The sequence below is a fragment of the Rhodococcus sp. BUPNP1 genome (genome assembly GCF_002215235.1).
Taxonomy (GTDB): Bacteria; Actinomycetota; Actinomycetes; order Mycobacteriales; family Mycobacteriaceae; genus Rhodococcus.
Genome location: NZ_NERM01000013.1, coordinates 114,325 through 170,080 on the forward strand (window position 1 = coordinate 114,325; position 55,756 = coordinate 170,080).

Consider the following 55,756-nt stretch of genomic DNA (forward strand, 5'->3'; position numbering starts at 1 on the left):
GTCGACCTTGTGCCGTTCGACATCCACCATCCGTGTTCCCCCTCCTCCGGTGCGGCCGGTGTCGTGCCGTGCGCGTCAGCCGATGAACCGCAGATCGGCGATGGTGTCGCTCGCCACGAGCATGATGTAGAAGTCCGTGAGGATCAGAGTCCCCAGCGTGATCCACGCGAACTGCATGTGCCTGGCGTTGAGTTTCGAGACGAACGTCCAGATCCGGTAGCGCACGGGGTGTTTCGAGAAGTGCCGCAGCCGCCCGCCGGTGACGTGCCGGCACGAGTGGCACGACAGCGTGTAACCCCAGAGCAGCACGACGTTGATGAGCAGGATCAGGTTGCCGAGTCCGATGCCGAATCCGCTCGGGCTGTGGAAGGACAGGATGACGTCGTAGGTGTTGATCAGCGACACCACGAAACCGGCGTAGAAGAAGTAGCGGTGCGAGTTCTGCAGGATCAGCGGGAACCGCGTCTCGCCGGTGTAGTGCCGGTGCGGTTCGGCGACCGCGCACGCCGGCGGCGACAACCAGAACGATCGGTAGTAGGCCTTGCGGTAGTAATAGCAGGTCAGCCGGAAGCCGAGGAGGAACGGCAGCGACAGGAAGGCGAGCGGGATCCACATCGGGAGTTCGCCGACCCACGTGCCGAAATGGCGGGCGCCGTCCACGCAGGACGCGCTCACGCACGGCGAGTAGAACGGCGTCAGGTAGTGGTAGTCCTCGACGTAGTAGGCGCTGCGCACGAACGAGCGGATCGTCGCGTACACCACGAACACACCGAGACCGAGGACGGTGAGTGCGGGTGTCTGCCACCAGCGGTCGATCCGCAGCGTCCGCGCGGTGATCCGTGCGCGGCCCTCGGAGCGGACGCCGGTGGCCGGCTCACCGCGCGCCGCCGGCGTCGCCTCGGAGGTGCTCACCGCGAGCCGTGCAGCCCGCCGAGACCTTCGTCGTCCGTATCCGTTCCGCGGAACAACGAGTCGTCGTACGGCGTATCGGGAATCGGGATGCGTTCACCGAGACTGTTGACGACCTCGCGCGGAGGATGTTCGGCGAAGTCGCGTATGTCGATGTCGAGACGTTCGACGTCGTTCGACAGCCTCTTCACCGGGGCTGCGTCCCCGTAGCGCGATCGTAGGGATCCGAGGCATTGGCGCAGGTGGGCGGCGGTGCGCTGAAGTTCCTGCAATTCGCTGATGGACATCAGTACCTCCGGGCCGAGCGGTCGACATGTCCCTTCCGTAGCGGGTATCGGCATGTCGCGCCGGCCGACACGATGGGAACAGGCCAGTTGCAGTGTGGCATCCATCACAGTACAGCGGAAGCTCCGCCCGCACGCCGTTTCGTCGGGAGCGGCAGATCCGACCACCGAGAGGCACGGGTGGCGAAGACGCGAGCGTCGAGAGCGCCGCTGCCGGCCGGGATCCTGCCCACGACGGGGACGCCTGTGACGTCGGGAAGGTCGTCGAGATTGCACCGTTCCGCCAGATCCGGTGCAGTAGGCCAGGATCCGATGATCACCCCCGGACACTCGACCCCTGAAGAGCGGAGCGCGGCCACGGTGAGCGCGGTGTGGTTGAGCGTGCCCAGTCCCGCGGCGGCGACGATCACCGCCGGCGCTCCGAGCGCGGCCGCGACGTCGGCGAGGGTGAAGCCGCCCGCACCGAGCCGGACGAGCAGACCTCCCGCACCTTCGACCAAAGTGAGGTCGTACTCGGCGTCGAGCATCCGGACGGTGTCGACGATCTCCTCGAGGGTGAGCAGCGGGCGTCCGCTGCGCCGCGCGGCGGTGTCGGGTGCGAGCGGATCGGGATACCGCGCGAGTTCGACGAGCCGGACACGGTCCCCGGCCAGTCGCCGGATCTCCTGCAGGTCGCCCGGCCCGTCGTCCCTCACGCCCGTCTGGGCGGGTTTGCACACCGCGACCCGCAGTCCCGCGGCCACGGCGTTCGCGGCGAGTGCCGCGGTCGCGACGGTCTTGCCCACATCGGTCGACGTGCCGGTGACGACGAGGATGCTCACGCCCGGGCTCCCGCGAGGACGTCGGTGAGCACCTCGTCGACGAGGGCGCGTTCGTCGTCGGTGAGGTTCGCGCGTGCCGTCAGGCGCAGCCGCGAGGTACCGGCCGGAACCGAGGGCGGCCGGAAGCAGCCGACGTGCACGCCGCGGTCGCGGCACTTCGCCGCTGCGTCGGCGGCGACGTGCGGGTCGCCGAGGATCACCGACACCACAGCGGACGGCGGCACCTCGACGCCCGTGAGACGAGCGAGGTGCGCGGCCTGCTCGAGCACTGCAGCGGCACGGGCGGGTTCGGCGCGCAGCACCTTCAACGCACCCCGGGCGGCACCGACGGCGGCCGGGGCGAGTCCGGTGTCGAAGATGAAGGTGCGGGCGGTGTCCACGAGATGTTCCCGTACACGCCCGTCGGCGAGGACGGCTCCGCCCTGGGAGGCAAGGGATTTCGACAGCGTCGCGGTGACGACCACATCGGGCTCGCCGGCGAGACCCACTTCGTGGACGAGTCCGCGGCCCCCCGCGCCGCGGACCCCCACTCCGTGGGCCTCGTCGACGAGGAGCAACGCGCCGTGCGCTCGGCAGACGCGATGCAGTTCCCGCAGCGGCGCGAGGTCGCCGTCGGTACTGAACACCGAGTCGGTCAGGACGAGCGCGCGGGCCTCGGTGCGGGTCGCGAGGGCGTGCGCGACCGCGTCGACGTCGTTGTGCGGGGTGACGACGATCCTCGAGCGGGACAGCCGGCACGCATCGACGAGCGAGGCGTGACCGCCGGCGTCCGAGACGAGCAGTGCGTCCTTGCCACCCAGGGCGGCGACGGCACCGAGGTTCGCGGCGTATCCGCTCGAGAACACCAGGCCGCTGTCGGCCCCGACGAAGTCGGCGAGTTCGCGTTCGAGGAGTTCGTGTTCGGCGGTGGTGCCGGTGACCAGCCGCGATCCGGTGGCGCCGGCTCCCCATCGCCGCAGGGCAGCGGTGGCTCCCGCGAGGACCTCGGGATGGCGGGTCAGGCCGAGATAGTCGTTGGAGGCGAGGTCGACGACGGTCGAGCCGGGGGTGCGGACGACGGGGTCGCGGTGCAGACCCGCTGCGCGTCGCGCCGCCGCGGTGTCGTCGAGCCACGCCAGGGCGGGATGTGCGGTCATGAGCGGTGACCATACTTGAACACCGTTCAAGTCGCCATGTCGGTCGGCTCGGGTCGTAGGCTCGGACGGTCCGGCAGACCCCGACGAAAAGCAGGTGACATGGTCGTCCACATCGAGTCCCGGGACGGAACGACGATCGGATTCCGCAGGCTCGGGCAGGGACCGGGTCTCGTCGTCGTGCACGGCAGCATCGCGACCGGGGACGAATGGTCGCGCGTGGCCTCCGCCCTGGCGGACCGCTTCACCGTCCACCTCGTGGACCGGCGCGGGCGCGGGCTCAGCGGCGACGCCGACGCGTACTCGATCGACACCGAGATCGCCGACATCGCCGCGGTTCTCGACGCCGCCGGACCGGACGCCTCGCTCGTCGGGCACTCCTACGGCGCACTGTGCGCCCTCGCGGCGGTCGCCTCGGGAGTCGACGTGCCCGGACTCGTCCTCTACGAACCGCCGGTGCCGGTCGCCGGGCCGCTCGCCGGAGCCGCCCTCGCACCGTATGCGGCAGCAGTGGACGCCGGGGACCTCGACCGCGCGCTCACCATCGCCATGATCGACATCCTCCGCGTCCCCGCCGCGGGGGTCGATCGGCTACGCGGAACCCCGATCTGGTCCCGGATGGCCGAACTGGCACCCACCTGGGTGCGCGAACTGCGCGTCATCGACGGTCACGGGCCGGACGTCACGGGGTACGCCTCGGTCACGACCCCGACCCTGTTCCTGCAGGGCTCGCGGACCGCGCAGCACCACGTCGTGGCCACCGAGGCCCTGCGGGCCGTCATGCCCGACACCCGGCTGGTCGAGTTCGCGGGGCACGAGCACTTCGCGCACGTCACCACCCCGACGGCGGTGGCCGACGCGATCGCGGAGTTCCTCACCGCCGTCCGCTGACCCCTTCGGTCACCGGGTATTCGCGCCGACGGCGGCGATCATCCCCGAGGTGATCGCCGCGAGATCGTCGGCCGAGCAGATGTAGGGCGGCATCGCGTAGACGAGATTGCGGAACGGCCGCAGCCACACCCCGGCCGCCACGGCGGCGTCGGTCGTCGCGCGCATGTCCACCGGATCGGCGAGTTCGATCACGCCGATGCCTCCGAGGACGCGGACGTCCGCGACCCCCGGCAACTCGCGGGCCGGCGCGAGTCCCTCCGTCAGTCCCGCATTCACGGCCGCCACCTCGGCTCGCCAGTCGCGGGAGAGCAGCAGTTCGACCGCCGCGACGGCGACGGCGCATGCGAGCGGGTTGCCCATGAAGGTCGGGCCGTGCATCACACCGCCGCCCTCCCCCGCGCTGATCGCCTCGGCGACGGCCCGCGTGCACAGTGTCGCCGCGAGGGTCATGTATCCGCCGGTGAGTGCCTTGCCCACGCACATCACGTCCGGGCTCACCTGCGCGTGGTCGGCGGCGAAGAGTTCGCCGGTGCGCCCGAAACCTGTCGCGATCTCGTCGAAGATCAGTACCAGTCCGTGCTCGTCGCACATCCTGCGCAGCTCGCGTAGATACCGCGGGTCGTGGAAGCGCATGCCGCCGGCACCCTGGACGACCGGCTCGACGACGATCGCGGCGAGCTCGTCGACGTGCTCGAGCAGGACCGCTTCGAACTGCGCGACGTAGTCGGGATCGAAACGGGCCGGTGGGGCGGGGGCGAAGACCTGTCGCGCGAGCATGTCGGTCCACAGCGCGTGCATGCCGCCCTCCGGGTCGCACACGCTCATCGGGGCGAAGGTGTCGCCGTGGTAGCCGCCGCGCCAGGTGAGCAGGCGACGCCGTCCCGGTCTACCGACGGCACGCTGGTACTGCACCGCCATCTTCACGGCCACCTCCACCGACACCGAACCCGAGTCGGCGAGGAAGACCGTGTCGAGACCGTCGGGGGTGATGTCGACGAGCAGTTCCGCGAGACGCGCGGCCGGCTCGTGCGTGAGGCCTCCGAACATCACGTGGCTCATCCGGTCCAACTGATCGCGGACCGCCGCGTCGAGGACGGGATGCCCGTATCCGTGCACCGCGGCCCACCACGAACTCATGCCGTCGACCAGCTCACGACCGTCGGCGAGGACGATCCGGGTACCGTGGGCACGGTCGACCACCAACGATTCGGTGGTCGCCGGAAACGCGCCGTAGGGGTGCCAGAGGTGCCGAGCGTCGAGGGTGCGGATCCGCTCGACCGGGAGAGGAGAATTGCCCACGCCCAGACTGTAGGCGGTTGGAAGTCGCCGCCCGCAGCCGCGTAGTCTGCCCGAGTTGCCGTGAACGACGCTCACGGCAATCGGCCGGTGCGCTCGTCGCCCGGTTCGCAGCACAGCCGCACACGTTAGACACCGGGGGTATCCGTCACATGTCCGTCCACACCTCGGGACCGGAACTCGAGAGTGGTGCGCGGACGACAGGCACGCGCCCCGCGCGCCGTGCCGACATCGACGGACTGCGCGGTCTCGCGATCGCGCTCGTGGTGATCTTCCACGTCTGGTTCGGTCGCGTCTCCGGTGGTGTCGACGTCTTCCTGGCGCTCTCCGGCTTCTTCTTCGTGGGCACGCTCCTGAGGACGGCCGACTCCTCGGCCCCGCTCGATCCGCGTCCCGTCCTGCGGCGGATCGGCCGTCGTCTGCTGCCTCCGCTCGTCGTCGTGCTCACCGCCGTCGCGGCCGCCACGGTGGTGCTGCGGCCGTTCACGCGGTGGCTCGACGTGGCCGACCAGACCGGGGCGTCACTGCTCTTCTTCCAGAACTGGTACCTCGCCCGCACGGCGAGCGACTATCTGGCCGCGGATCCGATGGTCAGCCCGCTCCAGCACCTGTGGTCGATCGCCGTGCAGGGCCAGTTCTACATCGCAGCGCTCGTGGTGGTGTTCGGCTCCGCGTGGCTGCTGCGCCGGATGTCGGTGCCGGTCCGCCTGCCCCTGACGGTGCTGCTGGCCGTCCTCACCGCGGCGTCGCTGGCGTACGCGGTGCTCGCCGACCGGCCACAGTCGTGGCTGTACTACGACAGTGCCGCCCGTGCCTGGGAGCTGACCCTCGGCGGACTGCTGATGTGCCTGTCGCCGTGGTTGCGGGTTCCGCGCGCGCTGCGGATCGTGCTCGGTGCGCTCGGACTCGCGGTGCTGCTCGCGTGCGGCTTCGTCCTCGACGGCAACGCCCTCTTCCCCGGGCCGTGGGCACTCGTCCCCGTCGGGGCGGCGATGGCGCTCGTCGTCGCGGGCATCCGCTCCGGCTCCGGCCCTGGTTCGGACTCCGGCGCCGAGCACGACACGCCGTCGGCGCGACTGCTGGCATCCGCGCCCATGGTGCGCCTCGGGGCGATCGCCTACGCGCTGTACCTCTGGCACTGGCCGATCCTCATCGGTTACCTGATCGTGCGCGGGCACCCGTCCGTCGGCCTGGTGGGCGGACTCGTCGTGATCGCCCTGTCGCTGCTGCTCGCCGAGGCGTCGACCCGGTGGTTCGAGGACCCCATCCGCCGCGTCGAACCCCCTCGGCCGTCCCGCACCGCGCTCGTGGGTCTCGTGACGGTCCTGGCCGTCGCTCTCGTCGGGGCCGCGAACCTCTGGCACACCCACGTCGACCGTTCGACGGAGACCCTCGAAGGCGTCACCGCCCTACCGACGGAGCTGTATCCCGGCGCTGCGGTGTTCGATCCCGCAGTCTCCACCGAGCCGCAACCGGTGCAACCGCCGCTGCTCGTCGCCCATCGCGACCTGCCTCCCGCGACGCTCGACAACTGCATCGCCCAGCACACCAATCGCACACCGTTGACCTGTACCTACGGCGACCCGCTCGCGACGCGACGCATGGTGATCGTCGGGGGGTCGCACTCGGAGCACTGGCTCGCCGCGCTCGACGCGCTCGGCATCGAACACGGTTTCCGCCTCGACACCTATCTCAAGGTCGGGTGCCCGCTCTCCGATCCCCTCGCCCCGCTCGTCGAGGAGTCCCCGACGGTCGAGTGCGACACGTGGTCGACCGCCGTGCTCGCGGAACTGCGCGCAGATCCGCCCGACTACGTGTTCACCACGTCGACGCGCACCAAGGACCAGGGCGAGGGACCGGGCGACTTCGTTCCGTTCTGGTACGTCGATCTGTGGGAGACGCTCGCCGACTACGGCATCCCGGTGGTGGCGATCCGCGACAACCCGTGGTTGTTCCGCGGCGATCTCGCCTATCGGGCCGCGGACTGCCTCGCGGGGGGCGGCACCGCGGAAACGTGCGGGGTGCCGCGCGAGGAGGCGCTGGACCCGATCGACCCGGCCGTCGCCGCATCCGCGCACCTGCCCACCGTGTCGCTGCTCGACCTGTCCGACAAGTTCTGCCGGCAGGATCTGTGCCGGGCGGTGGAGGGAAACATCCTCATCTACCGTGACGAGAACCACCTCACCACGACCTACGTCCGGACGCTGACGCCCGAGCTCGGCCGACAACTCGGTCCCGCCACCGGTTGGTGGTGACGCGCTCATCCGGTGCCGCGAGCGCCGGAAGACTACTGTTGGCGTGCATGGAGCCCATCGAAGCGAGCGCTAGCGACGAGATGCCCGAGACCCTGGAAGTGTGGCCGGGATCCCCGTATCCCCTCGGCGCGACCTACGACGGGGCGGGCACGAATTTCGCACTGTTCTCCGAGATCGCCGAGAAGGTCGAGCTGTGCCTCATCTCCCGCGACGGGAGCGAGACCCGCATCCCGCTCGAGGAGGTGGACGGTTACGTCTGGCACGCCTACCTTCCGACGGTCTCCCCCGGTCAGCGTTACGGTTACCGCGTGCACGGTCCGTTCGATCCGGAGAACGGTCACCGGTGCGATCCGAGCAAGCTGCTCCTCGACCCGTACGGGAAGGCGTTCGACGGGTCGTTCGACGGCGACCCGTCGCTGTTCTCGTACCCGCTGCCCGGCGCCGAGCCCGAGGCCGACAGCGCCGCGGACGAGAACACGGACGACACCGCCGGCACCGAGGACACCGACACCGGCGACGCCGCGTCCACCGACGATGCCGAGCCCGAGGCGATCGCGACGGGGCAGACCTCCGACGCCGCCGCGGAGTTGCCCGGCCTGGATTCGCTGGGGCACACCATGACGACCGTGGTGATCAACCCGTTCTTCGATTGGGCGACGGATCGCCATCCCCGTCGCCCCTACAACGAGACGGTCATCTACGAGGCCCACGTCAAGGGCATGACGGCGACGCATCCGGACGTCCCCGAACACATGCGGGGCACCTACGCCGGTCTCGCGCACCCGGCGATCATCGACCATCTCCTCGATCTCGGCGTCACCGCGATCGAGCTGATGCCCGTGCACCAGTTCATGCACGACCAGGTGCTGATCGACCAGGGACTGCGGAACTACTGGGGATACAACACCTTCGGGTTCTTCGCGCCGCACGCCGAGTACTCGTCGTCGACCAAGCCGAGCGCCGTGGTCGCCGAGTTCAAGGCGATGGTGCGGGCCTTCCACGAGGCGGGCATCGAGGTGATCCTCGACGTGGTCTACAACCACACCGCCGAGGGGAACCATCTCGGTCCCACCATCTGCTTCCGCGGCATCGACAACGCCGCCTACTACCGCCTCGTCGACGACGACAAGGCCTACTACATGGACTACACGGGAACGGGCAACAGCCTCAACGCCCGTCACCCGCACACCCTGCAGCTGATCATGGACTCGCTGCGCTACTGGGTGACCGAGATGCACGTCGACGGCTTCCGGTTCGATCTCGCGTCGACCCTGGCGCGCGAGCTGCACGACGTCGACCGGCTGTCGGCCTTCTTCGATCTCGTCCAGCAGGACCCGGTGGTCTCGCAGGTCAAGCTCATCGCCGAGCCGTGGGACGTCGGTGAGGGCGGCTACCAGGTCGGCAACTTCCCCGGTCAGTGGACGGAGTGGAACGGCAAGTACCGCGACACGGTCCGCGACTACTGGCGCGGCGAACCGGCCACCCTCGGCGAGTTCGCGTCGCGCCTGACCGGCTCGTCGGATCTGTACGAGGACACCGGTCGCCGTCCCGGCGCGTCGGTCAACTTCGTCACCGCCCACGACGGGTTCACCCTCGCGGATCTGGTGTCGTACAACGAGAAGCACAACGACGCCAACGGCGAGGACAATCGCGACGGCGAGTCGCACAACCGGTCGTGGAACTGTGGGGTGGAAGGCCCCACGGACGATCCCGAGGTCCTCGCGCTGCGCGGGCGCCAGCAGCGCAACATGCTCGCGACGCTGATCCTGTCGCAGGGCACGCCGATGCTCGCTCACGGCGACGAGTTCGGTCGCACCCAGCAGGGCAACAACAATGTGTACTGCCAGGACAACGAACTGTCGTGGGTGGACTGGTCGCTCGCCGAGTCCAACGCCGACCTGGTCGCGTTCACCCGCAACGTGATCGCGCTGCGCACCGAGCATCCGGTCTTCCGGCGTCGCAGGTTCTTCGAGGGCCGACCCATCCGCAGTGGCGATCAGTCCCGCGACATCGCGTGGCGCACACCGGCCGGCGACGAGATGATGCCCGAGGACTGGGACAGCGGTTTCGGCAAGTCGCTCGCGGTCTTCCTCAACGGTGAGGGCATCCCCGAACCCGATCAGCGGGGGCAGCGCGTCGTCGACGACTCGTTCCTGATGTGCTTCAACGCCCATCACGAACCGATCGAGTTCGTCACCCCCGACGGCCCGCACGCCGAGGAGTGGACGGTCGCGCTCGACACCGACGTTCCCGACGGTCTGCGCGAGGAGACCGTCGTCGCCGGTAAACCGGTCCGGGTGCAAGCGCGCTCGGTGCTGGTACTCCGGAAGACCCGGTGACGACCGGCGGTGCGGAGTCGGGAGGTGTGAGCGGCGCCGGCGCGGGGAATACTGCGCCGGTGTTGTCCACCTACCGACTCCAGATGCGCGGCGACGAGTGCACCTTCGCCGACGCCGTCGCCCTGCTCGACTATCTCGACGCCCTGGGTGTCTCGCACGTCTACCTCTCCCCCGTCCTCAGCGCGACGATCGGGTCCACCCACGGATACGACGTGGTCGATCCCGGCACGGTCTCCGAGTCGCTCGGGGGACGCGAGGGTCTGGAACGGTTGTCGCGGGAGGCACGCGCACGGGGCATGGGGCTGGTCGTCGACATCGTCCCCAACCATGTCGGGGTGGCCGACCCACGTCAGAACGCGTGGTGGTGGGACGTCCTGAAGCACGGCTCCGGGTCGCGCTACGCGTCGTTCTTCGATCTCGACCTCGCCGGCGACAACGGTGTGGACGGTCGGATCGCTCTGCCGGTGCTCGGATCGGACGACGCGGTGCAGGAGCTGACCGTCGACCGCTCCGGCGACGAGCCGATGCTCGCCTACTACGACAAGCGATTCCCGATCGCTCCCGGGACCGACGAGGGCACCGGTGAGGAGGTCCACGCGCGGCAGGCCTACCGGCTCGTGGCGTGGAACTCGGGGTTGATCGGATACCGCCGCTTCTTCACCGTCGACGATCTCGCCGCGGTGCGGGTGGAGGATCCCGCGGTGTTCGACGCGACGCACGAGCAGGTCGCGTCGTGGATCGCCGACGACCTGGTCGACGGGATCCGCGTCGACCATCCGGACGGTCTCGCCGATCCGTCCGGCTATCTCGCGCGCCTGCGTGAGGTGATCGGCCCCGAGCGGTGGCTCGTGATCGAGAAGATCCTCGGCGACGCCGAACCGCTGGATGCGACGCTGCCGGTGGACGGCACCACCGGCTACGACGCACTCGGCGAACTGTCGACGGTGTTCGTCGATCCGGCCGGCGAGACGGAGCTGAACGCCCTGTCGCGCAGGTTCACCGGCGCCGAGGGCGACGCGCCGTGGCTGCACGCCCGCGAACACGATCTCAAACGAGCGGTGCTCGGCAGCGGGCTCGCGCCGGAGGTGCGCCGCCTCGTGCGGGCGATCCGACGCGAGACCGGCGACACCGGATGCGACGACGCGGCGCTGCGCGAGGCCGTGATCGCCGTCGCCGCACAGCTTCCCGTCTACCGCGCCGATTACGCGCCGCTCGCGACCCTGGTGCCGCGCATCGTCGGCGACCTCGCGCGGACGCAACCCGCACTCGATCCCGCCCTCGCGGTGTTCGCCCGGGCGATGGCTCTCGGCGGTGAGGCCGCGTCCCGCTTCGGCCAGGTCTGCGGCGCGGCGACCGCCAAGGCGGTCGAGGACTGCCTGTTCTATCGGGCGGCGCGGCTGATCTCGCTGCAGGAGGTGGGCGGGCAACCCGGCCGTTTCTCGGCCACCCCGGCCGAGTTCCACCTCGCCTGGACCCAGCGGGCACGGCACTGGCCGCGGGCGATGACCACCCTGTCGACCCACGACACCAAACGTAGCGAGGATGTCCGGGCGCGGATCGGTGTGCTCTCGCAGGTCGCCGACGAGTGGTCCCGTCGGCTCGGGTCGTGGAACGAGTCGGCACCCGCACCGGATCCGGCGATCGGACTGTTCCTGTGGCAGACCCTGTTCGGAGTCTGGCCGCTCGACGGAGTGGTGACCGACGAACTGCGCGAACGGGTACATGCCTACGCACAGAAGGCGCTGCGCGAGAACGGAACCCGCACCACGTGGACCGAGGTCGACGAGGAATTCGAGACCGCGGTGGACCGCTGGCTGGATGCGGTCTTCGACGGGCCGGTCGCGGGTGAGCTCACCGCCTTCGTCACCGAGGTCGAACCGCACGTCGCGGCCGTCTCGTGCGGCCAGAAACTGTTGCAACTGCTGGGCCCGGGCGTTCCCGACGTCTATCAGGGCACCGAACTGTGGGACGACTCGCTCGTCGATCCGGACAACCGGCGGCCGGTGGATTTCGACGCCCGACGGCGGCTGCTCGACGCCCCTGATTCGGCGCCGGCGAAGTTCACGATCGTGCGCACCGCGCTCCGGTTGCGCCGCGAACGACCGGCGAGCTTCGTCGGTGGCGCGTACGTTCCGGTCCTCGCCACCGGCCCGGCCGCCGACCATCTGCTCGCGTTCGGCCGCGGTCCGGCGCCGGACGATCTCGACGTACTCGCGGTGACCTCCCGCCGCACCGTGGCGCTGTCGCGCTCGGGCTGGAAGGACACCACCGTCGACCTGCCGGACGGCGACTGGTCGGATGCCCTGACCGGACGCTCTTTCGCCGGTCGGGTGCGGGTCGCCGATCTGCTCGACTCGCAGCCGATCGCAGCACTCATCCGCGCGCGTTAGTCCTCGAGCGCGTCGAGCGCTTCCTCCGCGTCGAGCCGGCGCTGGGTGCGTCGCCGACTCCAGGCGAGAACCAGTCCTGCGAGGACGATGACGACCGCCGCGCCGGCGACACGCCCCGCCCAGGTCGCGGCGTCGTTCTCGAAAGGATGGTTCTCGTAGCGCAGGCGGAGGAAGATGCCGGCGACGCCGACGAGATAGAGCGCGGCGGCGGCGGCACTGCGGGGTCGCCACAGTTTCGCGGTGGCGTACAGGTCGACGTCACGTTGCCGCGCGTACAACTGGGTCACGATCGACACGACGAACCAGGCCACGAGGATGCCCAGTGCCGTCCACGCCCCGGGGCGGCCGGCGAGCCACGGAAGCAGCGCCGCTGCGACCAGCGCGATCCATTGGGACAACTGGAATCCCACCGCCGAGGCTTCGTTCCACACGTCGCGCTGACGCTCGTCGCGGTAGAACTCGTCGTCGAGATCGCCGATGAAGCGCGCGGTTTTCAGGAAGACGGTCATGAGGACTCCTTCGTGGTGAGCGGGAACAGTTCCTCGACCGTGGTGTCGAGTCTGAGGGCGAGACGAAGGGCGAGGTAGACGCTGGGCGCGTAGTCGCCCTTCTCGGTCGAGACGATGCTCTGTCTGCTGACGCCGACCGCGTCGCCGAGCGCGGCCTGGGTGAGTCCCGCTCGTTTGCGGAATTCACGGACCCTGTTGCTCCTCGGTGTGTCGGTCACGGCCAGAAGTAAACTCTGCTTGTCATTTTGTGTCAAGCATTCTTGTCATTTGCGATCATCGAATCACCCCGGGACACCTGTCGAGACGGACATCCGATCACTCCTCGGCGCAGTCGATCGCGAAGTCGAGAATTACATTCTCGCGATCGAAGGTTCCGACAGCGCTCCGGACTTCGACGAATCGTGCGACAATGCGCCGATTTCCGACCAGATTCCGACCCCAGTGAGGGATGGATCCGACACCTTCGCCCACGAAATCCACCCGATACGCAGCACTCCTTGATTTATGTTCTCGGATACGGAAATCTAGTTCTCATCGCGAGCGCCGACGCCGGCAGGACTTTGCGCAGTCAGGGAGAGGATTCGATGAAGACCGAAGACATGGTGATGATCAGCATCGACGACCACGTCGTCGAACCCGCGGACATCTTCGAGAAGCACTTCCCCAAGAGCCTGATGGACCAGGCTCCCAAACTCACCGCCCATCCCCGCAACCCCAATGTGCAGGCCTGGCAGTTCCAGGGCACCGTCGTCGGCAGCTCCGGCCTCAACGCCGTCGTCTCGTGGCCCAAGCACGAATGGGGCATGGACCCCACCGGCTACGCCGAGATGCGACCGGGTGTCTACGACATGGACCTGCGCGTGCGCGACATGGACGCCAACGGAACCCTCGCCGCGACCCTGTTCGCCACCTTCCCCGGCTTCGCGGGCACCCACCTGGCGAGCCTGCCCGACAAGAAGCTCTCCCTCGCCGCACTGAAAGCGTTCAACGACTGGGTCGTCGGCGAGGTCCCGGACGCCCACCCGGGCCGGTTCATTCCCATCGGCATCATCCCGTTCTACGATGCCGAAGAATCGGTGAAGGAGATCGAGCGCATCGCCGCCATGGGATGCCGGTCGATCAGCATCCCGGAGACGCCCTACGGCGTCGGCGAGGGTTATCCCGACTTCAAGTCCGGGCACTGGGATCCGATCTTCGAGGCATGCGTCGAGCACAACATCGTGTTGTCCCTGCACATCGGCGGCGGTATCAACCTCGTCAAGCGCCCGGCCGGTTTCAACATCGACGACATGATGATCCTCACGCCGCTCATCTCGACCATCGCGGCCACCGACATCATGCTCAGTGGCGCCTTCCAGAAGTTCCCCGATCTGAAGGTCGCGATGAGCGAAGGCGGTGTCGGCTGGGTCGCGCCGTGGCTCGACCGCCTCGACCGCCACATCGTCAACCAGTCGTGGACCGGCACCAGCTTCCTCCCCAAGGGAATGACTCCGACGGACGTGTGGCGCAAGAACTTCCTCGCCTGCTACATCACCGAACCGAGCGGACTGAACAACCGTCACCGGCTCGGCGTCGACACCATCGCGTGGGAATGCGACTACCCCCACTCCGACTCGACGTGGCCGAACTCCCCCGAGATGCTCAAGGAGGAACTCGACGCGTGCGAGTGCACGGACGAGGAGATCGACAAGATCACCTTCGCCAACGCCGCGAAGTTCTTCGACTGGGATCCTTTCGAGCACATCCCGCGTGAGGAGGCCACCGTCGGCGCCCTGCGCGCCCGCGCCGGCGACGTCGACATCAGCGAGACGTCCAAGGAGGAGTACCGCCGCCGCTACGAGCTCGCCAACTCCGGCTCGTAGAGCCTGCTCCACAGGAGCCCACCAAGACGATGCCCGCCGATCCGGATCGGCGGGCATCGTCATGTCTGCTGTGTCCTGCCTACTGTCGTGTCACGGTCGGCTCACACCGGGTCCTTGCGCCACAACAGCGCGTGCAGGCACTCGACGGCCTCGGCGGGCGATTCGACGTCGAGCACTCCCGCTGCGGGCATCCGCCAGCCCCCGATCGAGATGACCGGGACACCGATGCGGACCGCGAGCGCGATCTCGCTCATCGTGCCCCAGCTTCCACCCACCGCGATCAGCGCGTCACTGCTGCGCACGAGCAACGCGTTGCGCATCTCTCCGAGGCCCGTGGGAACGGCCACCGTCAGATAGGGATTGCCCTCGGCACGGTCGTCTCCGGGCAGCAGGCCGAGGGTCGTCCCACCGGCTTCCACAGCGCCACGGCAGGCTGCCGCCATCACCCCACCAAGACCGCCGGTGACCACGACGGCCCGGCGTCCGGCGAGGAGTCCCCCAACCTGGCGGGCGAGGCGTCGCTGTTCGGGCGTGGCTTCACCCGGCCCCACGACCCCGACATAGCGCTGCGCATTCATGTTCGGCATTCTGCATCATGGAGCGCTCCGGAGCGCGCGGTCCGAGAACATCATTCGCACTCGGTGATCGTCCGCTCCCACAGCCACCGCCCCGCGGTCGGCCGACCGAGCCCCTCGGGGGACACTGTGGCCATGAGCAGAGCCGACCGCAGCACCGACACCCGCCCGGACTCCCCGTGCCCGTGCGGTCGCGGCGTTCCCCTGTCCGAATGCTGCGGGCCGCTGCTGGCCGGTGCGAGCGCGCCCACCGCCGAACGGCTGATGCGTTCGCGGTACACGGCATTCGCGACGCGCGATGCGGCGCACCTGCTGCGCACCTGGCACCCGTCCACGCGTCCGCGCTCGATCGAGTTCGACCCCGATCAACGCTGGACCGGTCTCGAGGTGCTGCACACCACCGGAGGAGGATTCCTGCACACCACCGGCACGGTGGACTTCCGCGCACACTGGACAGCGGACGGGGTGCCCGACTCGATGCGCGAGCACAGTCGGTTCGTGCGGGAGGACGGCGAGTGGCTCTACCTCGACGACCGCGGCGACGACTGAGCCGAATCGGTCACGGTGCAGGTTGCCGCAAGAGCGTCGCGCGCAGCGTTCCCGAGAGCCACTGACGGTACTGGTCGACGTCCCATCCGCGGTCTCGCCTCAGCAGCGCGTGCACCTGTGGGGAACTCAGGGTGAACAGGACATCGGCCGCGTGCTCGACGGTGACGTCCTCGCGCAGCCAGCCGGCGTGTTCGAGTCCTTCCGCGAGGGTGCGGGCGTTCTCGGCCGTCGCCTTCGCGTCGTCCGCGGCGAAACGACGCATGTCGGGATCGGCCCCCGATGATTCCACGGAGGTCATGAGCAACCCGCCCGCGCGTTCGAGCATCGCGGTGCCGTAGCGGACCATCTGCTCGACCACCAGATCGACGTGCGAGACCGCGCCGCTGCCGTGGGACGGTTCCGGATCCGCCGCCGCGGCCGCGCGCGGATCACCGTCGCCGGCCACCGCGTGATCGAGCGCCTCGCGGAAGATCTCCGCCTTGCCGCCGGGGAAGGCGGTGAACACCGTCCGCACCGCGACGCCCGCTTCGTCCGCGATGTTCTTGACGGTGGTGCTGACGTAGCCGTCGCGAACGAACAGTCGCGCCGCGGCGTCGCGGATCGTCTCGCGGGTTCGGCGGGCCGCTTCCTCCCGCAACGGTGAGGTGTACCGTCGGCGGGCTCGCTCGGGATTCGGGTTCACTCCCCCAGTATCGAGTGCACAGCAGCTGCAACAAAATTGACGCGCGGCAGGTGGGCCGCCGGTCGGCGCCATCCCCTGCACCGGCGCCGTCGACACGGCATGCTGGTCGAGTGCACACCTTCGAGGTCTGGGCTCCGATCCCGTCGTCCGTCCGGCTGTTCGCCGACGGACGGCTCCACGACATGCAACGCGACGGCGACGGTTGGTGGCGCACCACCGTCGAGGTCGCTCCCGACACCCGATACGGCTTCGTGCTCGACGACGACACCGGGACGGTCCTTCCCGATCCCCGGTCGCCGCGCCAGCCGGAGGGCGTGCACGAGCCGTCGCAGCTGCACGTGCTCGACGAGTCGAAGTGGACCGACCACGGCTGGACCGGCCGGCAGCTGACGGGAAGCATCGTCTACGAGATGCACGTGGGGACCTTCACCCCCGAGGGCACTCTGGACTCGGCGATCGAGCGTCTCGACGAACTCGTGGACCTCGGCGTCGAGTTCGTCGAACTCATGCCGCTCAACGCGTTCAACGGCACCCACGGATGGGGCTACGACGGCGTGCTCTGGTACGCGGTGCACGAACCCTACGGCGGCCCCGACTCCCTGCAGCGTTTCGTCGACGCCGCCCACGCGCGCGGCCTCGCAGTGGCGCTCGACGTCGTCTACAACCACCTCGGTCCGTCGGGGAACTATCTCGGGCGCTTCGGCCCCTATCTCTCCGCAGCGCCGGGCATCTGGGGCGACAACATCAACCTCGACGGCCCCGGATCCGGGGAGGTACGCCGGTACATCCTCGACAACGCGCTGCGCTGGTTCCGTGAGTTCCACATCGACGCGCTCAGGCTCGACGCCGTGCACGCGCTCATCGACCACACCGCCACCCACCTCCTCGAGGAGATGTCGGTCGAGACGTTCCGCTTGTCCGCCCATCTCGGTCGCCCCCTGTCGTTGATCGCCGAATCGGACCTCAACGATCCGAAGCTGATCACTCCCCGGCCCGGCGGTGGATACGGACTGCACGCACAGTGGGCCGACGACGTCCACCACGCGATCCACGCGGCGGTGTCCGGTGAACGGCAGGGCTACTACGGCGACTTCGGTTCCCTGGACTGCCTCGCGTCCACGCTCGGGCACGGTTTCTTCCACGCCGGGACGTACTCGAGTTTCCGAGGCCGGGTCCACGGGCGCCCGCTCGACACCCGGCGCACACCCGCGAGCGGTCTGGTCGCCTACACCTGCACGCACGATCAGGTCGGCAACCGGGCGCTCGGCGACCGGCCGGGTGCCTATCTCGAACCCGGTCAGCTCGCACTCAAGGCCGCCCTCGTGCTCACCTCCCCGTTCACGCCGATGTTGTTCATGGGCGAGGAGTGGGGTGCGAGCACCCCCTTCCGGTACTTCACGTCGCATCCCGAACCGGAACTCGCCGCCGCCGTCGTCGAGGGTCGCCGGCGCGAGTTCGCCGAACACGGCTGGGACGCGGCCGACGTACCCGACCCGCAGGCTCCGGAGACCTTCACCGGCTCGAAGCTCCGCTGGGACGAACGCGACGAGGACGGGCACGCCCGGTTGCTGGAGTGCTACCGCGCGCTCATCGCGCTCCGACGGGACCGCGCCGAGCTCACCGATCCCTGGCTCGAGCACGTGCACGTGACGTACGACGAGGACGAGAAATGGCTCGTCGTGCACCGCGGTGCGCTGCGCGTGGCGTGCAATCTCGGACCCGACCCCGTCACCGTGCCGGTCGGCGGGAGGCCGCTGCTCTGGTGGGACGAACCGGTGGTCAACCGCACCGAGTCCGCAGTGCTGATCCCGGGTTGGTCCTTCGCGATCCTGGAGGCTCCCGAGACGCCACGCCGATAACGTTCGTCAGGCGAAAAAGTCGTTGATTATGCCACGAGTGGGCGAGTACCGTCTCAAGTACCGTCGAATTCTCGAGGTGAATCACCATGAAACCCAAGAAGATTCTGGCGAGCGTATTCCTCAGCACCGCCCTCGTCCTCGCCCCTGCGGGGGTTGCATCGGCGTCACCGGTGGTCGACACCTCCCCTGGCGTCGTCGCCGTCAACCACGACCACCGCGGCTACGACAAGCACCACGACAACGATCACTGGAAGGATCGCGACCACGGCAAGCACCACAACAGGGACTGGGACCGCCGTTGGGACAATCCGTGGCGTCCCGACTGCTTCTGGTTCGGCCCGTGGCTGGTGTGCTCACCCTGGTAGCGGCTCCGACTAGGTGAGATAACGGTAGGCCGGCGACCCCGGCTCGAGTCGCTGCGCGTCGATCGGCGACGCGTCCATGCGATTGAGAAGGGCCGAAAGGTCTTCCGCGGCACCCAGTTCGATACCGACGAGGGCAGCGCCGGTCTCCCGGTTGTTGCGCTTGACGTACTCGAACAGGGTGATGTCGTCGTCCGGTCCGAGGACCTCGTCCAGGAACCGGCGCAGTGCGCCGGGCTCCTGGGGGAAGTCCACGAGGAAATAGTGTTTGAGCCCGCGGTGGACGAGCGACCGCTCGATGATCTCGCCGTAGCGTGAGACGTCGTTGTTGCCGCCCGACACCAGGCACACCACGTTCGCTCCGGGCTGCACCGAGATCGACTCGAGGGCAGCGACGGACAGGGCGCCGGCGGGCTCGGCGATGATGCCCTCGTTCTGGTACAGATCGAGCATCGTGGTGCACAGCGCACCCTCGTCGATCTGGGTCATCCCGAACGGGGCCCGGCCGAGCCCCTCCCGGCGCAGCGTGGCCACGAGCGGCAGGCTCGAATGGGACACGACCTCGGCACCGAGTTCGGAGACGACGGCGTAGGGGACGTCACCGATCCGCTTGACCGCAGCACCGTCGACGAACGGCTCGACCTCCGGCAGCGTGACGGGACCGCCCGCGACCAGCGCGGCGGTCATCGACGCTGCGCCGGCCGGCTCGACGCCGACGATCGACGTACGTGGGGACCGCTCGCGCAGATAGGCGGCGACACCGGCGATGAGGCCGCCCCCTCCCACGGGGACGAGCACGACGTCGAGATCGCCGTCGAGCTGTTCGAGGACCTCGCGCGCGATGGTGCCCTGCCCGGCAGCGGTGCGGGCGTCGTCGAAGGGCGGGATCATCGTCGCCCCGGTGCGGATCGCATCGTCGGCTGCCGCTGCGGCCGCGGCGTCGAAGGTGTCGCCGACACCGATGAGTTCGACGCTGTCGCCGCCGTGGACACGGATCCGATCGCGCTTCTGCTTGGGCGTGCGGGTGGGCACGTAGATCCGGCCCTGGATTCCCATCACCCGGCACGCGTAGGCGACACCCTGCGCGTGATTACCGGCGCTGGCCGTGACGACGCCCGCGGCGCGCTCGGCCGCGTCGAGCTGCGCCATGGCGTTGTACGCCCCACGGAGCTTGAAGGACCGCACCCGGGTGAGGTCCTCACGCTTGAGGTAGACGTTTGCGCCCACGAGCGCCGAGAGTCGAGGGCTGCGCTCGAGCGGCGTCGGGGCGACCGCCTCCGAAATTCGCTCGGCAGCCGCATCGATGTCGGCCGCGCGGGGCACGGCGGTCACAAGCGTCGGTTCTGCTGTTCGCGAAGTGGAGGTCACCCGTCAATGCTGCCACTCCCCCGATTCGCCCACCACGCCGGGACCCGCATCGAGGGGTGGCAGCACAGTCCGTCCGATCGTGCCCGGTCTACGAGCCCTCGACCGGTTCGAGAACGAAGACGGGGATCTCGCGGTCGGTCTTCTCCTGGTACTCCGCGTAGGGCGGGAACGCCTCGACGGCACGTTCCCACCACTGCGCCTTCTCCTCGCCGTGGACCTCGCGGGCGGTCATGTCCCACACCTCGGTGTGGTCCCTCACCTCGACGTGCGGGTTCGCGACGATGTTGTGGTACCAGACGGGATGCTTCGGCGCCCCGCCGAGCGAGGCGACGGCGGCGTACCTGCCCTCGTGCTCGACCCGCATGAGGGGGATCTTGCGGAGCTTGCCGGACTTGGCGCCGACCGTGGTCAGGATGATGACCGGCCGCCCCTGGAGGGTCGTGCCGCGGGTTCCGCCCGACGACTCGTACTCCTCGACCTGCTTGGCGCTCCATTCGACGGGACTCGGTTCGTACTCTCCGTGCAGTGGCATACCGACCAGTCAACACACTCGTTGTGACAGTCGCCGCCCGATCGCCGAGTTCGGTGGCCCGAACTCTTCCCTGCGCCTATCCTGAAGAAAGAATTCCGCGCGGCCTACAGCCGCTCTGTCCACAGGAGGTGCACCGCGATGTCCGTGCTCGATACCCGGATACACCGTGAGCGCACCGACGGTGTGGACATCGCCGGCACGATCTGGCCCCTGTACAAGCTCGAAGCACTCGCGGCCGGTCTCCTGACCCTGCTCGTGGTCCTCGTCGTCACCACCAGCGCCCAGAGCGCCGTCCTCGGTGCCGCTGCGGTCACCGTCGTCGTGTGGTGGGTCCGCAGGATCCAGCAGCACACACAGCGCGCGTAGGCGAACCGGCCGACCCCGGCTTCCCGCGCGGCGCTCACCGAAGGGCTCGCGCCGCGCGGCGGACCGCTAGGTGGCCAGGCAGCCCGGCCCGAGCAGGGCCTTGAGGTCGCCCATGAGCGCCGACGACGCTTCGACCCGCAGGCTGTCGTCGAGCTTGAGGACGGTGACCTTGCTGCCGGTGATGAGCCGCACGTGCACGTCGGACGAACCGGGATGGCGCGTGAGCACGTTCTTGAGGGCACCGACCTTGTCGGGGGTGCACAACCGGGTGGGCATCGACACCGAGACCGGCTTCGCGACCCCGATCTGCGACAGGTCGGGGACGGCGAGATCGTTGGCGATCAGGGAGATCCGGTCGTCGCGGATCGACACCCGGGCCTTGACCAGCACCACCGAGTCCTCCACGACGTCCATGCCGTAGACGGCGTAGGACTGCGGGAAGAACAGCACCTCGATGCCACCGGTGAGGTCCTCGAGCTGCGCGGACGCCCAGGCGAGACCGTTCTTGTTGATGCGCCGGTTCACCGAGGCGAGGATGCCGCCGACGGTGACCTGGCTGCCGTCCTTGAGCGCGCCTTCGAGGATGGCGGGGATCTGGGTGTCGGCCTGGGATGCGAGGACGTGCTCGACGCCGTTGAGCGGGTGCCCGGAGACGTACAGGCCGAGCATCTCCCGTTCGAGGGCGAGGCGGTGCTTGGTGTCCCATTCCTCCTCGGGAATGCGGACGTTGAACACCGCGGCGACGGATTCGTCGGCGTCGTCGCCGCCGAACAGGTCGAACTGGCCGATCGCCTCGGCCTTCTTCGTGCTCATCACCGCGTCGATCGCGTCGGCGTGGACGAGCATCAATCCCTTACGCGGGTGCCCGAGCGAGTCGAATGCGCCTGCCTTGATGAGGGATTCGGTGACCTTCTTCGAACACGCGACGGTGTCGATCTTGTTGAGATAGTCGGAGAAGTCGGTGTAGCGACCCTTCTCCTCGCGTCCCTTGATGATCGAGGCGACCACGTTCGTGCCGACGTTGCGGACGGCGCCGAGGCCGAACCGGATGTCCTCACCCACCGACATGAAGTTGGTGTGCGACTCGTTCACGTCCGGCGGCAGCACCGTGATGCCCATCTTGCGGCAGTCGGACAGGTAGACCGCGGCCTTGTCCTTGTCGTCACCGACGGAGGTGAGCAGACCGGCCATGTACTCGGCCGGGTAGTTCGCCTTGAGGTAGGCGGTCCAGAACGAGACGAGACCGTAGCCGGCGGCGTGCGACTTGTTGAACGCGTAACCGGCGAAGGGAAGAACGGTGTCCCACAGCGCGGTGATCGCCGCCTGCGAGAAGCCGTTGTCCTTCATGCCCTGCGCGAAGCCGTCGTAGGCCTCGTCGAGGATCTCCTTCTTCTTCTTACCCATCGCGCGACGCAGCAGGTCTGCCTGTCCGAGCGAGTAACCGGCCACCTTCTGAGCGATCTGCATGATCTGCTCCTGGTAGACGATCAGGCCGTAGGTGTCGGCGAGGATCTCCTCGAGCGGTTCCTCGAGCTCGGGGTGGATCGGCTTGACCTCTTGCCGCCCGTTCTTGCGGTCGGCGTAGTCGTTGTGCGCGTTCATGCCCATCGGGCCGGGGCGGTACAGCGCGAGCACGGCGACGATGTCCTCGAAGCCGGTGGGCTGCATGCGGCGCAGCAGGTCGCGCATGGCGCTGCCGTCGAGCTGGAACACGCCGAGCGTGTCACCGCGCGCGAGCAGTTCGTAGGTCGCCGGATCCTCCAGCGGGAGGGTGTCGAGGTCGAGATCGATCCCGCGGTTGACCTTGATGTTCTCGATCGCGTCGCCGATGACGGTGAGGTTGCGCAGACCGAGGAAGTCCATCTTCAGCAGGCCGATGGCCTCGCAGGACGGATAGTCCCAGCCGGTGATGATCGCGCCGTCCTGCGCGCGCTTCCACAGCGGGATCGCGTCCATGAGCGGCTCGGACGACATGATCACCGCGCAGGCGTGGACGCCGGCGTTGCGGATCAGGCCCTCGAGTCCGAGCGCGGTGTCGTAGATCTTCTTGATGTCCGGATTGGACTCGATCAGCTGGCGGACCTCGGCGGCTTCCTTGTACCGCTCGTGGCTCGGGTCGGTGATACCCGAGACCGGGATGTCCTTCGCCATGATCGGCGGCGGCAGGGCCTTGGTGATCTGGTCGGCGATCGCGAATCCGGGCTGGCCGAACTGCACTCGCGCGGAGTCCTTGATCGCGGCCTTCGTCTTGATGGTGCCGAACGTGATGACCTGGGCGACCTTGTCGTTGCCCCACCGCTCGGTGGCGTAGCGCACCATCTCACCGCGGCGGCGATCGTCGAAGTCGATATCGATATCGGGCATCGACACGCGCTCGGGGTTGAGGAACCGCTCGAACAGCAGACCGTGCGGGATCGGGTCGATGTTGGTGATGCCCATCGCGTAGGCGACGAGCGAACCGGCGGCCGAACCACGGCCGGGGCCGACGCGGATTCCGACCTCGCGGGCGTGGTTGATGAGGTCGCCGACGACGAGGAAGTAGGCGGGGAAGCCCATCTGGTTGATGACGCTGATCTCGTACTCGGCGCGCTCGACGTACTCGCGGGGCGGGCCGGCGGGGAAGCGCCGGTCGAGGCCGCGCATGACCTCCTTGTGCAGCCAGCTCGCCTGCGTCTCCCCTTCCGGCACCGGGAAGACCGGCATGCGGTCGCGGTGGGTCCACACGTCCTCGTAGGACTGCACGCGCTCGGCGATGAGCAGCGTGTTGTCGCACGCTCCCGGCACCTCGCGGTCCCACTGCTCGCGCATCTCCTGCGCCGACTTGAGGTAGTAGCCGTCGCCGTCGAACTTGAACCGCGTGGGATCGGAGAGGGTCTTACCGGTCTGGATGCACAGCAGCGCCTCGTGGTTCGCGGCCGCATCCTTGGTGACGTAGTGGCAGTCGTTGGTCACCAGCGGCGGGATGTCGAGCTTGCGGCCGATCTCGATCAGGCCCTCACGCACCCGGCGCTCGATGGACAGGCCGTGGTCCATCAGCTCGAGGAAGAAGTTGTCCTTGCCCCAGATCTCCTGCCACTTCGCGGCGGCCTCGAGCGCTTCGCGTTCGTGGCCGAGGCGCAGGCGCGTCTGGATCTCACCCGACGGGCAGCCGGTCGTGGCGATGATGCCCTCGTGGTGGTGGGCGATGAGGTCTTCGTCCATACGCGCCCACTTGCCGAGCTGACCCTCGATCGACGCGAGCGAGGACAGCTTGAACAGGTTCCGCAGACCCGTCGAGTTCTCGGCGACCATCGTCATGTGGGTGTAGGCACCCGAGCCGGAGACGTCGTCGGACTTCTGGCCGGGATCGCCCCACTGCACACGCTTGGTGGAAAATCGCGACTCCGGCGCGACGTACGCCTCGATACCGATGATCGGCTTGATGCCGAACTTCTTGGCGACGTTGTAGAACTCGCTGGCGCCGTACATGTTTCCGTGGTCGGTCATGCCCACGGCCGGCATCCCCAGCCGTTCGGCCTCCTTGAACAACGGTCCGACCTTCGCGGCACCGTCGAGCATCGAGTACTCGGTGTGGGTGTGCAGATGAACGAACGAGTCAGCCACGCGTGCCTCTCCCGGGATGTCTGTGGGCAGAGACGAGTCTAAGCCGCGCGAGGCTCCGCGGTGACCACGGCACGCTGACGACGGGCCCGCACGAGCGCGTCCGTGCTGTACACCGCCAGTGCGATCCAGATCAGGACGAAACCGATCCACCGCGAGGCGGGCATGTCCTCTCCGAGCACCACCACACCCCACGTCATCTGCAGGCTCGGCGTGAGGTACTGCAGCATGCCGAGTGTCGCGAGCGGGACCCGTTGTGCGGCCGCGCCGAAGAGCAGCAGCGGTACTGCGGTCACCAGGCCCGCCGACACGAGCAGGGCGGTGTGATCGATGCCGTGCCCGAGGAAGGTGCCGGTGCCGGTCACCGCGAGGAAGATCACGTACCCGAGCGCGAACGGGGCCGCGACGATCCCCTCCCCTGTGAGGGAGGTGCGCGGATCGAGCGGCACGATCTTCTTGATCACCCCGTAGGACGCGAACGACAGCGCCAGGGTCAGGGCGATGATCGGCGGTCGGCCGTAGTCGACGGTGATGACCACCACCGCGCACACCGCGAGCACCAGCGCCGCGATCTGCGCCGGCCGCAGTCGTTCCCGGAAGAACAGGACACCGAACACCACGCTGACGAGCGGGTTGATGAAGTAGCCGAGCGCGGTCTCCACGACCCGGCCCGAGACGACGCCGTAGATGTAGACGCCCCAGTTGACCGCGATCGCGGTGGACGCGGCGGCGACCAGCCCCCAGGTGCGGGCGGACAGGCCGCGCAGGGTGCCCAGGCGTCCCATGACGCCGAGCACGATCAGCATGAGCACGAGGGTCCACAGCACGCGGTGCGCGAGGATCTCGACGGCGCCGGCGGGTTCGAGCAGACCGAAGTAGGCGGGGAACAGTCCCCACAATCCGTAGGCGCCCAGACCGCACAGCACCCCCGTGCGCACGATGTTCCGCTGCCCCGAGTCGTTCCGTTCCCCCGAGTCGCCCTGTTGCCCCGAGTCGCTCACCGGCTCACCCTACGGCGCCACCGTTGCGCTGTCGTTTCGAGACACCGTCGTTTCGAGACACCGCTGTTCGAGACACCGCCGTTTCGGGACGGGATCGCACCGCGCCTTCACACCTCCCCGTCGTCCGGTCCGGGCACGACCGTCTCGACGTGGGTGGGCAGCAACGGGGTCACCGCGAAGCGTCCGGCGATCGCGTCGGCGGGCAGGACCTCCACGGCCCGCACGTCCGGGGCGTCGGCGACCGCCCGGAACTGTGCGGGAGTGCCACGGAGCACCGCCGCGACGACACAGTCGCAGCCGTCGGCGAGTCGCTGCGCGGAGGCCGCCCCGACCCGCGCGGCGCGTTCGGTCCCGAACTCCACCAGGCTCAGCCGGCCCGCGGCGACCGAGGGGGCACGACGCACCGCCTCCGGGTTCTCCGGCACCGCGACCGGCACCAAGGGTGTCTGGACGCGGTCGATCGGCACACGGAGGAGCACCTGCGCCACGCGCATCTCGTCGGTGAGTTCGACGACCCGGTCGATGCCGACGGTGTCGGTGAACGACACCAGTCCCCAGTGTTCGAGGTCTCCGTCCGCCTCGGCCTCGGTCAGGCTGTCCGCCGCCCGTGCCAGATAGTCGGCGACCACTTCCCCGTTGTCGGGGCCGAGGGTGTCGCTGCCGACCGGGGTCGGCCGCGGCGGTGAGGTCCACCCGGCGACGAGCACGGCGACCACGAGAACGACGACCGCCGCCCAGGGCAGGACTCGTCCCATCGGTCAGGCGTTGCGCAACACGGCGAGCGCGTGTTCGAGATCCGGCGGGTACTTGCTGGTGATCTCGACCCAGTGCCCACGCGTGGGGTGCGAGAACCCGAGGGTGCACGCGTGCAGCCACTGCCGTTCGAGACCGAGACGCGCCGCGAGACGCGGGTCGGCTCCGTAGGTGAGGTCGCCGCAGCAGGGGTGACGTAACGCCGAGAAGTGCACCCGGATCTGATGGGTGCGACCGGTCTCGAGGTGGATGTCGAGCAGGCTTGCGGCCTGGAACGCCTCGATCGTGTCGTAGTGCGTCACGCTGGGCTTGCCGTCGGCGGTGACCGTGAACTTCCAGTCGCTGCTGCGATGGCGGCCGATCGGTGCGTCGATGGTGCCGCTGCTCGGATCGGGATGCCCCTGGACGAGCGCGTGGTACCGCTTCTCGACCGTGCGTTCCTTGAACGCGCGCTTGAGGACGGTGTAGGCACGTTCGGACGTCGCGACCACCATGACGCCGGAGGTGCCCACGTCGAGCCGGTGCACGATGCCCTGGCGTTCGTGGGCGCCGGACGTGGAGATCCGGTAGCCGGCGGCGGCGAGGCCGCCGATCACCGTCGGTCCGGTCCAGCCGACGCTCGCGTGGGCGGCGACACCCACGGGCTTGTCGACCGCGACGATGTCGTCGTCGGCGTAGAGGATCTCCATGCCCTCGACGGGCTGGGCCTCGATGGTCAGGGGGCGGGGCGGCTCGGGCAGTTCCACCTCGAGCCAGGAGCCGGCGGACAGTCGGTCGGACTTGCCCACCGCCGCGCCGTCGACCACGACGGCGCCCTCCTCGGTGAGCGTGGCGACCACGGTCCGGGACAGACCGAGCAGGCGCGCGAGGCCTGCATCGACACGCATCCCGTCGAGCCCGTCGGGTACGGGCATCGCGCGGGTTTCCCTCACTGGTGTGATTCCTTTCTCGTTTCGTCCGCATCCGGCGCTGCGCCCCGACCCTTCGAGGCACCACCGTCGGGTTCGACGCCGAAGACGGTCAGGGCCACGAGCAGGATCGCTCCGCACACGATGGCCGAGTCGGCGACGTTGAACACCGGCCACCATCCGACCGACACGAAGTCGACGACGTGGCCCTGCAGCGGTCCGGGCGAGCGGAACAGACGGTCGGTGAGATTGCCGAGCGCTCCCCCGAGGACGAGGGCGAGGCCGAGTGCCCACCATCCCGATCTCAGGGTCCGGCCGATCTTCACGACACCGACGACGACGGCGATCGCGACCAGCGTGAGCAGCCAGGTCATGCCCGTGGCCATGGAGAACGCGGCACCGGGATTACGGACGAGTGTCAGGGTGACCGTGTCGCCGACGATCGAGATCGGGTCGGCGGGGTCGATGTAGTGGACGGCGAGCACCTTCGTCACCAGATCCGCGACGTAGACGACGAGCGCCACGAGCAGCAGCGGCCGCAGCATGCGCCGGCCGATGGACGGGGACGGCTCGTCGGCACGACCGGGAACCGGCGTCTCCGCGTCGCGGTCGGGTCGGGAAGCTTCGTTCGTCACCGCTCCATCATCCCCTACCGGACGACCGCGGCGGTTCCCCCACCCGTCGTGGCTACCCTGGGTGGCGTGCCTGCGCTGTCCAGATTCCCCCGCTCGGGGCCGTGTGCCCTTGCGGCTGTGCTGTCCCTCTCCGCTCTCGTCGCCGGTTGCGGTGGTCCTTCGGACGGCGCGCCCGCCGTCACGGCGGCGACATCGACGGAGGTGACGGTGCCGGTGTCGGCAGTGACCACGACGGTGCTCGACCCCGGCGCCGAACCCCGATCGGTGGTGCGGCTCGCACCCGAGGCGGGGGTGCAGCAGGGCGTCGTCCTCACCACCCGGTCCGAGGTCTTCCAGCGCGTCGGCGACGACCCGCAGCAGGATTTCTCCACTCCCGAGCTGACCCTTCCGCTCGCGGCGACGGTCGAGCAGGCGGTCTCCGACGAGGATCCGAGCACTGTGGTCGACATCACCGTCGGATCGGCCACGTCGCCGGACGAGACGCTCGGCTCCGCGCTGGCCGATGCCGAGGGTTCCGGAGCCGGACTGACGATCGGGCCGACCGGCGCGATCAGTGCGCTGCGCCTCGAGCCCGCTCCCGATGCGGCGAACATCGCACGGTCGGCGATCGAGCAGGCGTTCTACCAGGCCGTCTACCGCATCGTCTCGTTCCCGGAGGAAGCCGTCGGTGTCGGCGCCGTGTGGGAGATCCACCAGCAGGTGATGAGCGCGGGGATCACCCTCGACCAGGTCGGGACGGCGACGCTCGTCGAGCGGGACGACGACCGCATCACGGTCGACGTGAGGGTCGAACAGACACCGCGCGAGTCCACCTGGGTGCTGCCGAACGGGCAGGGCCGTCTCGACATCGAGCAGTACACGATGGCCGGTGAGGGGTCGATGACGATCGACGCGTCGCTCCCCCTGCCCGTCGGCGGAGAACTGACGGTGCGGGGCGATCAGACCTACGTCGAGCCGGACGGCGGAACACGCCTGTCGCAGTCGCAGGTCGACCGGGTGGGCTGGAACACCCCGGAGCAGTAGTCCGGGAGACGGACCGACGAACGCCGACGGCCGGCGCGGACATTCCGCGCCGGCCGTCGGGTCGTTCGGGACGAGTACTACATCACGCGCAGGCCGGGGACTGCAGCTGCGCCATGTTGATGACGATGGAGCACGCGTAGTCCTTCGACACCTTCCAGGTGCCGTCCTCGGCGACGAAGTCGACCGTGCCGAAGGACGGCTGGTCGCTGCCCGCGAGCGCCATCTCGACACCGGCGGTGATCGTGCCGTTCTCGTTGTCGGTCACGTCGACGACGTTGACCTGCACACCGGCGTCGTTGGCCGCCTGGGCGACCATGTTGATCAGCTCCGGATCCTCCTCGGCGCCCTGGACCAGGTCGGTCTTCTCGGCGGCCGGGACGCTCAGGTCGAAGGCGCGCGCGAGATCGGCGTTGAGCTCCTCGACGGTCGGCACCGGCGGGTAGTCGACGGCCGGAGCCGCGGCGGTCGTGGTCGTGCTGGTCTTCGCGGTCGTCTCGGAGGAGCTACCGCCGTCGTCCGAGCTGCAGGCGGACATCGTGAGGGCGGCGGCGAGCGCCACGGTGGCGACGGTGATCTTGCGAAGCTTCAACTTCTCGTCCTTCTCGTTCGGTCGTGCACGATGTGTTCGTCGTGCTCGGTCATCCGGCAGCGGATCGCCCGCAAGAGTACCCGGCGGTAGTAAGAAGACCATGAGGGCGCCGGGAACATGTTTCAGTTCAGGCTCGCGAGCGGATCGGCGACAGTGAGGTCGGGATCGTTCTCGTCGAGCGTCCGCGCTGGTCCCGGACCCGTGCTGCGTGTCTCGAAGCGGACGGTGACCACACCGTGCCCCGCACCCTGCACCCATCCGTGCCCGAATTCCGGATGGCAGACGTCGGCGCCCGGCGTCCACCGCGTGGCCGGTCCGCTCGCCGCGACGAGCTCCTCGTCGTCCTCCTCGGCCGGCCCGGTCTCCTCGGTCGTCGTCCGGTCCAGTTCGGGGAACAGGGTGTCCTGCGCGATCGCGGACAGACCCGCATAGCCCACCCCGACGAGCCGGACGGGACCGATCTCGAGGGGATCGAGCGCGAGGCGCTGGGCGGCGGCGGTGAGCACCTGCACGTCCTCGGTGGCGTAGGGCAGGGTCGACGACCGGGTGAGCACCGACATGTCGGCCTTACGCAGCTTGAGCACCACCGTGCGGGCGGCACGCCCGTCCTTGCGCAGGCGCGTGTGCGCGGCGGTCGCGGACGCGGCGATCGCCCGTCGCAGTCCGGGCATCGCGACGATGTCCGTGGGGAAGGTGGTCTCGGCGCTGACCTGTTTCGCCTCGGCGCGTTCGGCGACGGGCCGGTCGTCGAATCCGTTGGCGAGCCGGTGCAGTCCCGGCCCGATGGTGCCGCCGAGGATCGACGCCGCCTCGGCGACGGGCAGCGCCGCGAGATCTCCGATGGTCTCGATACCGAGTCGCCGCAACCGGTCCTCGGCCACCGGACCGATCCCCCACAGCTTGCGCACCGGCAGGCTGTGCAGCAACGGGAGTTCGCCTTCGGGCCGGACGACGAGCAACCCGTCCGGTTTCGCGAGACCGGATCCGATCTTCGCGATCTGCTTACCCGATCCGGCTCCGATGGAGGCGACGAGACCTGTTTTGTCCCTGACGTGTTCGCGTAGCTCCGAACAGAAGCGTTCGACCTCGTCGGCGTCGGCGTCGGCCAGTTCGAGAGGTTCGGCGAACGCCTCGTCGAGCGAGAGGGTCTCGAGGATCGGGATCCGGGCGCGCAGGGTGTCGAAGACGAGTCCGCTCAGTTCGCGGTAGAGGATTCCGCGCGGAGGCAGCACGACCGCCGCCGGTCCGACGAGGCGGCGTGCCCGGCTCATCGGCATGGCCGAGCGCGCACCGTAGACGCGGGCCTCGTAGCTCGCGCCGGCCACCACCCCGCGGGCACCGAGCCCACCGACGAGGACCGGCCGGCCCCGCAGGGTCGGCCGGGTCAACTGCTCGGCGGACGCGAAGAACGCATCGAGATCCAGGTGCAACACCCAGCGCCGACTCACGGAAGCGGGCACGTGTCGAGACTAGTGCGCCGCACCCACACGTCCGGTGGGAGGCCGCAGGTCGGTGCTTCCGGAAGGGCACTCGGCCCTTCCGGAAGCACCGGCCCGGTCACGCCTTGACGATGGACGCGCGGGTTCCTTCGCCGAGTTCGATCGCCTCGCCCTCGGGGGCACCGAGTTCGAAGGTCGTGGCGAGGATCTCGCCGGCGATCAGATCCCGGTGGCGGGCAGCCCATTCGGCGCGTTCGGCGGGAACCTCGAACCGCACCGAGATGCGGTCGGAGACCTCCAGGCCGAGGTTGCGGCGCGCGTCCTGGAACTCGCGGATGCGGTCCTTGGCCCAACCCTCGGCCTCGAGTTCCTCGGTGACGGTCGTGTCGAGGACCACCAGGCCGTTGCCACCCGGCAGCGCGGCGGTGGATTCCGGCTCGGCCGCGACGAGACGGCTGGTGTACTCCTCGGGCAGCAGGGCGATGCCGGCCGCGGTGACCGTGCCGTCCTCCGCCTGCGTCCAGTCGCCCGCCTTGACGGCCTTGATGACCTTCTGCACGTCCTTGCCCAGACGCGGACCGGCGGCACGCGCGTTGACGACCACCTCGAACCGGCCGTGGGCCTCGACGTCGTCGGTGGTCACGACCCGCTTGACGTTGACCTCGTCCTTGATGAGGTCGACGAACGGATCGAGATGCGACGAACCCGGCGTCGCGACCGTCACCTCGGGCAGCGGCAGCCGCACGCGCAGCTTCTGGGCCTTGCGCAGCGACAGCACGGTCGAGCACACACCGCGCACCTCGTCCATCGCCGCGACGAGCGCGGGATCCGAGGGCAGGTCGTCGGCCGCAGGCCAGTCCGCCAGGTGCACCGACCGGCCACCGGTCAGACCCCGCCAGATCACCTCGGAGGCCATCGGCAGCAACGGCGCGGCCAGACGCGTGACGACCTCGAGCACCGTGTGGAGGGTGTCGATCGCGTCGGTGTCCTCGTCCCAGAACCGGTTCCGGGAGCGGCGCACGTACCAGTTGGTCAGCGCGTCGCAGAAGGTGCGCAGCTCGTCGCACGCCCCGGCGATGTCGACGGTCTCGAGTGCCTCGGTGATGACGTCGCGGGTCTGCGCGAGCTTGGCGAGGATGTACCGGTCGAGCACGTTCGTCGAATCGGTCCGCCAGGTGCCCGGCTTCGACGCGTACAGCTGCAGGAAGCTCCATGCGTTCCACAACGGCAGCAGCGCCTGCCGCACGCCCTCGCGGATGCCCTGCTCGGTGACGACGAGGTTTCCGCCGCGCAGGATCGGCGAGGACATGAGGAACCAGCGCATCGCGTCGGAACCGTCGCGGGCGAAGACCTCGTTGACGTCGGGGTAGTTGCCCTTCGACTTGCTCATCTTCAGGCCGTCGTCGCCGAGGACGATGCCGTGGGCGGCAACGCATTTGAAGGCAGGACGATCGAACAGCGCGGTGGCCAGGACGTGCAACGTGTAGAACCAGCCGCGGGTCTGGCCGTTGTACTCGACGATGAAGTCGCCCGGGTAGTGGGTGTCGAACCAGTCGCGGTTCTCGAAGGGATAGTGCACCTGGGCGAACGGCATCGAGCCGGACTCGAACCAGCAGTCGAGGACCTCGGGGACGCGACGCATAATCGACTTCCCGGTCGGGTCGTCGGGATTCGGCCGGGTCAGTTCGTCGATCATCGGCCGGTGCAGGTCGGTGGGCCGCACACCGAAGTCGCGTTCGAGTTCGTCGAGCGAACCGTAGACGTCGACGCGCGGGTACTCCGGGTCGTCCGAGACCCACACCGGGATCGGGCTGCCCCAGTAGCGGTTACGGCTGATGTTCCAGTCGCGGGCGCCTTCGAGCCACTTGCCGAACTGACCGTCGCGGATGTGCTCGGGCACCCACGTGATCTGCTGGTTGAGCTCGACCATGCGGTCGCGGAAACGGGTGACGGCGACGAACCACGACGGCACCGCCATGTAGATCAGCGGCTGACCCGACCGCCACGAGTGCGGGTAGGAGTGTTCGATGGTCTCGTGCCGCAACAGCTTTCCGGCGGCCTTGAGGTCCTTGATGATGACCGGGTTGGCGTCGAAGACCTGCAGACCCTCGTAGGGCGGCACCATCGAGGTGAACTTGCCGCCCGGATCGAGCGGCTGCACGAGCTCGATGCCGTTGCGCTGGCAGTACTCCATGTCCTCTTCACCGAAAGCGGGTGCGAGGTGGACGATTCCGGTACCGGACTCGGTGGTGACGTAGTCTGCGGCGATCACCCGGTGCGCGTTCTCGCGGCCGGTGAAGAAGTCGAACGGCGGCTCGTAGGCGAGGCCGACGAGGTCGGTGCCGCGGTAACGGCCGAGCACCTCGGGCTCCTCGCCGAGTTCGCGGGCGTAGTGGCCGAGACGATCCTGCGCGAGCACGTAGGTCTTGTCGTCGGCGCCGCGCACGGCGACGTACTCGATCTCGGGGTGCACCGCGATCGCGAGGTTGGACGGCAGGGTCCAGGGCGTGGTGGTCCAGATGAGCGCGCACGCGCCGTCGAGTTCGGAGCCGGGTGCGCGCAGCACCATGTCGACGGTGACCGCCGGGTCCTGACGCATCTTGTAGGCGTCGTCGAGGCGGGTCTCCTGGTTCGACAGCGGCGTCTGCTCGTACCAGCTGTAGGGCAGCACGCGGAAGCCCTGGTAGATCAGGCCCTTCTCGTACAGCGACTTGAACGCCCACATGACCGACTCCATGAAGTCGAGGTCGAGGGTCTTGTAGTCGTTGTCGAAGTCGACCCAGCGGGCCTGACGGGTGACGTAGTCGCGCCACTCACCGGTGTAGCGCAGTACCGACTGCTTGCAGTAGGCGTTGAACTCGGCCAGACCCATCGAGTCGATCTCGGACTTGTCCTTGATGCCGAGCTGCTTCTCCGCCTCGAGCTCGGCGGGCAGGCCGTGGCAGTCCCAGCCGAAACGGCGGTCGACCTTCTTGCCGAGCATGGTCTGGAAGCGCGGGACGACGTCCTTGACGTAGCCGGTGAGCAGGTGCCCGTAGTGCGGGAGGCCGTTCGCGAAGGGCGGGCCGTCGTAGAAGACGAACTCGTCGGCGCCGTCGCGGTTGCGCAGCGAGGCCTCGAAGGTGCCGTCGGAGGCCCACTGTGCGAGCACACGCTCCTCGAGCGCCGGGAAGTCGACACCCGAATCGCGCGGCAGATCGTAGTCGACGCGCGGATATCCGGCAGTACTGCCGGCGGTTGCTGCGGTGGGATCCGGTGCAGCGTGGTTCTCGGTCACAGCGTGGCTCCTCCGTGCCTGGATACGTCTCGGCACGGGGACGATCGCCGTGCGCGTGCACGGCCACCGCGGTACCACCCCGCTTGCACGTCCCGAGGGACGGCCACTCGTTCGGGCTGTGACGGGCCCACCCGTCCGGTTCTACTGGGCGACCGGCAAGGTCGCCGTTCTTCCGGAGGCTCCCCGGTGATGGCCGGATCGACGCCGCCCGCGATCGCGGGATCGAGCTTCACGCTCGGTGATGCATATTGTAGGACGCTTCAGCGATCCGACGAATTCCGGTCGCCGGGACGCCGACGCGGTGCGCGTCGACCGGGACGTCCGCCCGAGGTGCCGGCCTGCCCGACGGAACGGGGATCGGCCCACTCACCTTCGGCCGAACTCCGTCCGCCGAGCGCGCTCGCCAGCAGGAGCACCGCTCCCACGACGCACACCGCGATACAACCCCATGCCCAGAGCACCGAACCGGTCATCAACGCGATCACGAGAAGACCGAATCCGACAGCTGCGAGTACCAGCGTGACGACGAGCACGACGCTCCTCCTCTACCGAGGTACAGCACCAGGCCGTACAGCACCAGCCGGAGAGACCGTCGGTCAGCTGTTGCCCTTCGCGAAGGACGACGATCCGAACGACGACGACGAGTTGGACTGGTTGAACACTTCCTGTCCACCGTCCACCGGAACGGCGGAACCGCGCTGCTCGAGCTCTTCGAGCTGCGACTCCAGGTAGGACTTCAGGCGCACTCGGTATTCGCGCTCGAACGTCTTGAGCCGCTCGATGCGCTCCTCCAGCACCGAACGCTGCTGGTTGATCGTGGCCATGATCTCGGTGTGCTTCTTCTCCGCGTCCGCCTGCAGCGCATCGGCCTTCTCCTTGGCCTGACGCAGCTGGGTCTCCGAACGGGTGCGCGCATCGGCAAGCATCGCGTCGGACTTCTGCCGCGCGTCGGCGATCATCGCCTCGCTGCGGGTGCGGGCGTCGGAGACGAGCTGCTCGGAGTTGGTCCGGGCGTTGCGCACGAGCTCCTCGGCCTCGGCCTTGGCGTCGCCGGTGAGACGGTCGGCCATCTCCTGCGCGAGTCCGAGGACCTTGGCGGCCTGCATGCTCGCGTCGCCGCTCGACGGCGCCGCGGCGACCGGGGCGGGTGCCGGAGCCGGCGCCGGAGCGGGTTCCGGCTTGGGTGTCTCCACGACACGTGCGGGTTCGGGTTTGGACGGGGCCGCCGGCGCGGACGACGACGCGCTGCGCGGCGCCTTCTTGGCCTCGGCGAGCTCCTGGTCGAGTTCGGCGACCCGCTGACGCAGGTCGGCGTTCTCCTCGATGAGGTTCGTCAACTCCTGCTCGACGAGATCGAGGAAGGCGTCGACCTCGTCCTCGTTGTAACCACGCTTCCCGATCGGAGGCTTGCTGAACGCGACATTGTGCACATCAGCTGGTGTCAGCGGCATGGAAGGATCCCTTCACGCGTCGAGTAAGCGGTCAAGCAGGCGTTCTGAGTAATCGACAGTGCGTTACGCGTATCAAAACCCACTGTATATGGCACTCCATTGTGGCACACGGCAGCTCCGGGACGGCCCGACACGACGTCGGACACAGGCATCATGCTGCGCCGCCCCTGGGCAGGAATGCCATGAGGAAATACACGATGAACAGCAAGACCATGATGGACAGATCGAGCCGTACACCACCGAGATTGAGCGGCGGAATCAGTCTCCGCAGCAGCTTCACCGGCGGATCCGTGACCGTGAAGATCGCCTCGAGAACGACGACCACGAAGCCGGACGGCTTCCACTCCCGCGCGAAGGTTCTGATGAACTCGACGATGATCCGTCCGATCAGCAGAAGCCAGAAGATGAACAGCAGGAACCACAGCACCTCGAAAACGGCCACCTGCCCACAATGCCCGACGATGACGGGTCGATCAAAACCGAAACGCCCGGCCTGCAGTGATCTGCATCATGGCCGGGCGTGTCGGGACGCTCGAGGGACAGCGGCGGGCATGCGGCGACGGACGTGCCGTGTGCACGCCTGCGCAGCGCGCGTCGACTACTACTGGTTGTAGAAGCCGGTCTCGGCGATACGCCGACGTTCCTCGGCGGAGACGTCGATGTCGGCGGGCGAGAGCAGGAAGACCTTCGTGGCCACCTTGTCGAACGAACCGCGCAGCGCGAAGGCGAGCCCGGCCGCGAAGTCGACGAGACGCTTGGCGTCGGCGTTGCTCATCTCGACGAGGTCCATGATGACCGGCGTTCCGTCGCGGAAACGCTCACCGATCGTGCGCGCCTCGCTGTAGTCGCGGGGGCGCAACGTGGTGATCTTGGACAACGGACCTCCCTCGTCGAAGAGCGCACCACGCCGGGGCTCGGCACGCTCGAGCCGGCTCTCGGCCGTCAGTGGTGCACGGCTGGGAACCGCGCGGGCCGGGGTGGGCGCCGGACGGGGGCTGCGGGCCGTGATGGGTTCGACCCGCGGGCGCGGTGCCGGCTCGTACCGGTCGAACTCGTCGTGCTCGAACTCGCGAACCGGTTCCTCGCGGTGCGACGGGGCGTACTCGTCGCGGTGCGACGGCGCGTAGCCGCCGTAGGTGGCCTCGCCGTAGTCGCGATCACGGTCGCGGCGGCCACTCGCCGGATCGTCGAGGTACTCGTCCTCGTAATCCTCGAGCGGCACCATCCCGAAGTACGCCTTGAACTTGTGGAGTGTGCTCATCGATCGCCTTTCCCTCGCGCGGCGGATGTCATTCAGGCTAACGGTCGATACCCCAAGACCGCCGTTCCGACACGCACGCACGTCGAACCCCATCGAACCGCGTGTTCGAGGTCACCCGACATGCCGGCGGACAACTCCGCCGCCGCCGGGTGGTCCTGCAGAAACCGGGCGTGCATGTCGTGCAGCTGCTCGAATGCCCGCTCGGGCTCCCACCCGAGCGGCGGCACCCCCATCAGGCCTCCGAGTTCGAGGACCTCGGACGCGGCGACCGCCTCGGCGAGGGCGGGAAGATCCTCGGCGACCACGCCACCGCGCTCCCGATCGCCGTCGAGGCTGACCTGCAGCAACGCCCGCAGCGGGGCGGTGCGTTCGCCGGCGTCGAGGGCGGCCCGCACCCCCTTCTCGAAGGCCTGCACGAGACGGAGACTGTCGACCGAGTGCACCGTGTGCGCCCAACGGGCGACGGCACGGGCCTTGTTGCGCTGCACCCGCCCGATCATGTGCCACTCCACCGGCGCGTCGACGCTCTCCCGGAACTCGGCGATCTTCGCGCTCGCCTCCTGCTCGCGGGACTCGCCGAAGCATTCGCATCCCAGCTCGTGGAGGAGCACGGCGTCGGAGGCGGGAAAGAACTTGGTGACCGTCAGCAACGCGACGTCCGACGGATCACGTCCGGCCGCGCGCGCCGCGGCGTCGAGCCGCTCGCGTACGGCGGCGAGACGTCCGGCGAGTTCGTCGCGCCGCTCCTCGGAGGTGGGGGCGCTCACGCCGTTCCCTCCTCGCCGGCCTCCTCGAGCCAGACGACCGAGGCGAACCGACCCGTGGGTGCCGAGCGCCGGTGGCTGAACAGAGAGGTGTCCTCGATCGTGCAGCGCGGATCCTCCACCACGGCGGTCACGCCGTGATCGGCGAGCTGGCGGCGCAGTCCGGCACGCAGGTCGAGTCCGGGAGTACCGCGGTTCGTGCGGGTCGCGCTGCCGGGCAGGTGTGCCTCGACATCGGCCCTCATCGCCGCGGGCACCTCGTACTGCCGGCCGCTCGCGGCCGGTCCGAGCAGCGCGCCGATGCGATCGGGGCGGGCGCCGAGATCGACCATGACGTCGAGCACGCGCGGGAGGATCCCGATGCGCGCCCCCACCCGGCCGGCGTGCACCGCGGCGATCACCCCGGCCACCTCGTCGGACAGCAGGATCGACACGCAGTCGGCGCTGAGGGTCACGAGCGCGAGCCCGGTCTCGCGGGTGACGAGCGCATCGGTGGCGGGAACGGGTCCGGACACCGGCCCGTCGACCACGGTGACGTTGCGGCTGTGGATCTGTTCCATCCAGACGAACCGCTCGGGCGGCAGCCCGATGACGGACGCGAGCCGCCGCCGGTTGGCGGCGACTGCGGCCGGATCGTCACCGACGTGGTCGGCGAGGTTGAAACTGTCGTACGGAGCTGCGGACACCCCGCCGGCTCGTGTGGTCACGACCCGGCGGGCGCGCAGCAGGCGGTGCGGAGCCGTCAACGGCGCATGAAGATCGGCACGTCGACGTCGTCGTCACCGTCGTCGTCGATGTCCACGCTGCGAGGTGCGTTGCTGCCTCCGGCCGGCGGCTGGTTGCCGACGGGGGGCTGCTCACGCACGGGGGTGGGTTCGACGGGCTCGCGCTCGGGACGGCCGAGTTCGCCGGCACGCGCGACGCCGATCGCACCGGGCCGACCGGTCGGCTGCTGCTGTTGCTGGGGCTGCTGCTGCGCCTGTCCCGGCTGCTGCTGACCCACCTCGACGGGACGACGGGTGGGCGTTCCGCCCTCGAAGCCGGCGGCGATGACGGTCACGCGGACCTCGTCGCCGAGCGAGTCGTCGATGACCGTGCCGAAGATGATGTTGGCGTCGATGTGCGCGGCCTCCTGCACGAGCGAGGCGGCCTCGTTGATCTCGAACAGGCCGAGATCGGATCCGCCGGCGATCGACAGCAGAACACCGCGCGCGCCTTCCATCGACGCTTCGAGCAGCGGCGAGTTGATCGCGGCCTCCGCGGCCTTGATCGCACGACCCTCACCGCGCGACGAGCCGATGCCCATCAATGCGGAGCCGGCACCCGACATGACGCCCTTGACGTCGGCGAAGTCGACGTTGATCAGACCCGGGGTGGTGATGAGGTCGGTGATGCCCTGGACACCGTTGAGGAGCACCTCGTCGGCGGAGCGGAAGGCGTCCATGAGGCTGACGGCGGCGTCGCCGAGCTGGAGGAGCCTGTCGTTGGGGATGACGATGAGCGTGTCGCAGGACTCGCGCAGCGTCTGGATGCCGGTGTCGGCCTGGCTGCCGCGGCGCTTGCCCTCGAAGGAGAACGGACGCGTGACGACACCGACGGTGAGCGCGCCGAGCTTGCGGGCGATGCTCGCGACGACGGGAGCGCCGCCGGTACCGGTTCCACCACCCTCGCCTGCGGTCACGAAGACCATGTCGGCGCCCTTGAGCACCTCTTCGATCTCGTCCTTGTGATCCTCGGCGGCCTTGCGGCCGACCTCCGGGTCTGCGCCGGCGCCGAGTCCGCGGGTCAGTTCGCGGCCGACGTCGAGCTTGACGTCGGCATCCGACATGAGCAGGGCCTGCGCGTCGGTGTTGACGGCAATGAACTCGACTCCCTTGAGTCCCTGCTCGATCATGCGGTTGACCGCGTTCACGCCGCCACCGCCGATACCGACGACCTTGATTACGGCGAGGTAGTTGTGCGGGGGCGTCATGTGCTCTCGCCTTCCTGAAGTTCCGGGTGGTGCATGGTGTCCGGGTGGTGCTCGGGTCTGGGTGGTGCTGGGTCTGGGTCTGGCTCGATGTCGGTCACGTCCGCCGGTCGGGCGGACGGCTCCGCAGCGCGCTGCCCCGACAAACCCTCAACCACAGCTTGAAGGTTATGTCAAGTAACGCGACTGTCCGAAACGCTATGGCACGGGTACCGGGATTAGCCAGTAGACGCGCCGGACACGCCGGACGAATTTCGTCGATCCCTCACCTCACCGTCGGCAGGTCGGGACTCGCCACGTCGAATCGCTCCCCCGGCTGCGTCAGCAGCGGGCCGACGACCGCCGCCTTCCGCTCGGAACGATCGGTTCCGCCCCACACCACGACACGCCCGTCGGTGAGGACGATCGAGATGTCGGACGGGGAGGGCGCTTCGATCGTCTCCACCTGCACGCGCAGCTCGGGCGGCAACCTGTCGAGCACCTCCACGGCGGCGCGGGTCGCGGGATCGCCGGTGCCCGGCGTCGGGGTGACGAGGCGGGGAGTGAACATCGGAGGCGGCTCGACCGCGAAGTCGACCCCCTCGATGTCGACCGAATGGGTGCCGTCGGGGGCATCGAAGAAGACCATCGCCTCACGCTCGGTCACCGTCACCCGCACGGTGGAGGGATAGACCCGCTGGACCCGGACCGACGCCGCGCGCGGAATCGTCGCGACCCGCTGGGCCGCCGCGGCCGTGTCGACCCGGAGCAGCGGAGTGCCCTCGGCGACCGCGAGCGCGTCGACCACCTCGTCGTAGGTGACGACCTCGATCCCGTCCACCTCGATCACTCGCACGGACAGCAACGGCGACAACCAGGCCACCGCGATGCCTCCGAGGAGCACCGCCACGACAGCCGCCCCGACGAGCACGGTCCGCAGGCGCACCGACCGCCCGGACGGGCGCCGGGCGGTGCTGCGTTCGCGGGCTTCGTCGGGCTCACGGGATTCGCGTGACGGTCGCCCGCGACGGCGGCGTGACGAGACGGCGGCGGGCGTCACGAGCCGATCGGCTCCGGTCCGGAACCGCCGGGTGCGCGGAATCCGCCGGGCTCGGGAACCGCCCCGGCCGGACGGAAACGACCCGGTTTGCTGTGCAGCGCGTCGAGGATCTGCCGCCCCAGCATCGTGACGTCACCGGCGCCCATCGTGATCACGACGTCGCCCGGCCGGGTCAGGCGCGCGACCTGCCGGGGCACCGCGGACAGATTCGGCTGGTAGTGCACCGGCTTGCTCACCGCCCGCGCGACCAGCGCACCGCTCACCCCGGGGATCGGTTCCTCCCGGGCGCCGTAGACGTCGAGCACCACGACCTCGTCGGCGAGGTCGAGCGCCTGCCCGAACTCGGTGGCGAACGCCTCGGTGCGCGAGTAGAGGTGCGGCTGGAAGACGACGATCACGCGAGGTCGTTCGGTGCCGGTCTCGGTGTAGCGCAGCGGCTCTCCGGCGACGAGTTCGGCCGCGGCCGCGAGGACCGCGCGGACCTCGGTGGGATGGTGGGCGTAGTCGTCGAACACCCGCACGCCGTGTTCGCGGCCGGTGTACTGGAACCGCCGGTGCACACCGCCGAAACCGGCGAGTCCCTCCAGCGCCTCGTCGACCTGCGCTCCCGCTTCGAGCGCGGCGAGCAGCGCAGCCAGAGCGTTGAGCGCCATGTGCCGGCCGGGGACGGACAGTCGCACGGTGCGCGGCGAATCCTCACCCGCGAGGTGGAACTCGGCGACGCCGCCGACGTCCTTGGCCTCCCAGCCGAGCAGCCGCACCCCGACGGGAACGCCGCGGTGGTCGCCTGTCGTGCCGATGACGTCGGCGGTGCCGTAACCCTGCACCCGCAGGTCGTCTCGGCCGAGGGCGACGACGCGTTCGGCGAGGGCCGCCGAGCCGGGATCGTCGAGGCACACGACGAGCAGGCCGCCGGGCGCGATGCGGGCGACGAACTCGTCGAAGACCGCCGTGTACGCCTCCGGCGTGCCGAAGTAGTCGAGGTGATCGGCCTCGATGTTCGTGACGATCACGGTGTTCGGATCGTACTGCAGCAGCGAGCCGTCGCTCTCGTCGGCCTCGGCGACGAAGACGTCCCCGCTGCCGTGATGCGCGTTGGTCCCGGATTCGTTGAGTTCACCGCCGACCGCGAAGGACGGATCGAAGCCGCAGTGCTGCAACGCGACGACGAGCATCGACGTCGTGGAGGTCTTGCCGTGGGTGCCCGAGACCAGGAAGGTGCGGTTCCCTCGCATCAGCGAGGCGAGGACCGCGGGGCGCAACAGGATCGGGATGCCCCGCTCGCGGGCGGCGACCAGCTCGGGATTGTCCTTCGGGATGGCCGCGAACGTCGTGACCAGGGCGGTGGGGCCACCCTCGAGCAGGTCGAGCGCCTCGGCGGCATGGCCGATGCGGACCTGCGCACCGCGGGCCCGCAGGGCGAGCACACCGCGGCTCTCCTTCGCGTCGGAACCCGACACCTGTCCCCCACGGGCGAGCAGGATCCGGGCGATGCCCGACATCCCGGCACCGCCGATACCGACCATGTGCACCCGCTCGAGTTCGGCGGGCAACTGCGCACTCATCGTTCACTCCTGTTCGGTTCCACTCCGGCAACCTCGAGCACTATGCGCGCCATCTCGTCCGCGGCACTGCGGTGACCGGCGGCCGCGGCGCTGCGCCCCATCTCCACGAGTCTCCGCTCGTCGCCGAGCAACGACACCACTTCCGTGGCGACATAGTCCGAACTCAGGTCGCCGTCGGCGACGATCCTGCCACCACCGGCCTCGACGACGGGCCGGGCGTTGAGTTCCTGTTCACCGTTCCCGTGCGGGAGCGGCACGTACACGGCGGGCAGCCCCACCGCCGAGACCTCCGCGACCGTCATGGCCCCGGACCGGCAGACCACCGCGTCGGCGGCGGAGTACGCGAGGTCCATCCGTTCGAGATAGGGCACGGTGACGTACGGGGCGCGGGCGTGACCGGGATGGGCGGGGATGTCCACGGTGTTCTTCGGTCCGTGCGCGTGCAGCACGGCGATGCCGGCCTCCGCGAGCGCCGCGGACGCGCCGGCCACGGCCTCGTTCAGCGAGCGGGCACCCTGCGACCCGCCGAACACGAGCAGCACGGGCACGTCGTCGGGCAGACCGAAGTGCCGTCGTGCCTCCGCGCGCAGCCCGGCGCGGTCGAGACCGGTGATCGACGAGCGGACCGGGATCCCCACGATCTGCGCGTCGCCGCGCCGGACGATGCCCGAGCGCGGGACGGCGGCGAGCACACGCTCGGCCCGCAGGGCACCGATCCGGTTGGCGATGCCCGCGCCGGCGTTGGCCTCGTGGACGACGACCGGGATGCGCCGGCGTCGACACAGCGGACCGGCGCCGGCTGCGAGATAGGCGGGCAGCGCCACGTACCCGCCGAAACCGACGACGACGTCGGCTTCGACCTCGTCGAGGATCTGCCGGGTGCGGCGCACCGACGAGACGACCCGGCCCGGCAGCTTCAGCAGGTCCGTCGTCGGCTTTCGGGGCAGCGGCACCGGTGGGATGAGTTCGAGAGGATATCCGCGGCGCGGCACCAGCGTCGTCTCGAGTCCCCGTTCGGTGCCGAGCGCGGTGATCCGCGCGTCGGGCACGAGTGCGCGGACGGCGTCGGCCACCGCGAGCGCCGGTTCGATATGACCGGCCGTGCCGCCTCCGGCCACCACCACCGACAGTGCCGGCCTCTCCCCACTCACCTACGGTTCCCTCTCTCTCCGCTTCGTCCGTTCGATCCGCGTGTCGTGCGGTTCGTCTGCTGACGGCCCCGGGCCGGTTCGCGCGCGGGTTGCGCGCGCCGGGCCCGGCCGGTCCCCTCCCGGGGTTGCGTCCGGCCCGCCGATCCCCGGCGGTCCTGCGCAGCTCCCCGTTGCCGCTCGTTCGGCGCCGGGGTCTGCCGCTTTCGCGAGCCCCCACCACCCGCCGCGGGGCGGGCACTGCGCTCGGGGACCGCGGCCCGTGCTCGTGGCTGTCGTGCTGCGACCGTACGCGCCGCCGAGGAACGACCGGCCCGGTAGGCCTCCGGCTTGCGCAGGCGCAACAACCGGGCGAACCGGCCGTCCTGTCCCGCGTGCAGTGCCGCGATCGCTTCGGGTTCGTGTCTGGCCGCATTGGCGATCAGACCGAACATCAGCAGGGTGGTGGCCGTCGAGGTGCCACCGGCCGACACGAGCGGCAGCTGCAGGCCGGTCACGGGCAGAAGTCCCACGACGTAGCCGATGTTGATGAAGGCCTGGCCGATGATCCACGTCGTCGCAGTCGCGGTGAACAGGCGCAGGAAGGGGTCGGCCGAGCGCATCGCGATCCGCAGTCCGACATAGGCGAACAGACCGAACAGGCCGATGACGGCCACTCCGCCGAGGAAGCCGAGTTCCTCACCGATGATCGCGAAGATGAAGTCGTTGTGGGCGTTGGGCAGATAGCTCCACTTCGCGCGGCTCTGGCCGAGCCCGCGACCCCACAGGCCGCCGTCGGCGAGGGAGAACTTCGCCTGTCGCGCCTGGTAACCGGCGCCCTGCGGGTCGTCGCCGGGGTTGAAGAAGGCCCGCACACGCTGCGAGCGGTAACCGGCCGTCAGGGCAAGGATCACCGCGAGTGTGGCGGCCGTGCCGACGATCCCGAGGAACACCTTGAGCGGCAGGCCCGCGAACCACAGCAGGGCGAGCACGATGATCACGATCGACACGGTGGTGCCGAGGTCGGGCTGGAGCACGATCAGGCCGGTCACGAGCAGGGCGGCCGGGACGAGCGGGACGAGCATCTCGCGCAGCGTCGAGTTCTCGCCGCGCCGGGACGCGAGCAGGTGCGCGCCCCATACGGCGAGCGTGATCTTGGCGATCTCCGCCGGCTGCAGCGAGATACCGGCGATGACGAACCAGCCCCGGGTGCCCTGCGAGACCGTACCGATGCCCGGTATGAGCACGAGCACGAGCAGCACGACCGAGAACGCGAACGCCGGGAAGGCGAAGCGTCGCATCACCCGGACCGGGATCTGCAGCGCGATGTAGAAGATCACCATGCCCAGGACGGCGAAGATCACCTGGGAGGTGAACAGTCCGTAGGCCGATCCCGCCGCGGCCACCGCGCCGACGCTCGACGACGACAGCACCATGACGAGGCCGAGCACGGTGAGCAGGACGGCGATCGTCACCACGAGATGGAACGACGCGAGCGGTCGCGCCATCCAGGCCCCGAACCGGCCGCGTACTCCGACCACCGGCTCGTCGGTGTTCGCCCCTGCTCGGGTCGCTCCTGCCCGAGGGGTCACGGTTGCGTCCCGCCCCCGCGGAGTTCCTCGACCGCGGACGCGAAGCTACGGCCGCGTTCCGCGTAATCGGCGAACATGTCGAGCGATGCCGCGGCCGGCGCGAGCAGCACCGTCTCCCCCGGCGAGGCGAGCGCGGCCGCTTCCCGGACCGCCACGCGCATCGCGGCGGGACCGTCGGCGCCCGGCGCCGCGGCCCTCCGCACCGGAGCAGTGCCTGTCGCGTTCACCGAGGCGGTGTCGGTCTCGCTCGTCGCGTCGGTCATCGCTTCATCGTCGCCCGTGTCGACGACGACGACCGGGACCTGCGGGGCGTGTCGCGCCAGCGCTTCGGCGATTTCGCCGGCGTCGCGACCGAGCAGCACGGCTCCGGACAGTCGTGGCGCCACCTCGGCGACCAGGTCGTCCACGCGGGCGCCCTTGAGCAGACCACCGGCGATCCACACCACGCGGTCGCGGGCGAGCAGCGAACTGCGGGCCGCGTGCGGATTTGTCGCCTTCGAGTCGTCGATGTACTCGACGCCGTCGACCTGTCCGACCGGCGCGGCGCGGTGCGGGCCGACGCGGTGCCGTCGCAGACCGTCGTGCACCGCCGAGGCCGGCACGTCGATCGCCCGCGCGAGGGCGGCGGCCGCGAGTGCGTCGGACAGTCCCGCGGGGCCGGGCGGCGTCACGTCGTCCACGCGAGCGAGTACAGCGGAATCGGCGAACGCCCGGTCGACGAGCAGTTCTCCGCTGATCCCGAGTTGACCCTCCTGCGGATAACCCAGGGTGAAACCCACGGTGACGACGGCACGGGAACGGTCGCCGAGACCACCGGCGATCGGGTCGTCGAGACCGATGACCCCGACGGCGCCGGTGAGGGCACCGAGTTTGGCCTCGATGTAGTTCTCGATGCCGCCGTGCCAGTCGAGGTGGTCCTCGGCAATGTTGAGCACGACACCGGCCTCGGGCCGAACCGAGGGCGCCCAGTGCAGCTGGAAGGACGACAACTCGACGGCGAGGACGTCGGCCCGCGGCTCGTCGCGGCGCAGGGCGTCGAGCACGGGAAGACCGATGTTGCCGCACGCGACGCTGCCGAGACCGGCGGCCTCGAGGATCGCGTGCAGCATCATGGTGGTGGTGGTCTTGCCGTTCGTCCCGGTGACCACCAGCCAGCGGCGGGCCGGACCGTAGACCTCGGCGCGATCCATGCGCCAGGACAGTTCGATGTCGCCCCAGATGGGTATCGCGGCACCGGCCGCACGCGAGAGCAACGGCGCGTCGGGCGGGAATCCGGGACTCGTGACCACCAGGGCGAACTCCCGCAGCGCGGTGGGGTCGTCGACGAGGCTGTCGAGGTCGACCGTCCGGGCGCCGAGCGCCGCGCACTCGGCCAGTGCCCGCTCGTTGCGGTCGGTGACGGTGACGTGGGCGCCGAGATCGGTGAGGGGTTCGATCGTCGCACGGCCGGACACCCCTGCCCCGGCGACGAGCACCGCCCGTCCCCTGAGCCGTTCGAGTTCGTCGGTCACGGTCAGTCCCCGATCGCCGCGAGGTATTCGCTGTAGAAGAGGGCCAGACCGATCGCCGAGGCGATGGCGGCGAGCAACCAGAACCGGATGATCACCGTGGTCTCGGCCCATCCACCGAGTTCGAAGTGATGATGGAAGGGTGCCATCCGGAACACCCGCCTGCGGCTGGACCGGAAGACCGCGACCTGGATGACCACCGAGGCGGCCTCCGCGACGAACAGCGCGCCGATGACCACCATGAGCAGCTCGGTGCGGGTCGTGATGGACAGACCGGCGAGCATGCCACCGAGGGCGAGCGAGCCGGTGTCACCCATGAAGATCTTGGCCGGTGCGGCATTCCACCACAGGAAGCCGATGCAGGCGGCGGCGCCGGCGGCGCACAGCAACGCCAGGTCGAGCGGGTCGCGGACGTCGTAGCAGCCGGCGGTCGGTTCCACGGCGCACGCGTTGCGGTACTGCCAGAAGGTGATGATGACGTAGGCGCCGAGCACCAGCGCCATCGAACCGGCAGCGAGACCGTCGAGGCCGTCGGTGAGGTTCACCGCGTTCGACCATGCGCTGACCAGCAGGTAGACGAACAGGATGAACACGATCGAGCCCATCGAGACCGTGGCGATGTCGCGCACGTAGGACAGATCGGTGCTGGCCGGGGTGAGGCCGTCCGCATTGCGGAACTGCAGCGCGAGGATGCCGAAGCCCACGGCGACGACGAGCTGGCCCACGAGCTTGGCCGTCTTGTTCAGGCCGAGATTGCGTTGCTTGCGGATCTTGATGAAGTCGTCGAGGAAGCCGACGCCACCGAGAGCGGTCGTCAGGCCGAGCACGAGCAGACCGGAGGCGGTGGGACCTTCCGCGTCGTATCCCATGCCGATGAGATGCGATCCCCAGTAACCGGCCCACAGACCGGCGAGGATCGCGACACCGCCCATGGTGGGGGTGCCACGCTTGGACTGGTGGCTCTGTGGGCCCTCGACCCGGATCTCCTGCCCGAAGCCCTGCCGGGAGAACATCTTGATCAGGACGGGGGTGAGCAGGATCGAGACTGCGAGCGCGATGCCCGCCGCGAACAGGATCTGTCTCACCGGGCGTCCTCCGTCCCTACAGCAGCGTCGTTGTTTCCGTTACCGGCCGGGTCGTCCGCGAGGACGGCCTCGGCGACGGTCCACAGTCCCACGGACTGCGATGCCTTCACGAGCACGATGTCGCCCGGTTCCAGTTCGTCGCGCAGCAACGCGATCGCGGCGTCGGCATCGGGGACGTGGCTCGCTTCCTCACCCCACGATCCTTCCATCACGGCGCCCTGGAACAGACCCCGGACCGGTCGGGTGGCGCCGACGGCGATGATGCGGGTGACGTCGAGGCGCACGGCGAGGCGTCCGATGGCGTCGTGGGCGACGACGGCGTCGTCCCCGAGCTCGGCCATCTCCCCCAGCACCGCGAAGGTGCGCCGGGGAGCCGGGCCGGACCGCGCCATGGTGACCAGGGCCTTCACGGCTGCGCGCATGGAATCGGGATTGGCGTTGTAGGCGTCGTCGATGACGGTCACCCCGTCGGATCGGGTCTGTACCGCCATGCGGTGCGCCGAGACGGGACCCGCCGTCGCGAGCGCCTCGGCGGCCTGCTCGACCGTCGCACCGCATTCCACGGCGACGGCGATCGCCGACAGGGCGTTGCCGATCTGGTGTTCGCCGTGCACGGCCAGGCGCACGGGCACACGCCGCTCCTGTCCGTCGGCGCCGGGAACGACGGCGGTGAAGGAGGCACGCGCCTGATCGTCGAGGTGGATGTCCTCGGCGCGGTAGGCGGCACCGGACCCGGTCCCGACGGTCACCACGCGACCGGTGGTGCGGGTCGCCATCTTCGACACGAGGGTGTCGTCGGCGTTGAGGATCGCGACTCCCCCCTCGGCGGCGCTGGGCAGCGCCTCGACGAGTTCGCCCTTGGTCTTGGCGATGACCTCCTGCGAACCGAACTCGCCGAGGTGGGCGGTACCGACGTTGAGTACGACACCGATCCGCGGCGGAGCGATACGGGTCAGGGTCGCGATGTGTCCGGGACCCCGCGCCGACTTCTCGAGGACGAGGAACCGGGTGGATTCGGTGGCGCGGAGCGCGGTCCAGGGGTGGCCGAGCTCGTTGTTGAACGAGCCGGGCGGGGCGACGACCTCACCGAGCGGTGCGAGCACGGCGGCGATCATGTCCTTCGTGGACGTCTTGCCCGCCGAACCGGTGACACCGACGACGGTGAGGCCGGCGTCGGTGAGCGTGTCCACCACGGTGCGGGCGAGCTTCGCGAGGCCGGCGAGCACGGCCGCGCCGGATCCGTCGCTGTCGTGTTCGAGCGCGAGGGCGTTGGTCTCGGTCGGCGGGATCGGCGGCACCACGATGGCGGGCACACCCACCGGCCGTGCGGCCAGGACCGCGACCGCACCGGCGGCGACGGCGGCCGCAGCGTGATCGTGCCCGTCCGAGCGCGCACCGGGCAGCGCCAGGAACAGGCCGCCGGGACCGATCCGTCGCGAGTCGAACTCGACGGAACCGGTCACCTCGGCGGACGGATCGTCGACGTCGTGCAGGGTGCCCCCGACGACCTCCGCGATCCGAGCCAGTGTCATCGGGATCATGCCTTGCCTCCGTGATGCGAACCGCCCGCAGCAGGCGGATGGTGACCGTCGGGTCCTGCGGTCCGGTACTTGTCGAGTGCTGCGCCGAGGACCTCTCGGTCGTCGAAGGGGTGCTTGACTCCTTCGATCTCCTGCCCCGTCTCGTGGCCCTTGCCGGCGACGAGGACGACGTCGCCCGGGCGGGCCCACGCGACCGCGGCGGCGATCGCGGCGGCGCGGTCGCCGATCTCGAGAATCTCGCCGCGTTCGGCCGCCGGGACGGAGTGTGCACCGTCGAGTACAGCGGCGCGGATGGCGGCGGGGTTCTCGGTTCGGGGGTTGTCGTCGGTCACGACCAGTAGGTCGGCGGCCCGCGCCGCGACCTCGCCCATGATCGGCCGCTTCGTCCGGTCGCGGTCGCCGCCCGCACCCACGACGACGGCGATGCGTCCCTCGGTCGCGGCGCGCAGGGTTCCGATGACCGCTTCGAGCGCGGCGGGCTTGTGGGCGTAGTCGACGACGGCGAGGAAGTCCTGCCCGCGTTCGACCCGTTCGACCCGGCCGGGCACCGCGACGTCGGCGATACCGCGGATCGCGGCATCGATGTCGGCGCCCACCTCGGCGCAGAGCGCCACGGCGAGAGCGGCGTTGGTGACGTTGTAGCGGCCCGGCAGGCCGACGGTGGCGCGGCGGGCGATCCCGTCCGGGCCGGTCAGGGTGAACTGCTGCACGCCCGTCTCGTCGGGGACGTCGTCGGTGACCGTCCAGTCGGCAGCGGCGTCAGCGGCGTCACCGTCGTCACCCGTGATGACCGTGCGGACGGCGGTCGCGTCGTCGCGGCCGGCCGATGCGACCTCGGCCATGCGGCGTCCCCACACGTCGTCGGTGCACACCACCGCGCGGCGTGCCCGGACCGGCGAGTCCTCGGCGAACAGCCGGGCCTTCGCGCCGAAGTAGTCGTCGAGGTCCTTGTGGAAGTCGAGATGGTCCTGGGACAGGTTGGTGAACCCGCCGACGGCGAACTCGGTGGCGTCCACGCGACCGAGTGCGAGGGCATGGCTGGAGACCTCCATCACGACCGTGTCGACACCGCGTTCGCGCATGACGGCGAACAGGGCGTGCAGCTGCGGCGCCTCGGGGGTCGTGAGGGTGCTCGGCACGCGGATGCCTTCGATCCGGGTCTCCACGGTCCCGACGAGACCGACGACGCGTCCGGCCGCGACGAGGCCTGCCTCGACGAGATAGGACGTCGTGGTCTTACCGGACGTGCCCGTGATGCCGATGACCTGCATGCTCCGGGAGGGATGTCCGTAGACGGTGGCCGACGCCGCCCCCAGCGCGGCACGCGGCTCGGGATGGACGAGGACCGCGACCGGATCGGAGGTGGCCTCGGCGACGAGGTCGCGACCGGCCTCGTCGGTCAGCACGGCGACCGCTCCACGTTCGAGCGCGGTGCCCGCGTAGGAGGCGCCGTGGGCGCGCGCGCCGGGCAGCGCCGCGAAGACGTCGCCGGGGCGGATGCCCTGGGCGCGCAGGTCGATGCCGGTGATCGCGGCCGCACGGGCCGCATCCTCTCCGGCGGCTGCATTGACGATCTCGACGCGCGCCCCGATGGCGTCGGCGAGAACCGAGATCTGCGTCATCGGTGGGTGCTCGGGTCTCCGCCCCTCCTCCGGAGGAGCCGGATCCGGACTCGATGGCACAGGCACCAGTTTCCTCTCGCTTCGCTGCAGCTCGTCTGCAGGCACTCCGACGGATGTTCCCGGGTTCGTTCCCGATCCGGTCTCGGCGACGACCGTCGTGTCACGTTACCGACGTGTCAGCCTACCGAGGCGCCACGGTCACCTCGTCAGTCGACCTGGAGGATCAACTTGCTCTCCGGTTCGGCCGACAGCGGCACGCCGTCGCGCTGCAGCAACCACGACGCGATGTTGCGGAACAGCGGCGCGGCCGATTGGCCCCCGCTGCCGTCGGAGCTGCGGGTCGGGGCGTCGAGCATGATGCCCACGACATAGCGCGGATCGTCGGACGGCGCGATGCCGGCGAAGGTGATCCAGTAGTCGGAGTTCGAGTAGCACTTGCAGTTCTGGTCGATCTGCTGGGCGGTACCCGTCTTGCCCGAGATCCGATAGCCCTCGATGGCGGCGCCCGCACCGGTGCCCTGCTGGTTGCCGGTATCGGACTGGACGACGGAACGGAACATGTCGCGCACCGTCGCGGCGGTCTGCGGGTTCACCACCCGCACCGGATCGGGACGGGGCGTCTCGGTGCGCGTGCCGTCCGGCGCGATGGTCGCGCGCACGACCCGCGGCGGGACACGTTCCCCGTCGTTCGCGATGGTCTGGTAGATCGCGGTCATCTGCAGCAGGGTCATCGACAGACCCTGGCCGATGGGCAGGTTCGCGAAGGTGCCACCCGACCACTGCTCACGGCTGGGCAGCAGACCCGCGGATTCGCCGGGCAGGCCGACATCGGTGCGCTGACCGAGACCGAACAGTTGCAGCATCTCGGCGAAGCGGTCCTCACCGATCCGCTCGGCGAGCATGAGCGTGCCGACGTTCGACGACTTCCCGAACACACCCGTTGTGGTGTACGGCACGACCCCGTGATCCCAGGCGTCCTTGACGGTCGCGCCGGCCATGGTGATCGTGCCGGGGACCTGCAGGACCTCGTCGGGGCGGGTCAGGCCGTCCTCGATCGCCGCGGCGGCAGTGATGATCTTGTTCACGGATCCGGGTTCGAACGGCGAACTGACCGCGAGATTGCCCTGTTCGGCGTCGGGCGGGTTGTTCGCGACACCGATCGACGGGTCGAAGGTGCTGTCGTTGGACATGGCAAGCACTTCGCCGGTGTGCGCGTCGAGGACCACGGCGGAGGCGTTCTTCGCCCCGGACAGATCCTTGGCGCGCTGCACCTCCTGCTGCACGTGGTACTGCAGGTCGTTGTCGATCGTGAGCTCGACGGAGGAACCGTCGACGGCGGGCTGACGGTCGCGCCAGCTGCCCGGGATGACGGCGCCGTCGGACCCCCGGTCGTAGGTGGACGAACCGTCGGTACCCGCCAGTACGGCGTCCATCGACGCTTCGAGCCCGATCAGGCCGTGCCCGTCCCAGCCGGTCGCACCGACGAGATTGGCGGCGAGCGATCCGCCCGGATACAGACGGATGTCCTGACGTTCGGTGCCGACCTTGTCGTACTCGTCGACGATCTCCGCCGCGACCCCCGGATCGACACCGCGGGCGAGGTACACGAAGGTCTCGTCGCTCTCGAGCATCTCGAGCACGTCCTTCTCGGGCGCCGCGGCGCCGAGCGCCTCGTGGATCGCCGACGCGACGCCCTCGAGATATTCCGAGACCTCGGGCCGGGACGGATCCTCGGCTCGTTCCTCCTCGAGTTCCTTGCGCACCCGCACGGGTTGGAAGGTCAGCGCCTTCGCCTCCATCGTGTAGGCGAGCGGTTCGCCGTTGCGATCGGCGATGGTGCCGCGGGTCGCGGGTTCGACGAGTCGGGTGGTGCGCTGGCTGGCCGCCTCGGCGGACAGGGTCGGGGCCTGGACGAGCTGCACGGACAGCAACTGTGCGACGGCTATGCCCAGAGCGCCGAACATGCCGAGCCGGCCCCACTTGTTGCGGAACGTGAAACTCGTCCGGTCTCGCTGTGTGCGATCGCGCGGCGCGGGCATTCGAGCGCGCCCGCCGCGCGTCGCCGGGGTGGAACGTCGCTGCGGTGCACGCCGAGGGGTGGAGCGGTTGTTCACCGAGGCCCGCCCTCGGGTTCCGTCGGCACGGCCTGGACAGGTGCTTCGGGCGCGGCCTCACGGGGCGCTTCGGATTGCGGCAGTTCGCTCACGGGTACCGATTGTCCCGCCGCGGGCGGAACGGGTGCGGCACCCTCGACGTCCGGCGTGGCGCCCGCAGGAGCCTCCGGCGCGGGTGCGGGCACGGGAGCCGGTGCCGGTTCCTCGCCCACCGGGCGGCCGTCGGCCGACGGCGCTGCCCGACGCGTGTCCTCGGTGTCGGTACGCGGCCGGGGTTCCTCGCTCACGTCCCCGAGCGGCCGCGGTGTCTCCGCTCCGGCGCTACCCGCCAGCGGGGTCTGGACGCGGGCGTCCTCCCGGGCGGGCGGATCCAGCGGGACCGGCGGAGCACCCTGGGCCGGAACCGGATCGCCCACCACCTGCACCGAACCGTCCGGAGCGACGACGATCCGCGCGACCTGCCCGGTGGGGATCATGCCCAGCTCCGCCGCGGCGACCGCGAGCGCGGGAGCCGACTCGGCCGTGGCGACGTCGCGCTGGAGCACCGCCCGCTTCTGGGCGAGTTCCTCGTTGAGGGACCGCGCCGCGCTCAGCTCGTAGGAGTCCTCGGTCGCACGGGTGGTCAGCAACAGGGTCACGGCCATGCCCACGCCCAGGAGCCCGATGATGGTGGCGACGAACGGGATCCGGGTGCGGACACGTCCGGCCCCCGTCGTGCGCCCGCGGGTCTGCACCTGTTCGACCCCGAGCTGTGCTGCGCGCTGCGACCGTCGCTGATAGGCACGCTGCGCTGCGGTCGATCGCCCCGGATTCCGGCGCTGCGGGGGTGCCACCTGTACGGTCATCGGTTACCTCCTGGCGATTCGTTCTGCAGCACGCAGGCGGACGGGCGCCGAACGTGGGTTGGCCTCGATCTCGTCGTCCGTCGCCCGTTCCGCACCGCGGGTGAGGATGCGCAGTTCCGGCCCCATCCCGGGCAGTTCGACCGGAAGCCCTTCGGGACTGCGAGACTTCGCACGCGGAGTCAGTTCCTGCTTGACGACCTTGTCCTCGAGCGACTGGTAGGACATGAAGACGATCCGGCCGCCCACCGCGAGAGCGTCGAGAGCGTCGGGGATCGCGTTGCGCAACGAGTCGAGCTCCGCGTTGACCTCGACCCGCAACGCCTGGAAGGTGCGCTTGGCGGGGTGACCACCCGTACGGCGGGTCGCGGCCGGGATCGTGCGGTACAGCAGTTCGACGAGTTCGCCGCTCGTCCGGAACGGAGCCTTGGCCCGGGTCCGCACGATCTCGGAGGCGATCTTGCCGGCGAAGCGCTCCTCGCCGTAGGTGCTCAGGATGCGGGCGAGGTCGCCGTGGCTGTAGGTGTTGAGGACATCGGCCGCGGTGATGCCGGTGGTGGCATCCATCCGCATGTCGAGCGGGGCGTCCTTGGAATAGGCGAAGCCGCGCTCCGCCTCGTCGAGCTGCATCGAGGACACGCCCAGATCGAACAGGGCCGCGTGGACCGAACCGTACCGGTCGAGGCCCACGCTCTCGAGCGCGTCGGCGATCCCGTCGTAGCGGGTGTGGACGAAGTCGGTGCGGTCGGAGAACCGTGCGAGTCGCTCGCGGGCGATCGCGAGTGCGTCGGTATCGCGGTCGAGGCCGACGAGCCTCAGCTTCGGGTAGATCGTCAGGAAGTGTTCGGAGTGCCCACCGAGACCGAGCGTCGCGTCGACGTAGACCGCGCCCTCACCGTCGGGACCGACGCTCTCGATGGCGGGGCCGAGAAGATCGACGGCCCGCTGAAGCATGACGGGCACGTGGCCGAACTCCGCCGCAGATGTCACATCGGCACCGGTGGCCTCATCCGTACCATCGACGGATTCGTGCTCGCCGTCCACCATGTGTCCTCCGGAATCCTGCTCGGGCCGCTTACGGTCTGTGGGGTACCCGTCGGGTGGACGGTGGTGTGCCTCGTGCCTGCCTGTCGCTCGTCTCGCTACCGTGCTCGCCGCCACGGGGGTGGATACGGAAGACGGCGAATGCCTCGAGGTCTCTGTCCGAGTCCGAAGAGACCTGACGCCGGGGAAGTGCGTCAGGGCCCTCCGGTCCGTACCTGGCGCTGGGGAAGTGCGTCAGGGCCGGCACATCGGGCAGAGGCCTCGCGGCACTCGCCGCGCAGCCCGAGCCGTGGTTACAAGATGTCGCGTAGTGCTTCGTCTCTCGCTTCCGAGAAGTCTTCTTCGTGCTCGGCGAGATAGGTCTCCCATGCCGTCGCGTCCCAGATCTCGAGGTACCTGACCGAACCGATCACCACGCAGTCCTTGGTGAGACCGGCGTACTTGCGGTGGGCCGACGACAGCGTGATCCGGCCTTGTGAGTCGGGTCGCTGCTCCTCCGTTCCCGACGCGAGACTCCGCAGGAACGCACGTGCCTGCGGGTTGCTCCGTGAGGCACTCGCAGCGCGTTCGGCCAGAGCGGCGAACTCGTCGCGAGGGAACACGGTGAGGCTGTGATCCTGCCCCTTCGTGATCATCAACCCTCCCGCCAGCTCGTCTCGGTACTTCGCCGGCAGCGTGAGCCGGCCCTTGTCGTCCAACTTCGGGGTGTAGGTACCGAGGAACACTCGGCGCCTCCCCGCTGCCGGACGGATGCTTCGCGCGACAGGACACCTTGTCCCGCCGCGCCCCACATTACCCCACTTTGCCCCACCGGAAACGGATTACTGCCGCCCGGCCACGCGTGTTGTCGTCACATTCCCAGCTCAGAGCAGGTGGCGAAAAATGGGGACACGCCCTCGCGCGACGACACCGGATCCACCGTCGTCGGCGCCCCGACGCTCCGCCCCACCGGCGGAGCGAGGACCGAGCAATCGGCGACCAGGGAAAACACTACGTCCGGAGCCGGGGTGGGAGGCGGTGGGGAG

At 69.4% G+C, this 55,756-nt stretch carries 49 protein-coding genes (1 of these 49 cut by a window edge); 10 read left to right on the plus strand and 39 right to left on the minus strand.

Annotated features, from left to right (window positions below; translation table 11 throughout):
• The 5 genes from B9C99_RS15190 to B9C99_RS15210 all read right to left on the minus strand — a co-directional run.
• Positions 1-30 carry the beginning of a fumarate reductase/succinate dehydrogenase flavoprotein subunit gene (locus B9C99_RS15190; RefSeq protein ID WP_088898447.1) on the minus strand. 1,887 nt of this gene lie to the left of the window's left edge, so 30 of the gene's 1,917 nt are visible here — the first part of the coding sequence; its start codon is at positions 28-30; its stop codon lies off the left edge, out of view.
• Between the two features lie 45 nt (positions 31-75).
• The gene (locus B9C99_RS15195; protein ID WP_088898448.1) at positions 76-912 is read right to left on the minus strand and encodes a hypothetical protein; all 837 of its coding nucleotides are present in this window, start codon (positions 910-912) and stop codon (positions 76-78) included.
• Positions 909-1,196 (minus strand): hypothetical protein, encoded by a 288-nt coding sequence (locus tag B9C99_RS15200; protein ID WP_016694393.1) that lies wholly within the window; start codon positions 1,194-1,196, stop codon positions 909-911. The genes B9C99_RS15195 and B9C99_RS15200 overlap by 4 nt, the downstream gene beginning before the upstream one ends.
• A 104-nt stretch (positions 1,197-1,300) precedes the next feature.
• Positions 1,301-2,014 (minus strand): dethiobiotin synthase, encoded by a 714-nt coding sequence (gene bioD, locus B9C99_RS15205; protein WP_088898449.1) that lies wholly within the window; start codon positions 2,012-2,014, stop codon positions 1,301-1,303.
• Positions 2,011-3,150 carry an 8-amino-7-oxononanoate synthase gene (locus B9C99_RS15210; RefSeq protein ID WP_088898450.1) on the minus strand — a complete coding sequence of 380 codons (1,140 nt, stop codon included), beginning with the start codon at positions 3,148-3,150 and terminating at the stop codon, positions 2,011-2,013. The genes bioD and B9C99_RS15210 overlap by 4 nt, the downstream gene beginning before the upstream one ends.
• A gap of 99 nt (positions 3,151-3,249) precedes the next feature.
• Here B9C99_RS15210 and B9C99_RS15215 point away from each other — a divergent pair, with 99 nt between their 5' ends.
• Positions 3,250-4,038, plus strand: a complete 789-nt coding sequence (locus B9C99_RS15215) for an alpha/beta hydrolase (RefSeq protein ID WP_172414969.1) — start codon at positions 3,250-3,252, stop codon at positions 4,036-4,038.
• A 9-nt stretch (positions 4,039-4,047) separates the two neighbouring features.
• On the opposite strand, the gene B9C99_RS15220 is transcribed toward B9C99_RS15215, so the two are convergent.
• Positions 4,048-5,337, minus strand: coding sequence for an adenosylmethionine--8-amino-7-oxononanoate transaminase (locus B9C99_RS15220; protein WP_088898452.1), 1,290 nt, complete (start codon positions 5,335-5,337; stop codon positions 4,048-4,050).
• Between the two features lie 149 nt (positions 5,338-5,486).
• Here B9C99_RS15220 and B9C99_RS15225 point away from each other — a divergent pair, with 149 nt between their 5' ends.
• Genes B9C99_RS15225 through treY form a run of 3 tightly spaced genes read left to right on the plus strand, consistent with a single transcriptional unit; the run spans position 5,487 to position 12,318 of the window.
• A complete protein-coding gene (locus B9C99_RS15225; RefSeq protein ID WP_088898453.1) occupies positions 5,487-7,589 on the plus strand; it encodes an acyltransferase family protein in 2,103 nt (700 codons plus the stop codon).
• A gap of 47 nt (positions 7,590-7,636) precedes the next feature.
• On the plus strand, positions 7,637-9,928 hold the full coding sequence (glgX, locus tag B9C99_RS15230; protein ID WP_088898454.1) for a glycogen debranching protein GlgX: 2,292 nt from the start codon (positions 7,637-7,639) through the stop codon (positions 9,926-9,928).
• 26 nt (positions 9,929-9,954) lie between these two features.
• Positions 9,955-12,318 carry a malto-oligosyltrehalose synthase gene (treY, locus tag B9C99_RS15235; RefSeq protein WP_301179093.1) on the plus strand — a complete coding sequence of 788 codons (2,364 nt, stop codon included), beginning with the start codon at positions 9,955-9,957 and terminating at the stop codon, positions 12,316-12,318.
• On the opposite strand, the gene B9C99_RS15240 is transcribed toward treY, so the two are convergent.
• Both B9C99_RS15240 and B9C99_RS15245 read right to left on the minus strand, forming a co-directional pair.
• Positions 12,315-12,827 carry a hypothetical protein gene (locus tag B9C99_RS15240; protein WP_016694401.1) on the minus strand — a complete coding sequence of 171 codons (513 nt, stop codon included), beginning with the start codon at positions 12,825-12,827 and terminating at the stop codon, positions 12,315-12,317. The two genes, treY and B9C99_RS15240, sit on opposite strands and share 4 nt — an antisense overlap.
• Positions 12,824-13,045 carry a helix-turn-helix transcriptional regulator gene (locus tag B9C99_RS15245; RefSeq protein WP_016694402.1) on the minus strand — a complete coding sequence of 74 codons (222 nt, stop codon included), beginning with the start codon at positions 13,043-13,045 and terminating at the stop codon, positions 12,824-12,826. The genes B9C99_RS15240 and B9C99_RS15245 overlap by 4 nt, the downstream gene beginning before the upstream one ends.
• A gap of 366 nt (positions 13,046-13,411) precedes the next feature.
• Here B9C99_RS15245 and B9C99_RS15250 point away from each other — a divergent pair, with 366 nt between their 5' ends.
• Positions 13,412-14,689, plus strand: a complete 1,278-nt coding sequence (locus tag B9C99_RS15250; protein WP_088898456.1) for an amidohydrolase family protein — start codon at positions 13,412-13,414, stop codon at positions 14,687-14,689.
• A 101-nt stretch (positions 14,690-14,790) separates the two neighbouring features.
• Here B9C99_RS15250 and B9C99_RS15255 read toward each other — a convergent pair whose 3' ends face one another.
• Positions 14,791-15,276 carry a TIGR00725 family protein gene (locus B9C99_RS15255; RefSeq protein WP_059380973.1) on the minus strand — a complete coding sequence of 162 codons (486 nt, stop codon included), beginning with the start codon at positions 15,274-15,276 and terminating at the stop codon, positions 14,791-14,793.
• A gap of 123 nt (positions 15,277-15,399) precedes the next feature.
• Here B9C99_RS15255 and B9C99_RS15260 point away from each other — a divergent pair, with 123 nt between their 5' ends.
• The gene (locus B9C99_RS15260; RefSeq protein ID WP_088898457.1) at positions 15,400-15,813 is read left to right on the plus strand and encodes a YchJ family metal-binding protein; all 414 of its coding nucleotides are present in this window, start codon (positions 15,400-15,402) and stop codon (positions 15,811-15,813) included.
• A 10-nt stretch (positions 15,814-15,823) separates the two neighbouring features.
• Here the strand turns inward: B9C99_RS15260 and B9C99_RS15265 are convergent, their stop codons facing one another.
• On the minus strand, positions 15,824-16,495 hold the full coding sequence (locus B9C99_RS15265) for a TetR/AcrR family transcriptional regulator (protein WP_088898458.1): 672 nt from the start codon (positions 16,493-16,495) through the stop codon (positions 15,824-15,826).
• Positions 16,496-16,605: 110 nt separating this feature from the next.
• Between B9C99_RS15265 and treZ the strand changes: the two genes are divergently transcribed.
• Positions 16,606-18,354 carry a malto-oligosyltrehalose trehalohydrolase gene (gene treZ / locus B9C99_RS15270; RefSeq protein WP_088898459.1) on the plus strand — a complete coding sequence of 583 codons (1,749 nt, stop codon included), beginning with the start codon at positions 16,606-16,608 and terminating at the stop codon, positions 18,352-18,354.
• 86 nt (positions 18,355-18,440) lie between these two features.
• A complete protein-coding gene (locus B9C99_RS15275) occupies positions 18,441-18,719 on the plus strand; it encodes a hypothetical protein (protein ID WP_016695724.1) in 279 nt (92 codons plus the stop codon).
• 9 nt (positions 18,720-18,728) lie between these two features.
• Here the strand turns inward: B9C99_RS15275 and ilvA are convergent, their stop codons facing one another.
• A complete protein-coding gene (gene ilvA / locus B9C99_RS15280) occupies positions 18,729-20,048 on the minus strand; it encodes a threonine ammonia-lyase IlvA (RefSeq protein ID WP_016695725.1) in 1,320 nt (439 codons plus the stop codon).
• Between the two features lie 124 nt (positions 20,049-20,172).
• A complete protein-coding gene (locus tag B9C99_RS15285; protein WP_016695726.1) occupies positions 20,173-20,616 on the minus strand; it encodes a nitroreductase family deazaflavin-dependent oxidoreductase in 444 nt (147 codons plus the stop codon).
• 138 nt (positions 20,617-20,754) lie between these two features.
• Between B9C99_RS15285 and B9C99_RS15290 the strand changes: the two genes are divergently transcribed.
• Complete coding sequence (locus B9C99_RS15290) at positions 20,755-20,982, plus strand: hypothetical protein (protein WP_026061817.1); 228 nt, start codon at positions 20,755-20,757, stop codon at positions 20,980-20,982.
• A gap of 66 nt (positions 20,983-21,048) precedes the next feature.
• Here the strand turns inward: B9C99_RS15290 and dnaE are convergent, their stop codons facing one another.
• From dnaE to lspA, 5 genes are all read right to left on the minus strand, one after another.
• The gene (gene dnaE, locus B9C99_RS15295; RefSeq protein WP_016691817.1) at positions 21,049-24,585 is read right to left on the minus strand and encodes a DNA polymerase III subunit alpha; all 3,537 of its coding nucleotides are present in this window, start codon (positions 24,583-24,585) and stop codon (positions 21,049-21,051) included.
• A 38-nt stretch (positions 24,586-24,623) separates the two neighbouring features.
• Complete coding sequence (gene rarD, locus B9C99_RS15300; protein WP_026061060.1) at positions 24,624-25,523, minus strand: EamA family transporter RarD; 900 nt, start codon at positions 25,521-25,523, stop codon at positions 24,624-24,626.
• Between the two features lie 167 nt (positions 25,524-25,690).
• Positions 25,691-26,338 carry a hypothetical protein gene (locus tag B9C99_RS15305; RefSeq protein ID WP_016691815.1) on the minus strand — a complete coding sequence of 216 codons (648 nt, stop codon included), beginning with the start codon at positions 26,336-26,338 and terminating at the stop codon, positions 25,691-25,693.
• A gap of 3 nt (positions 26,339-26,341) precedes the next feature.
• The gene (locus B9C99_RS15310) at positions 26,342-27,250 is read right to left on the minus strand and encodes an RluA family pseudouridine synthase (protein WP_016691814.1); all 909 of its coding nucleotides are present in this window, start codon (positions 27,248-27,250) and stop codon (positions 26,342-26,344) included.
• Between the two features lie 14 nt (positions 27,251-27,264).
• Complete coding sequence (lspA, locus tag B9C99_RS15315; RefSeq protein ID WP_016691813.1) at positions 27,265-27,879, minus strand: signal peptidase II; 615 nt, start codon at positions 27,877-27,879, stop codon at positions 27,265-27,267.
• Positions 27,880-27,945: 66 nt separating this feature from the next.
• On the opposite strand from lspA, the gene B9C99_RS15320 reads away from it, so the two are divergent.
• On the plus strand, positions 27,946-28,902 hold the full coding sequence (locus B9C99_RS15320) for a hypothetical protein (protein ID WP_253250089.1): 957 nt from the start codon (positions 27,946-27,948) through the stop codon (positions 28,900-28,902).
• A gap of 82 nt (positions 28,903-28,984) precedes the next feature.
• Here the strand turns inward: B9C99_RS15320 and B9C99_RS15325 are convergent, their stop codons facing one another.
• The 22 genes from B9C99_RS15325 to mraZ all read right to left on the minus strand — a co-directional run bounded on the left by B9C99_RS15325 (position 28,985) and on the right by mraZ (position 55,456).
• The gene (locus tag B9C99_RS15325; RefSeq protein ID WP_006554127.1) at positions 28,985-29,491 is read right to left on the minus strand and encodes a hypothetical protein; all 507 of its coding nucleotides are present in this window, start codon (positions 29,489-29,491) and stop codon (positions 28,985-28,987) included.
• 122 nt (positions 29,492-29,613) lie between these two features.
• Positions 29,614-30,924, minus strand: coding sequence for a DNA polymerase IV (locus B9C99_RS15330; protein WP_088898461.1), 1,311 nt, complete (start codon positions 30,922-30,924; stop codon positions 29,614-29,616).
• Positions 30,925-31,048: 124 nt separating this feature from the next.
• Positions 31,049-34,207: an isoleucine--tRNA ligase gene (gene ileS / locus B9C99_RS15335; protein ID WP_088898462.1), complete on the minus strand. Its 3,159-nt coding sequence runs from the start codon at positions 34,205-34,207 to the stop codon at positions 31,049-31,051.
• Between the two features lie 260 nt (positions 34,208-34,467).
• Complete coding sequence (locus B9C99_RS15340; protein ID WP_088898463.1) at positions 34,468-34,740, minus strand: hypothetical protein; 273 nt, start codon at positions 34,738-34,740, stop codon at positions 34,468-34,470.
• Positions 34,741-34,803: 63 nt separating this feature from the next.
• Positions 34,804-35,658 (minus strand): DivIVA domain-containing protein, encoded by an 855-nt coding sequence (locus B9C99_RS15345; RefSeq protein WP_016691808.1) that lies wholly within the window; start codon positions 35,656-35,658, stop codon positions 34,804-34,806.
• 151 nt (positions 35,659-35,809) lie between these two features.
• Entirely contained in the window at positions 35,810-36,100 is a 291-nt protein-coding gene (locus B9C99_RS15350; RefSeq protein WP_006554132.1) for a YggT family protein, read from the minus strand.
• A gap of 159 nt (positions 36,101-36,259) precedes the next feature.
• Positions 36,260-36,919: a cell division protein SepF gene (locus B9C99_RS15355; RefSeq protein ID WP_088898464.1), complete on the minus strand. Its 660-nt coding sequence runs from the start codon at positions 36,917-36,919 to the stop codon at positions 36,260-36,262.
• Positions 36,920-36,951: 32 nt separating this feature from the next.
• The gene (locus B9C99_RS15360) at positions 36,952-37,686 is read right to left on the minus strand and encodes a YggS family pyridoxal phosphate-dependent enzyme (RefSeq protein ID WP_088898465.1); all 735 of its coding nucleotides are present in this window, start codon (positions 37,684-37,686) and stop codon (positions 36,952-36,954) included.
• Positions 37,683-38,429, minus strand: coding sequence for a peptidoglycan editing factor PgeF (gene pgeF, locus B9C99_RS15365; protein ID WP_088898466.1), 747 nt, complete (start codon positions 38,427-38,429; stop codon positions 37,683-37,685). Before pgeF ends, B9C99_RS15360 begins: the two co-directional genes overlap by 4 nt.
• Positions 38,426-39,655: a cell division protein FtsZ gene (ftsZ, locus tag B9C99_RS15370; protein ID WP_088898467.1), complete on the minus strand. Its 1,230-nt coding sequence runs from the start codon at positions 39,653-39,655 to the stop codon at positions 38,426-38,428. The genes pgeF and ftsZ overlap by 4 nt, the downstream gene beginning before the upstream one ends.
• A gap of 262 nt (positions 39,656-39,917) precedes the next feature.
• Positions 39,918-40,577 (minus strand): FtsQ-type POTRA domain-containing protein, encoded by a 660-nt coding sequence (locus B9C99_RS15375; protein WP_088898480.1) that lies wholly within the window; start codon positions 40,575-40,577, stop codon positions 39,918-39,920.
• Positions 40,578-40,687: 110 nt separating this feature from the next.
• The gene (murC, locus tag B9C99_RS15380) at positions 40,688-42,256 is read right to left on the minus strand and encodes a UDP-N-acetylmuramate--L-alanine ligase (protein ID WP_016693806.1); all 1,569 of its coding nucleotides are present in this window, start codon (positions 42,254-42,256) and stop codon (positions 40,688-40,690) included.
• On the minus strand, positions 42,253-43,407 hold the full coding sequence (gene murG, locus B9C99_RS15385; RefSeq protein WP_088898468.1) for an undecaprenyldiphospho-muramoylpentapeptide beta-N-acetylglucosaminyltransferase: 1,155 nt from the start codon (positions 43,405-43,407) through the stop codon (positions 42,253-42,255). The genes murC and murG overlap by 4 nt, the downstream gene beginning before the upstream one ends.
• Positions 43,404-44,891 carry a putative lipid II flippase FtsW gene (gene ftsW, locus B9C99_RS15390; protein ID WP_088898481.1) on the minus strand — a complete coding sequence of 496 codons (1,488 nt, stop codon included), beginning with the start codon at positions 44,889-44,891 and terminating at the stop codon, positions 43,404-43,406. The genes murG and ftsW overlap by 4 nt, the downstream gene beginning before the upstream one ends.
• Before the next feature lie 80 nt (positions 44,892-44,971).
• The gene (murD, locus tag B9C99_RS15395) at positions 44,972-46,486 is read right to left on the minus strand and encodes a UDP-N-acetylmuramoyl-L-alanine--D-glutamate ligase (protein ID WP_088898469.1); all 1,515 of its coding nucleotides are present in this window, start codon (positions 46,484-46,486) and stop codon (positions 44,972-44,974) included.
• Between the two features lie 2 nt (positions 46,487-46,488).
• Positions 46,489-47,568, minus strand: coding sequence for a phospho-N-acetylmuramoyl-pentapeptide-transferase (gene mraY, locus B9C99_RS15400; RefSeq protein ID WP_016693810.1), 1,080 nt, complete (start codon positions 47,566-47,568; stop codon positions 46,489-46,491).
• Positions 47,565-49,109: a UDP-N-acetylmuramoyl-tripeptide--D-alanyl-D-alanine ligase gene (gene murF, locus B9C99_RS15405; RefSeq protein ID WP_016693811.1), complete on the minus strand. Its 1,545-nt coding sequence runs from the start codon at positions 49,107-49,109 to the stop codon at positions 47,565-47,567. Before murF ends, mraY begins: the two co-directional genes overlap by 4 nt.
• Positions 49,106-50,731, minus strand: a complete 1,626-nt coding sequence (locus tag B9C99_RS15410; protein ID WP_088898470.1) for a UDP-N-acetylmuramoyl-L-alanyl-D-glutamate--2,6-diaminopimelate ligase — start codon at positions 50,729-50,731, stop codon at positions 49,106-49,108. Before B9C99_RS15410 ends, murF begins: the two co-directional genes overlap by 4 nt.
• Before the next feature lie 206 nt (positions 50,732-50,937).
• Positions 50,938-52,770, minus strand: coding sequence for a penicillin-binding protein 2 (locus tag B9C99_RS15415; RefSeq protein ID WP_016693813.1), 1,833 nt, complete (start codon positions 52,768-52,770; stop codon positions 50,938-50,940).
• A gap of 71 nt (positions 52,771-52,841) precedes the next feature.
• Positions 52,842-53,690, minus strand: a complete 849-nt coding sequence (locus B9C99_RS15420) for a hypothetical protein (protein WP_088898471.1) — start codon at positions 53,688-53,690, stop codon at positions 52,842-52,844.
• A 3-nt stretch (positions 53,691-53,693) separates the two neighbouring features.
• Entirely contained in the window at positions 53,694-54,734 is a 1,041-nt protein-coding gene (gene rsmH, locus B9C99_RS15425; RefSeq protein WP_016693815.1) for a 16S rRNA (cytosine(1402)-N(4))-methyltransferase RsmH, read from the minus strand.
• Positions 54,735-55,024: 290 nt separating this feature from the next.
• Positions 55,025-55,456 carry a division/cell wall cluster transcriptional repressor MraZ gene (mraZ, locus tag B9C99_RS15430; RefSeq protein WP_006554148.1) on the minus strand — a complete coding sequence of 144 codons (432 nt, stop codon included), beginning with the start codon at positions 55,454-55,456 and terminating at the stop codon, positions 55,025-55,027.
• Positions 55,457-55,756 lie beyond the last annotated feature (300 nt).

Coding starts and splice junctions, on each gene's coding strand:
- B9C99_RS15200 (WP_016694393.1), bottom strand. CDS start 1,196: ATGTCCATCAGCGAATTGCAGGAACTTCAGCGCACCGCCGCCCACCTG.
- B9C99_RS15210 (WP_088898450.1), bottom strand. CDS start 3,150: ATGACCGCACATCCCGCCCTGGCGTGGCTCGACGACACCGCGGCGGCG.
- B9C99_RS15215 (WP_172414969.1), top strand. CDS start 3,250: ATGGTCGTCCACATCGAGTCCCGGGACGGAACGACGATCGGATTCCGC.
- B9C99_RS15225 (WP_088898453.1), top strand. CDS start 5,487: ATGTCCGTCCACACCTCGGGACCGGAACTCGAGAGTGGTGCGCGGACG.
- glgX (WP_088898454.1), top strand. CDS start 7,637: ATGGAGCCCATCGAAGCGAGCGCTAGCGACGAGATGCCCGAGACCCTG.
- B9C99_RS15240 (WP_016694401.1), bottom strand. CDS start 12,827: ATGACCGTCTTCCTGAAAACCGCGCGCTTCATCGGCGATCTCGACGAC.
- B9C99_RS15250 (WP_088898456.1), top strand. CDS start 13,412: ATGAAGACCGAAGACATGGTGATGATCAGCATCGACGACCACGTCGTC.
- B9C99_RS15255 (WP_059380973.1), bottom strand. CDS start 15,276: ATGCCGAACATGAATGCGCAGCGCTATGTCGGGGTCGTGGGGCCGGGT.
- B9C99_RS15260 (WP_088898457.1), top strand. CDS start 15,400: ATGAGCAGAGCCGACCGCAGCACCGACACCCGCCCGGACTCCCCGTGC.
- B9C99_RS15275 (WP_016695724.1), top strand. CDS start 18,441: ATGAAACCCAAGAAGATTCTGGCGAGCGTATTCCTCAGCACCGCCCTC.
- B9C99_RS15285 (WP_016695726.1), bottom strand. CDS start 20,616: ATGCCACTGCACGGAGAGTACGAACCGAGTCCCGTCGAATGGAGCGCC.
- B9C99_RS15290 (WP_026061817.1), top strand. CDS start 20,755: ATGTCCGTGCTCGATACCCGGATACACCGTGAGCGCACCGACGGTGTG.
- B9C99_RS15305 (WP_016691815.1), bottom strand. CDS start 26,338: ATGGGACGAGTCCTGCCCTGGGCGGCGGTCGTCGTTCTCGTGGTCGCC.
- B9C99_RS15310 (WP_016691814.1), bottom strand. CDS start 27,250: ATGCCCGTACCCGACGGGCTCGACGGGATGCGTGTCGATGCAGGCCTC.
- B9C99_RS15345 (WP_016691808.1), bottom strand. CDS start 35,658: ATGCCGCTGACACCAGCTGATGTGCACAATGTCGCGTTCAGCAAGCCT.
- B9C99_RS15355 (WP_088898464.1), bottom strand. CDS start 36,919: ATGAGCACACTCCACAAGTTCAAGGCGTACTTCGGGATGGTGCCGCTC.
- ftsZ (WP_088898467.1), bottom strand. CDS start 39,655: ATGACGCCCCCGCACAACTACCTCGCCGTAATCAAGGTCGTCGGTATC.
- murC (WP_016693806.1), bottom strand. CDS start 42,256: ATGAGTGCGCAGTTGCCCGCCGAACTCGAGCGGGTGCACATGGTCGGT.
- ftsW (WP_088898481.1), bottom strand. CDS start 44,891: ATGGCGCGACCGCTCGCGTCGTTCCATCTCGTGGTGACGATCGCCGTC.
- murF (WP_016693811.1), bottom strand. CDS start 49,109: ATGATCCCGATGACACTGGCTCGGATCGCGGAGGTCGTCGGGGGCACC.
- B9C99_RS15410 (WP_088898470.1), bottom strand. CDS start 50,731: ATGACGCAGATCTCGGTTCTCGCCGACGCCATCGGGGCGCGCGTCGAG.
- B9C99_RS15415 (WP_016693813.1), bottom strand. CDS start 52,770: ATGCCCGCGCCGCGCGATCGCACACAGCGAGACCGGACGAGTTTCACG.
- B9C99_RS15420 (WP_088898471.1), bottom strand. CDS start 53,690: ATGACCGTACAGGTGGCACCCCCGCAGCGCCGGAATCCGGGGCGATCG.
- rsmH (WP_016693815.1), bottom strand. CDS start 54,734: ATGGTGGACGGCGAGCACGAATCCGTCGATGGTACGGATGAGGCCACC.